52 protein-coding genes and 1 tRNA gene (2 of these 53 cut by a window edge) are annotated in these 56,746 nt (G+C 66.1%); 20 read left to right on the top strand and 33 right to left on the bottom strand.

Annotated features, from left to right (window positions below):
- The 4 genes from SOM61_RS13915 to lipA all read left to right on the top strand — a co-directional run.
- Positions 1-701, top strand: partial view of a DUF6600 domain-containing protein gene (locus SOM61_RS13915; protein WP_320474640.1) — the 3' end only. The gene continues 1,237 nt to the left of window position 1, outside the view; only the last 701 of its 1,938 coding nucleotides appear in the window; the start codon falls outside the window, past its left edge; it ends in the stop codon at positions 699-701.
- Positions 702-749: 48 nt separating this feature from the next.
- A complete protein-coding gene (locus tag SOM61_RS13910; RefSeq protein ID WP_123068407.1) occupies positions 750-1,016 on the top strand; it encodes a DUF493 family protein in 267 nt (88 codons plus the stop codon).
- Between the two features lie 121 nt (positions 1,017-1,137).
- Entirely contained in the window at positions 1,138-1,833 is a 696-nt protein-coding gene (gene lipB, locus SOM61_RS13905) for a lipoyl(octanoyl) transferase LipB (protein ID WP_320474639.1), read from the top strand.
- Positions 1,834-1,857: 24 nt separating this feature from the next.
- Positions 1,858-2,850 carry a lipoyl synthase gene (lipA, locus tag SOM61_RS13900; protein ID WP_123068409.1) on the top strand — a complete coding sequence of 331 codons (993 nt, stop codon included), beginning with the start codon at positions 1,858-1,860 and terminating at the stop codon, positions 2,848-2,850.
- A 67-nt stretch (positions 2,851-2,917) separates the two neighbouring features.
- Here the strand turns inward: lipA and SOM61_RS13895 are convergent, their stop codons facing one another.
- The 6 genes from SOM61_RS13895 to SOM61_RS13870 all read right to left on the bottom strand — a co-directional run bounded on the left by SOM61_RS13895 (position 2,918) and on the right by SOM61_RS13870 (position 7,883).
- The gene (locus tag SOM61_RS13895) at positions 2,918-4,708 is read right to left on the bottom strand and encodes an ABC transporter ATP-binding protein (protein WP_320474638.1); all 1,791 of its coding nucleotides are present in this window, start codon (positions 4,706-4,708) and stop codon (positions 2,918-2,920) included.
- A complete protein-coding gene (locus tag SOM61_RS13890) occupies positions 4,705-5,259 on the bottom strand; it encodes a hypothetical protein (protein WP_320474637.1) in 555 nt (184 codons plus the stop codon). The genes SOM61_RS13895 and SOM61_RS13890 overlap by 4 nt, the downstream gene beginning before the upstream one ends.
- Positions 5,259-5,768 (bottom strand): MauE/DoxX family redox-associated membrane protein, encoded by a 510-nt coding sequence (locus tag SOM61_RS13885; RefSeq protein ID WP_320474636.1) that lies wholly within the window; start codon positions 5,766-5,768, stop codon positions 5,259-5,261. The genes SOM61_RS13890 and SOM61_RS13885 overlap by 1 nt, the downstream gene beginning before the upstream one ends.
- The gene (locus tag SOM61_RS13880; RefSeq protein ID WP_320474635.1) at positions 5,765-6,634 is read right to left on the bottom strand and encodes an SDH family Clp fold serine proteinase; all 870 of its coding nucleotides are present in this window, start codon (positions 6,632-6,634) and stop codon (positions 5,765-5,767) included. The genes SOM61_RS13885 and SOM61_RS13880 overlap by 4 nt, the downstream gene beginning before the upstream one ends.
- Positions 6,622-7,629, bottom strand: coding sequence for an ATP-grasp domain-containing protein (locus SOM61_RS13875; protein ID WP_320474634.1), 1,008 nt, complete (start codon positions 7,627-7,629; stop codon positions 6,622-6,624). The genes SOM61_RS13880 and SOM61_RS13875 overlap by 13 nt, the downstream gene beginning before the upstream one ends.
- Before the next feature lie 65 nt (positions 7,630-7,694).
- A complete protein-coding gene (locus SOM61_RS13870; protein WP_320474633.1) occupies positions 7,695-7,883 on the bottom strand; it encodes a hypothetical protein in 189 nt (62 codons plus the stop codon).
- 243 nt (positions 7,884-8,126) lie between these two features.
- Between SOM61_RS13870 and SOM61_RS13865 the strand changes: the two genes are divergently transcribed.
- Both SOM61_RS13865 and SOM61_RS13860 read left to right on the top strand, forming a co-directional pair.
- Positions 8,127-10,142 carry a helicase-related protein gene (locus SOM61_RS13865; protein ID WP_320474632.1) on the top strand — a complete coding sequence of 672 codons (2,016 nt, stop codon included), beginning with the start codon at positions 8,127-8,129 and terminating at the stop codon, positions 10,140-10,142.
- Between the two features lie 233 nt (positions 10,143-10,375).
- Positions 10,376-10,798 carry a PaaI family thioesterase gene (locus tag SOM61_RS13860; RefSeq protein ID WP_320474631.1) on the top strand — a complete coding sequence of 141 codons (423 nt, stop codon included), beginning with the start codon at positions 10,376-10,378 and terminating at the stop codon, positions 10,796-10,798.
- A 163-nt stretch (positions 10,799-10,961) separates the two neighbouring features.
- Here the strand turns inward: SOM61_RS13860 and SOM61_RS13855 are convergent, their stop codons facing one another.
- From SOM61_RS13855 to SOM61_RS13835, 5 genes are all read right to left on the bottom strand, one after another.
- Positions 10,962-11,489, bottom strand: coding sequence for a TlpA disulfide reductase family protein (locus tag SOM61_RS13855; protein ID WP_320474630.1), 528 nt, complete (start codon positions 11,487-11,489; stop codon positions 10,962-10,964).
- Positions 11,490-11,561: 72 nt separating this feature from the next.
- Positions 11,562-12,206: a BON domain-containing protein gene (locus SOM61_RS13850; RefSeq protein WP_320474629.1), complete on the bottom strand. Its 645-nt coding sequence runs from the start codon at positions 12,204-12,206 to the stop codon at positions 11,562-11,564.
- Complete coding sequence (locus tag SOM61_RS13845) at positions 12,199-12,795, bottom strand: phosphoheptose isomerase (RefSeq protein ID WP_320474628.1); 597 nt, start codon at positions 12,793-12,795, stop codon at positions 12,199-12,201. Before SOM61_RS13845 ends, SOM61_RS13850 begins: the two co-directional genes overlap by 8 nt.
- Positions 12,796-12,851: 56 nt before the next feature.
- A complete protein-coding gene (locus SOM61_RS13840; RefSeq protein ID WP_320474627.1) occupies positions 12,852-13,211 on the bottom strand; it encodes a YraN family protein in 360 nt (119 codons plus the stop codon).
- A 1-nt stretch (position 13,212) separates the two neighbouring features.
- Positions 13,213-14,565, bottom strand: coding sequence for a penicillin-binding protein activator (locus tag SOM61_RS13835; RefSeq protein WP_320474626.1), 1,353 nt, complete (start codon positions 14,563-14,565; stop codon positions 13,213-13,215).
- Positions 14,566-14,576: 11 nt separating this feature from the next.
- Here SOM61_RS13835 and rsmI point away from each other — a divergent pair, with 11 nt between their 5' ends.
- Positions 14,577-15,482 carry a 16S rRNA (cytidine(1402)-2'-O)-methyltransferase gene (gene rsmI / locus SOM61_RS13830; protein ID WP_320474625.1) on the top strand — a complete coding sequence of 302 codons (906 nt, stop codon included), beginning with the start codon at positions 14,577-14,579 and terminating at the stop codon, positions 15,480-15,482.
- Positions 15,483-15,486: 4 nt separating this feature from the next.
- Here rsmI and SOM61_RS13825 read toward each other — a convergent pair whose 3' ends face one another.
- A complete protein-coding gene (locus tag SOM61_RS13825; protein ID WP_320474624.1) occupies positions 15,487-16,098 on the bottom strand; it encodes a hypothetical protein in 612 nt (203 codons plus the stop codon).
- A gap of 99 nt (positions 16,099-16,197) precedes the next feature.
- Here SOM61_RS13825 and SOM61_RS13820 point away from each other — a divergent pair.
- Positions 16,198-16,274, top strand: a tRNA-Pro gene (locus SOM61_RS13820).
- 76 nt (positions 16,275-16,350) lie between these two features.
- Here the strand turns inward: SOM61_RS13820 and SOM61_RS13815 are convergent.
- The 12 genes from SOM61_RS13815 to SOM61_RS13760 form a co-directional block, all read right to left on the bottom strand.
- Positions 16,351-17,271, bottom strand: coding sequence for a hydroxymethylglutaryl-CoA lyase (locus tag SOM61_RS13815; RefSeq protein WP_320474623.1), 921 nt, complete (start codon positions 17,269-17,271; stop codon positions 16,351-16,353).
- 1 nt (position 17,272) lies between these two features.
- Entirely contained in the window at positions 17,273-18,202 is a 930-nt protein-coding gene (locus SOM61_RS13810) for a 2-hydroxyacid dehydrogenase (RefSeq protein ID WP_320474622.1), read from the bottom strand.
- Between the two features lie 44 nt (positions 18,203-18,246).
- A complete protein-coding gene (locus SOM61_RS13805) occupies positions 18,247-20,259 on the bottom strand; it encodes an acetyl/propionyl/methylcrotonyl-CoA carboxylase subunit alpha (RefSeq protein ID WP_320474621.1) in 2,013 nt (670 codons plus the stop codon).
- 218 nt (positions 20,260-20,477) lie between these two features.
- A complete protein-coding gene (bioB, locus tag SOM61_RS13800; protein WP_320474712.1) occupies positions 20,478-21,503 on the bottom strand; it encodes a biotin synthase BioB in 1,026 nt (341 codons plus the stop codon).
- 19 nt (positions 21,504-21,522) lie between these two features.
- Positions 21,523-22,350 (bottom strand): dethiobiotin synthase, encoded by an 828-nt coding sequence (gene bioD / locus SOM61_RS13795; protein WP_320474620.1) that lies wholly within the window; start codon positions 22,348-22,350, stop codon positions 21,523-21,525.
- Complete coding sequence (gene bioF, locus SOM61_RS13790) at positions 22,347-23,531, bottom strand: 8-amino-7-oxononanoate synthase (protein ID WP_320474619.1); 1,185 nt, start codon at positions 23,529-23,531, stop codon at positions 22,347-22,349. The genes bioD and bioF overlap by 4 nt, the downstream gene beginning before the upstream one ends.
- A complete protein-coding gene (bioA, locus tag SOM61_RS13785; RefSeq protein ID WP_320474618.1) occupies positions 23,528-24,868 on the bottom strand; it encodes an adenosylmethionine--8-amino-7-oxononanoate transaminase in 1,341 nt (446 codons plus the stop codon). The genes bioF and bioA overlap by 4 nt, the downstream gene beginning before the upstream one ends.
- Before the next feature lie 16 nt (positions 24,869-24,884).
- Positions 24,885-25,673 carry an enoyl-CoA hydratase/isomerase family protein gene (locus SOM61_RS13780; protein WP_320474617.1) on the bottom strand — a complete coding sequence of 263 codons (789 nt, stop codon included), beginning with the start codon at positions 25,671-25,673 and terminating at the stop codon, positions 24,885-24,887.
- A gap of 13 nt (positions 25,674-25,686) precedes the next feature.
- Positions 25,687-27,294, bottom strand: coding sequence for a carboxyl transferase domain-containing protein (locus tag SOM61_RS13775; RefSeq protein WP_320474616.1), 1,608 nt, complete (start codon positions 27,292-27,294; stop codon positions 25,687-25,689).
- 36 nt (positions 27,295-27,330) lie between these two features.
- Complete coding sequence (locus SOM61_RS13770) at positions 27,331-27,783, bottom strand: YchJ family protein (RefSeq protein WP_320474615.1); 453 nt, start codon at positions 27,781-27,783, stop codon at positions 27,331-27,333.
- A gap of 84 nt (positions 27,784-27,867) precedes the next feature.
- On the bottom strand, positions 27,868-29,103 hold the full coding sequence (locus SOM61_RS13765) for a D-amino acid dehydrogenase (protein ID WP_320474614.1): 1,236 nt from the start codon (positions 29,101-29,103) through the stop codon (positions 27,868-27,870).
- A 116-nt stretch (positions 29,104-29,219) separates the two neighbouring features.
- Complete coding sequence (locus tag SOM61_RS13760) at positions 29,220-30,518, bottom strand: serine hydrolase domain-containing protein (protein WP_320474613.1); 1,299 nt, start codon at positions 30,516-30,518, stop codon at positions 29,220-29,222.
- Positions 30,519-30,641: 123 nt separating this feature from the next.
- Between SOM61_RS13760 and SOM61_RS13755 the strand changes: the two genes are divergently transcribed.
- The 8 genes from SOM61_RS13755 to SOM61_RS13720 all read left to right on the top strand — a co-directional run bounded on the left by SOM61_RS13755 (position 30,642) and on the right by SOM61_RS13720 (position 38,963).
- The gene (locus tag SOM61_RS13755) at positions 30,642-31,397 is read left to right on the top strand and encodes a GntR family transcriptional regulator (protein WP_320474612.1); all 756 of its coding nucleotides are present in this window, start codon (positions 30,642-30,644) and stop codon (positions 31,395-31,397) included.
- A 95-nt stretch (positions 31,398-31,492) separates the two neighbouring features.
- Positions 31,493-32,371 (top strand): N-acetylmuramic acid 6-phosphate etherase, encoded by an 879-nt coding sequence (gene murQ / locus SOM61_RS13750; protein ID WP_320474611.1) that lies wholly within the window; start codon positions 31,493-31,495, stop codon positions 32,369-32,371.
- Between the two features lie 42 nt (positions 32,372-32,413).
- The gene (locus tag SOM61_RS13745) at positions 32,414-33,679 is read left to right on the top strand and encodes an MFS transporter (RefSeq protein ID WP_320474610.1); all 1,266 of its coding nucleotides are present in this window, start codon (positions 32,414-32,416) and stop codon (positions 33,677-33,679) included.
- A 129-nt stretch (positions 33,680-33,808) separates the two neighbouring features.
- Complete coding sequence (locus SOM61_RS13740; RefSeq protein WP_320474609.1) at positions 33,809-35,410, top strand: glycoside hydrolase family 10-like protein; 1,602 nt, start codon at positions 33,809-33,811, stop codon at positions 35,408-35,410.
- An 18-nt stretch (positions 35,411-35,428) separates the two neighbouring features.
- Entirely contained in the window at positions 35,429-36,340 is a 912-nt protein-coding gene (locus SOM61_RS13735; protein ID WP_320474608.1) for an N-acetylglucosamine kinase, read from the top strand.
- 28 nt (positions 36,341-36,368) lie between these two features.
- The gene (locus tag SOM61_RS13730) at positions 36,369-37,364 is read left to right on the top strand and encodes an N-acetylmuramoyl-L-alanine amidase (protein ID WP_320474607.1); all 996 of its coding nucleotides are present in this window, start codon (positions 36,369-36,371) and stop codon (positions 37,362-37,364) included.
- Positions 37,365-37,451: 87 nt separating this feature from the next.
- The gene (locus tag SOM61_RS13725; protein WP_320474606.1) at positions 37,452-38,351 is read left to right on the top strand and encodes a LysR family transcriptional regulator; all 900 of its coding nucleotides are present in this window, start codon (positions 37,452-37,454) and stop codon (positions 38,349-38,351) included.
- Positions 38,352-38,963, top strand: coding sequence for a M15 family metallopeptidase (locus tag SOM61_RS13720; protein ID WP_320474605.1), 612 nt, complete (start codon positions 38,352-38,354; stop codon positions 38,961-38,963). It begins immediately after the preceding gene.
- A gap of 3 nt (positions 38,964-38,966) precedes the next feature.
- On the opposite strand, the gene SOM61_RS13715 is transcribed toward SOM61_RS13720, so the two are convergent.
- From SOM61_RS13715 to SOM61_RS13705, 3 genes are all read right to left on the bottom strand, one after another.
- Positions 38,967-40,103, bottom strand: coding sequence for a GGDEF domain-containing protein (locus tag SOM61_RS13715; RefSeq protein ID WP_320474604.1), 1,137 nt, complete (start codon positions 40,101-40,103; stop codon positions 38,967-38,969).
- Between the two features lie 179 nt (positions 40,104-40,282).
- On the bottom strand, positions 40,283-41,752 hold the full coding sequence (dacB, locus tag SOM61_RS13710) for a D-alanyl-D-alanine carboxypeptidase/D-alanyl-D-alanine endopeptidase (protein WP_320474603.1): 1,470 nt from the start codon (positions 41,750-41,752) through the stop codon (positions 40,283-40,285).
- Positions 41,753-41,760: 8 nt separating this feature from the next.
- On the bottom strand, positions 41,761-42,999 hold the full coding sequence (locus tag SOM61_RS13705) for a nucleoside recognition domain-containing protein (RefSeq protein ID WP_320474602.1): 1,239 nt from the start codon (positions 42,997-42,999) through the stop codon (positions 41,761-41,763).
- Between the two features lie 230 nt (positions 43,000-43,229).
- Between SOM61_RS13705 and SOM61_RS13700 the strand changes: the two genes are divergently transcribed.
- From SOM61_RS13700 to SOM61_RS13690, 3 genes are all read left to right on the top strand, one after another.
- Positions 43,230-44,909, top strand: a complete 1,680-nt coding sequence (locus SOM61_RS13700; RefSeq protein WP_414674986.1) for an ABC transporter substrate-binding protein — start codon at positions 43,230-43,232, stop codon at positions 44,907-44,909.
- A gap of 217 nt (positions 44,910-45,126) precedes the next feature.
- Positions 45,127-47,985 (top strand): TonB-dependent receptor domain-containing protein, encoded by a 2,859-nt coding sequence (locus SOM61_RS13695; RefSeq protein ID WP_320474600.1) that lies wholly within the window; start codon positions 45,127-45,129, stop codon positions 47,983-47,985.
- A 184-nt stretch (positions 47,986-48,169) separates the two neighbouring features.
- A complete protein-coding gene (locus SOM61_RS13690; RefSeq protein ID WP_320474599.1) occupies positions 48,170-49,222 on the top strand; it encodes a S66 peptidase family protein in 1,053 nt (350 codons plus the stop codon).
- On the opposite strand, the gene SOM61_RS13685 is transcribed toward SOM61_RS13690, so the two are convergent.
- The 6 genes from SOM61_RS13685 to SOM61_RS13660 form a co-directional block, all read right to left on the bottom strand.
- Positions 49,215-49,766, bottom strand: coding sequence for a GNAT family N-acetyltransferase (locus SOM61_RS13685; RefSeq protein ID WP_320474598.1), 552 nt, complete (start codon positions 49,764-49,766; stop codon positions 49,215-49,217). The genes SOM61_RS13690 and SOM61_RS13685 overlap by 8 nt on opposite strands.
- On the bottom strand, positions 49,763-50,890 hold the full coding sequence (locus tag SOM61_RS13680) for an acyl-CoA dehydrogenase family protein (RefSeq protein ID WP_320474597.1): 1,128 nt from the start codon (positions 50,888-50,890) through the stop codon (positions 49,763-49,765). Before SOM61_RS13680 ends, SOM61_RS13685 begins: the two co-directional genes overlap by 4 nt.
- A gap of 34 nt (positions 50,891-50,924) precedes the next feature.
- Complete coding sequence (locus SOM61_RS13675; protein ID WP_320474596.1) at positions 50,925-51,593, bottom strand: SDR family oxidoreductase; 669 nt, start codon at positions 51,591-51,593, stop codon at positions 50,925-50,927.
- A gap of 74 nt (positions 51,594-51,667) precedes the next feature.
- A complete protein-coding gene (locus SOM61_RS13670; protein WP_320474595.1) occupies positions 51,668-52,867 on the bottom strand; it encodes an acetyl-CoA C-acyltransferase in 1,200 nt (399 codons plus the stop codon).
- A 183-nt stretch (positions 52,868-53,050) separates the two neighbouring features.
- Entirely contained in the window at positions 53,051-54,235 is a 1,185-nt protein-coding gene (locus SOM61_RS13665) for an isovaleryl-CoA dehydrogenase (protein ID WP_320474594.1), read from the bottom strand.
- Positions 54,236-55,155: 920 nt separating this feature from the next.
- Positions 55,156-55,560, bottom strand: coding sequence for a MerR family transcriptional regulator (locus tag SOM61_RS13660; RefSeq protein WP_123070192.1), 405 nt, complete (start codon positions 55,558-55,560; stop codon positions 55,156-55,158).
- Positions 55,561-55,696: 136 nt separating this feature from the next.
- Between SOM61_RS13660 and SOM61_RS13655 the strand changes: the two genes are divergently transcribed.
- Positions 55,697-56,746: the 5' portion of an MBL fold metallo-hydrolase gene (locus tag SOM61_RS13655; RefSeq protein WP_320474593.1), read on the top strand. 3 nt of this gene lie beyond the right edge of the window; only the first 1,050 of its 1,053 coding nucleotides appear in the window; its start codon is at positions 55,697-55,699; the stop codon falls past the right edge of the window.

Below are 56,746 nucleotides of genomic sequence, written 5' to 3'. Positions count from 1 at the left end.
CGCGTCCCGACCGCCCGAACTTCGCGCTGCCGCGCGGCCAGGGCAGCGCCCCGCCGCCGCCGCTGGTGGCGCGCGCCGACTGGAACCGCGGGAACGACGCGCGGCGCGACCTGATCGAGCGGCGCGAGGTGCGCCAGCGCCTGGAGACCGATGGGGTGACGCGCGACGGCTTCGTGCAGGATCGCGGCCGTCCCGAGCCGGACCCGATGGCGCGCCAGCGCGAGAGCAACGAGCGCCTGTCGCGCGACCGCATGCAGCAGCAGGAGCGCGTCGTGCGCCAGCAGGAAGAGCGCGACCGCATGCAGCGCGACCTGGACAACCGCATGCAGTCCGACCGCATGGGCTTCGGGCGCCACGCCGAGCGCGAACGCGAGCAGCGCGACCGCATGCGCGAGCGGGCCGAACGCAGCCAGCAACTGCAGCAACTGCAGCAGCAGCGGCCGCCGGCCATGGCGACCAATCCGGCGCCGGCGTTTTCTCGTCCCGAGTCGCGTCCCGAGCCACGCCCGATGCCGCGGCCCGACGTGCGTCCGCCGCCGCAGATGGTGGCCGCCCCGCCGCCGCGCCCCGCTCCGCCGCCGCAGATGGTCGCCCCGCCCGCGCCGCGTCCGCAATCTTCCGCGCCAGCGTTCACCCCGCGCGGCAACGCCGAACAGCGCGGCCATACCGATGCGCGCGGTCAGCGCATGCAGGAACGCTGAGGAAAACGCCGGCATTGGCTACAATGCGCATTTACACAGGATTAAGTCATGGACCCGAAAGAATCCCTCATCGAATACCCGAGCGAATTCCCGATCAAGGTGATGGGCGCGACCCATATCGATTTCGCTCCCACCATCCTCGCGCTGGTGACCCAGCTCGATCCGACTTTCCACGAAGGCAAGCTGGAAACCCGTCCTTCGGCCAAGGGCAACTACACCGGCCTGACCGTCACCATCACCGCCACCAGCCGCGAGATGCTGGACGAGGTGTACCGCACGCTGTCGACCCACCCGATGGTCAAGATGGTCCTGTAAGGGCGCCTTGCCATATCGATAAGCGGCGGGCCGGGCTGCCTGTTCGGCAGGCACGCCCCATCGTGCTGGCTTATAATGACGGGGCTGTCCATACTATGGTTTGATGCCTCGCCCCGATTCCATGTCTTCGACCCACCCCGCCGCGCCGCTCGTCCGTGAACTCGGCCGTGCCGACTACGAACCCACCTTCGCCGCCATGCGCGCCTTCACCGACGCGCGCACGCCCGAGACCCGGGACGAATTGTGGATCGTCGAGCACCCGCCCGTGTTCACGCTGGGCCTGGGCGCCGATCCGGGACACGTGCTGGCGCCGCAGGGCGTGCCGGTGGTCCAGACCGACCGCGGCGGCGAGGTCACTTACCATGGCCCGGGCCAGGTCGTGATCTACCTGTTGATGGACTTGCGCCGCAACAAGCCAGGCGGCAAGCTGTATGCGCGCCAGTTTGTGGAAAAAATCGAACAGGCAGTGATCGATGTCTTAGGGGCGTATAATCTGGCCGGTGAGCGCATCGCCGGCGCGCCCGGCATCTATATCGCCGAAGGCCCGCGCAAGGGCGCCAAGATCGCCGCGCTCGGCCTCAAGGTGCGCGGCAACGGCTGCACCTATCACGGCGTATCGCTGAACGTGGGCATGGACCTGGCCCCGTTCACCTGGATCAACCCGTGCGGCTATTCGGGACTGGCCACGGTCGATATGCGCACCATGGGCGTCGAAGCGCCGCTGGCGGACGTCCAGCAGGCGCTGGCCCAGGCCTTGATCCTGCATCTCGGACAGCAAATCGAACCCAGCCAAGTCCGAACCGAACAAACCAACTGACGCCCTTCTGGGGCAACGAGCCAAATGACTTCCGAAATCGACACCGGCATCGCCTCCGCATCCGCCTACAACGCCAGCGAAAAGCAGAAAGGCGCCAGCAAGACGTCGCGCATCCCGATCAAGATCGTGCCGATCGCGGACGTCGAGCGCCTGAAAAAGCCGGACTGGATCCGCGTCAAGGCCGCCACCGCTTCGTCGCGCTTCTACGAGATCAAGGACATCCTGCGCGCCAACAACCTGGTGACGGTGTGCGAGGAAGCGTCCTGCCCGAACATCGGCGAATGCTTCGGCAAGGGCACCGCGACCTTCATGATCATGGGCGACAAGTGCACCCGCCGCTGCCCGTTCTGCGACGTCGGCCACGGCCGCCCGGATCCGCTGGATGTGAATGAGCCGGGCAACCTGGCCAAGACCATCGCCGACCTGCGCCTGTCCTATGTCGTGATCACCTCGGTTGACCGCGACGACCTGCGCGACGGCGGCGCCGGCCACTTCGTCGAGTGCATCCAGAAGACCCGCGCGCTGTCGCCCAACACCAAGATCGAAGTGCTGGTGCCGGACTTCCGCGGCCGCCTCGAAAAAGCGCTGAACATCTTCGCCGACGGCCTGCCTGACGTGATGAACCACAACCTGGAAACCGTGCCGCGCCTGTACAAGGAAGCGCGTCCGGGCGCCGACTATACGCACTCGCTGGTGCTGCTGCGCGACTTCAAGAAGATGTACCCGAACGCGGTCACCAAGTCGGGCCTGATGGTCGGCCTGGGCGAGACCGACGAAGAGATCCTGCAAGTGATGCGCGACATGCGCGAGCACGACATCGACATGCTCACCATCGGCCAGTACCTGGCGCCGACCAACTCGCACCTGCCGGTGCGCCGCTACGTGCACCCGGACGTCTTCAAGATGTTCGAAGAAAAGGCTTACGAGATGGGCTTCGTGCACGCGGCCGTGGGCGCGATGGTGCGCTCGTCGTACCACGCCGACCAGCAGGCGCATAACGCGGGCGTGGCCGCCTAATCCACCTCGGCTGCCCGGGTAGCCCCGGCAACCGCCCGGCCCAGCCGGCGATAGCATGCCGGCGGCGTCACGGGCTGGCTGGATGAAGGATTCGTGCTGGCACCTGGTGCTGCACCTGGTTGCGGATCAGGGCTGCATACAGGCCGTCCGGCTGGCGCATCAGTTCAGCATGCGAGCCCTGCTGGCGCACCACCCCGCCATCCATGACCACGATCCGGTCGGCTCTGGCGATCGTCGACAGGCGGTGCGCGATGATGATCGTCGTGCGTCCCTGCATCAGGGTGTCGAGCGCACTTTGCACCAGGCGTTCGCTGGCGGCGTCGAGCGCGCTGGTGGCTTCGTCCAGGATCAGGATGCCGGGGTCGCGCAGCAGTGCGCGCGCGATCGCGATGCGCTGCTTCTGCCCGCCCGACAACTGCACCCCGCGTTCTCCCACCATCGTGTCGTAGCCCTGCGGGAAAGCGGCAATGAAATCGTGCGCATGCGCCAGGCGCGCCGCGGCGACCAGTTCCTCGCGCGTCACCTCGCGCCCTGGCAGGGCGAAGGAGATGTTCTCGGCGATGGAGCCCGACAGCAGCGACGGCTCCTGTTCCACGATGGCGATGTGGCGCCGTACCGCGGCCAGGCCGATGTCGGCGGCGTCGACGCCGTCGAACAGCACCTGGCCGGCCTCTGGCCGGTAGTGCCCGAGGATCAGGTTGGCAATGGTCGACTTGCCGGCGCCGGAAGCGCCGACCAGGGCGATTTTTTCGCCGGCCGCGATCTCCAGGTCCACATCGCCCAGCGCCGTGGCGCCGGGCCGTTCCGGATACGCGAAGCGCACGCCGCGCAGTGCGATCGTGCCGTCCAGGCGGCGTCCCGTGTCGGCGGCCAGCGGCGGCTGGCCTTCGCGCAGCAAGGCGAAGATGCGGTCGGTGGCGCCCAGGGTGCGCATCCAGGAGTTCCAGAACTCGGCCACCGAGCTCGCGGCATCGGTCGCCATGCTGGCGTAGATGATGAAAGCGGTCAGCTCGCCGACCGAGAGGGCGCCCTGGGCGATCAGGTGCACGCCCAGGTACACCGTGAGCACCAGCGCCAGCAGGGTCAGGATCGACTGCAGGCCCTGGAACAAGGCCATCCGGCCGGCATTGGCGGTCGATACCTCGCAGATGCGGCCGGCCGCCGCGGCATACTTCGCGGCGGCGCCGGCCTGCTGGTTGAACGCATGGATCAGGCGCACGTTGCTGAAGTATTCCTGCGCGGTCTTGCCGCCGTCGGCCATGCTGGCTTGCACCTCGCGCGAACGTTCGCGGTAGCTGGCGCCGGAGTGCCTGCCCAGCACCAGGCTGGCCGGGATGAACAGGGCCAGTGGCAGGCTCAGGATCGGCGACAGGTACAGCAGCATGGCCAGGCCGCCAAGGAACACGGTCAGCGAGCGCAGCATGTGGGCGGAACCCGCCGTCAGGCTCTCATGCAGCGCCAGCACGTCGGCGCCCAGGCGGCTGGTCAGTTCGCCGACGTGATGACGGTCGTGGAAGGCGATCGGCTGGTGGATGATGGTGGCGAACAGGCGGCGCCGTACGCCGGCGACGATCCGGTAGCCGGCCGTGTGCATCAGGTAGAAGCGCGCCATCGACGCTGCCGCGTACAGCACCACCAGCGCCAGCATCGCCAGCGCCAGGTGCAGGGGGATGCCGTCCCTGAAGCGGTCGAGGTTGTCGATGGCGTAGGCGATGGCCTTCGGAATCGCCAGCTGCAGGGCGACGGCCGCGACCATGCACGCCAGGCCGGCGGCGACGCGCCAGCGCACCGGGTGCACCAGGCGCAGGCGTTCGAGATGGGGCTCCCATGCGGACTTGCGCCCCGGCGTGCGGTTCATGCCGCCTGCTCCACGCCGTCGGCGCCAGTGAGCTGCCGTTCCAGCGCGAGCCAGTCGGCGTCGCCGATCAGGCCCGTCGCTTCGATGGTGCCATGGCGGTCGACGAACAGGTAGGCTGGCGAGGCCCGCAGCGGGTTGACCAGCCGGTAATCGGCGCGCCCGAGACGCAGGGTGCGCGATGCCAGCGCGGTGCCGCGCAGCAGGGATGCCAGGCGCCAGCGCGGCTCTTCGCTGACGATCCACATCGCCAGGCCGGCAGCGTCGGCAAGCTCCACCAGCGACGTGAGGTGCGGAACCTTGGCGCGGCATTTCGGGCACTGGCTGGACAGGAAGAGCAGCGCGCATGCGGTGCCGGCCGCGCCGAGCACCACCCGGCCGCCTCCGGCAAGCACGGTGGCGCGCATCGCCGGCAATGTGTGGCCCGGCTGCAGCGTGGCCGGTGGCGCCAGGGCGCGCAGCGTACTGCGCCGCGCGGCCAGCGTCAGCTTGAGGTTCAGCGCGATCGCGAAGGCCAGCGCCGCCAGTGTCAGTTGCAGCAGGTCGGCATCCATCAATGCTCCACCAGCAGATGCGCGACGTCGTGGAAGTCGATCGCCAGCACCGCCAGGATGGCGGCCAGGCCTGCGGCCAGGACGCTGGACGCGGGCGGCACGCCGGCGCCACCAGGCAGGGCCAGGAACAGGGCGATCGCGGCCACGATCAGGAGATTGCGCACCAGGTCGTATCCGGACAGGTTGCGTTCGGTCTCGCCGAAGCAGCCGCAGCGCAAGGCGCCGTCGCGTTTCATGCGCCAGGCCAGCAGGATGGTGAATGCCGCGAACAGGGGCAGGGCGGCTGCCATGCCGAGCCAGGCAAAGGGACCCAGCACCAGCGCCGCGAGCAGCAGTTCGACGCCGATGACGGCGGGCGCCAGCAGCGCGCCGTGGCGCGGGGAGACACCGAACGATGTCTCCAGGTTGTCGCGAAAGCGCGCGAAGGTGCGCAGCTTGCCGATGCAGGCGGCCAGCAGCACGAAGCCGATGAACCAGCGCAGGATGTCGGCGCCGAAGGCCGCGCTCATGCCGCGCTTTCCTCGCGCCAGAGCGGCGCCAGGCCGCCGGGACGGCGCCGGCGCACCCGCAGCGCGGCGCGCGTGGCCAGCAGGGCGTCGTTCCATTCATCGTCGGCGCTGTCGCGCACGCCGCCGCCGACCGTGGCCTGCAGCAGCTTCGACAGCGGCCATGCCAGCCGCTCGAGCGCCTGGTCGCGCCGCACGCGCAGGCCGAGCCGTGCCAGCTCGTCGGGGCCGATCGCATAATTGTGCGAATGGTAGGCCGACATCAGGTGCCGCACGATGGCCTGCCGCGCGCCCGGCTCGAGGTCGGGACGCTGGAAGGCCAGCAGCTCCTCGCCGATCGCGGCCAGCTCGCGCGTGGTGCGGTAGAAGGCGGTGAGTGAGGGAGGGAAGACGCTGTTGCACAGCAGGGCCAGGGATTCGGCACGCGCGCCGTCGCCCTCGATGCCGAACCAGTCCTGCGCCATGTCGCCGAAGCGCTCGATGTCCAGGCCGGAAAAGCTGCCGCCGGCGCCGTCGAGCTGCGGATCGATCGGCGAGAACAGCGCCAGCTCGCCGGCCACGATCTCGTCGCCGCACAGGGTCAGCAACGTGGCGGCCGATTCGCAATGGAAGGGCACGATGAAGGACAGGTGGTCGGTTCGGCTGCGCAGCAGCAGGGCGATGCGGCGCGCCGCATTGACCACGCCGCCACGGCCATGCAGCACCACGTCCAGGCGAGGCGGGCGGCCGATTTCCTCGCAGGCGTCGTACAGGGCGGGCAGCAGCTCGGTGTCGAGGTGGGACGCGGCCATCACCAGCACCTTGCTGTCGCGCTCGAATTCGATGCGCGCGATGTGTTCGCCCAGTTGGGCATGGGTCAGCTGCGGCATGTGGCTTGCTCGCATAGCAGGTCGGCGATCGCCTCGAGGATCGCCAGTGTGGGCACCAGTTGCTGCACGTAGAGGAACTGGCCGGCCGGGTTATTTTCGAGAAAAACATGGTCGCCGCCGGGCGTCACGATCAGGTCGATGGCGCCATAGCTCAGCTCATAGCTGCGCACGAAGTCGATGCAGCGGCGGGCCACGTCGGGCGGCAGCGCGCAGGCCGTATAGCCGATGGGGGCCGACATGTCGCGCGAATCGATCATCGTGCGCGGGTCGTCCTGGGATGCGATCCGCGCGGCGAACACGCGTTCGCCCACCACGGTGACGCGCAGTTCGTAGTCCTTTGCGATGTATTCCTGGAAGTGACAGGGCAGTTCGGCGACCGCGTCCAGGTCGTCCAGCATATCGTCATCGACCAGGGTGGTTCCCAATCCGCCGACGATACGCTCGTGCGCCTCCATCTCGTCGCTCGCCAGCCTGGGCGTGGACAGGGACTTGAAAATGATCGGGCCGGGCACGCGGTCCCTGAATTGGCGTACTTCTTCGGGGCAGTTGGTGACGATCGACAACGGCACCCGGAAGCCCATGCGCACCGCGCGCTTGAGTTGTTCGCCCTTCCATACGGCGCCGCGCAATGCGCGCGGGTGGCTCATCCAGAAGCAGTCGAGGCTGTACATGACGCCGAACAGCGCCTGCTCGGTCTCGTGCCGGGCATACGCGCGTTCCTGTGCGCCCAGGTCGTCGCTGCGATAGGCGTAGTCGGCTGGCTTGCGTACCCAGACCGCGCCAACCTGGTCCAGGTCGATCCAGTCGCCGCTGGACAGCAGGCGCAGCCGGTTACGGCAGCCGTCGCCGTCGACCGACTGGCACAGGACGTAATCGCGCGGGAATGCATCGAGATCGAGCCGGATCGGCGCCTGGCCGCGTTGTTCGAGCAGTGGGACGATCGAGTCGGCATGCAGGTCGCGGCTATGCGTGACGATCAGGATCCGTTTCATCATGACGGATTTCGCAGAAAGGAGAGAAAAAAAGCCTTGCGGTTGCAAGGCCCTTTGCTACGCGGCGATCAGCAATAGACGCCGTTGTCGATTTGGCGGTTTTCCGACCACCGCACGTTGAAGTCCCCCGTTGGGTCGGTGCAGCCGGCGACGGACACGCCATCGCGGACTTGCCACTGGCCGGCCGGCTTGGCCTCTTTCTCTTTTTTCTCAGCGAGCTTGAACGCGAACAGCTTGGTTTCTTTCTGGATCTGCATTACTGAATCCTCCGAAATAACAGCATTGAACCGCGATATGCCATCGACTGATGGCCAGAAAATAGTAGGTTTCGCATTGAACCACGTCAATGCGGCGCGAATAGAACGCAGACGTGGCGCTAAATTATGACAAGGTCATGATTCCTTACAGCGGGGTGGGCAGCCTGGCGCCGGCAGGCATGGAACGCTGTGCGATGCGCTTCCACGCTATAGTGGCGGCAAATCGACACACCGACCGCATTCATGACCGACCACCGAGATCTTCCCCCTTCCGACAACCCCGAACCCGACGACGCCTTCCTCGAGCGCGAACTTGGCCTGGCCGCGCGCGGCATCGAACTGGTCAAGATGGAAGGCCGCGTCTTCCTGCGCTTCTCGGGCGAGGTGAGGTACGAAGGCCTGCGCGTGCCCTACCGCCTGGTGCCGGGACGCGGCGTGCTGGCCAAGCCGAGCAAGTGGCGCAAGATGGATCTGCTGGCGCGGCGCGAGCTGATCGAAGAACGCACGATTGATGCGGACCTGCAGCGCCTGCACGCCGAGACCGAGGAATTCGTGCGCGACATCGCCGAAGACGCCGACGGATTCGGCTGGGATCCGATGACCTTCCTCGACGTGCTGGACGAACTGGAAACCTCCGAGCCGGCCGAGTACGTGTTCCAGCGCATCTCGCAGCGCCTGACCCACGCCGCCGAGCGTGAGTCCGAGGAACGCCATGCTGCGCGCACCAAGGAAAGCATCAACCTGGCCGAGTATCCGCGCTCGTTCGAAGTGGCCAGCCGCATGCAGCGCAAGTTCATCGCGCTGCTTGGGCCGACCAACTCGGGCAAGACCCACCGCGCGATGGAAGCGCTGGCCAAGGCCGGCAGCGGCGTCTATCTCGCGCCGCTGCGCTTGCTGGCGCTGGAGAACTACGAGCGCCTGCAGGCCGCGCGGCCGCATGGAGAGCCGGTCAAGGTGAGCCTGATTACCGGCGAGGAGCGGCGCCTGGTGGAGGGCTCGACCCACGTCGCCAGCACGGTGGAGATGCTCGACACGAAGACGCCGGTCGAAGTGGCCGTGATCGACGAGATCCAGATGCTGGCCGACCGCGACCGCGGCGCAGCCTGGACCACCGCCGTGTGCGGTGCGCCGGCGAACGTCGTCTACCTGGTCGGCGCGGTGGAAGCGCGGCGCGCGATCGAGGCGCTGGCCGAGCGCCTGGAGGTGCCGCTCGAAGTGCATGTGCTCAAGCGCATGGGGCCGCTGTCGATGGAGCCGACCAGCGTGCGCAAGCTGTCGAACCTGCGCCGCGGCGATGCCGTGATCTGCTTCTCGCGGCGCGAGGTCTTGATGTGGCGCGACATGATCACCGAGAAGGGCCTGTCGGTGGCGACGGTCTACGGCAACCTGTCGCCCGAGGTGCGCCGGGCCCAGGCCGAGCGCTTCCGCGAAGGGCAGGCCGACATCGTGGTGGGCACCGATGCGCTGGCGATGGGCCTGAACATGCCGATCGCGCGCATCGTGATGACCACCGCGGTCAAGTACAACGGCGTCGAGGAAGAAGAAATTTCGGCGGCGCTGGCCAGGCAGATCGCCGGCCGGGCAGGGCGCTATGGCGTGCACGAAGAAGGTTTCGTCGCCGGCTACGACGACGACACCCACCAGGTGATGCGCGCGCTGATGAAGGAAAAGGTCCCGCCGGTGGCCGCCACGGGCTTCGCGGTCGCGCCGTCGCTCGAGCAGCTGCACCGCATCGCGGCGGTGACCGGCGAGACCTCGCTGGTCAAGCTCCTGAAACGCTTCGTGCACAATATCGACGTGCCGGACGGCTTCTTCTATCCGCGCATCACCGAGGAACAGAACGAGCGCGCCGCATGGCTCGACACGCTGCCGCTGTCGGTGGCCGAAAAATTCATGCTGTCGCTGGTGCCGATCTCGAGCCGCGTGCCGGTGCTGCAAAGCGCCTGGGAACACTGGGCGCTGTCGCTGGCCAAGAAGAAGGTGGTCAAGCTGCAGCCGCATCCGAATCCGCAGCACCTGCTTTACATGAACCTGCAGGAGGTCGAGGATACATGCCGCGTGTATTCGGCCTATGCCTGGCTGGGCTACCGCGAGCCGGAATACTTCCCGAGCATCGAGCTGGCCCAGGAGCTGGCGCGCGAGGCGGCTGAGCGGGTCGATGCGGTGCTGCAGCAGCAGAATTCGGCGGCGCGCAAAAGGCAGGGTGGGCCGGCAGGTGCAAAGCAGGGCGGCAAGCGTGGTGGAAGCCGGCGGCGTTGATGGCTGCGCAACTGGCTTGGGTTCCCGCCTACGCGGGAAGTCGTTGCCGCCAGTGGCAGGAACGACGTGCTGGGGTAGCGTATGGACAGTAGCTGTGTATGCTTTCAGCCAGCCTCAAGACCGTCGTTCCCGCGCAGGCGGGAACCTAAGTTCGCACGAATAGACGCTACACTCAAAACACATACCCACTCCCGGTGTACGATGCCATTTTTTACAACAACATCGAGACACACGTGAATACCAAGTACACCCCGGAAGCCTTCAACGAATTCGGCGCCAAGTTCCTCCCTGGCCACCTGGGCATCCGCATCACTGAAGTCAGCCCCGGCAAGCTGTCCGCCGAGATGAAGGTCGAGCCGCAGCTGCTGGCGCCCAATGGCTACCTGCACGCCGGCAGCGTGGTCACCCTGGCCGACACCTGCGCCGGCTACGGCTGCGTCAGCAACCTGCCGGAAGGCGCGCAGAACTTCACCACCATCGAACTCAAATCGAACCACCTGGGCACCGCGCGCGAAGGCCTTCTTTCCTGCACCGCCACCGCGGTGCACCTGGGCCGCACCACGCAGGTGTGGGATGCAACCGTCACCGACCAGGCGAGCGGCAAGACCATCGCCCTGTTCCGCTGCACCCAGATGATCCTCTACCCTAAAGCGTAAGCCGAGGAGCCTGTCCCGGTAGGTGGGAGTCGCTCCTGGCGCGCCTGGCAGGCGTGTGCTGCGTTGCTCGTCGTTGCATGGCGCCGCCATGCGGCCTCCTCGCGCCTTGCCCACACCAGCCATGCATCGCCATGAGCTTCCTCCCACCTACCGGGACAGGCTCCTAGCCCGCCAGTTCCTTCTCGATCAGCTTGTGGACGGCCGCGAAGTCCGGCTCGCCCACATAGGTCTTGAGGATGCGGCCCTCCTTGTCGATCAGGAAGGTGGTCGGGGTCAGGGTGACGTCGCCGAACTGGCGCGCGATGTCGCCGGCCGAATCGAGCGCCACCTTGAACGGCAGCTTGCGCTGCTCGGCGAAGTTCAGCACGTAGTCGGGGCGGTCGTACTGCATCGCGACCGCGACGAATTCCAGGCCCTGGTCCTTGTACTTGTTGTAGGTCGCGACCATCTCCGGCATCTCCTTGACGCAGGTGACGCAGGAAGTGGCCCAGAAATTAACCATCACGACCTTGCCGCGCAAGGATTGGGTGCTGATCTTTTCACCGGCGATGCTGATGAAGGTGACGTCCGGCGCCTGTGTCGTGCTGCTGAACGAGGCGTAGCCGATGCCGGCCAGGGCGAGCACCACGGCGCCGATGGCGGCGGGCTTGAACCAGGAGCGGGTAGCGGATGAATGCGTGGGAGCGGTCATGGTCGATCGATATAAAAAAACGGCAGGACCATTATAGTCCTGCCGCTTCTTGTGGGCTGATGACGGTCTTTTTTAGTCCAGCGACGCCTGCACGGGGCTGTTCTGCCGCACGCGCGCATCTTCTTCGCTGATGTATTCAAAGATCTTCACCACGCGGGTCACGCCCGAGACGCCCTTGGCGACATCGGCGGCGATATTGCCTTCGCGTGGAGTGACGAGGCCCATCAGGTAGACCACGCCGCGTTCGGTGGAGACCTTGAACGAGATCGCCGACACGGTCTTCATGTCGACCAGGCTGGTCTTGACCTTGGTGGTGATCAGGGCGTCGTTCGAGCGCGAGGTGTAGCTCGACGAACCGGAAATCGCCAGCTCGTTGATGACGGAGACCACGTTCGCGATCGCGCGCACTTCGCGCTCGGCCGCCTGCTTCATCGCTTCGTCGCGCACTTCGCCGGTGAGCAGCACGCGGCGATTGAAGCTGGTGACGTTGATATTGCCGTTGCCGTTGGTGACCTTGCGCATTTCGAGCTCGGCCTTGACCGTGATCGACTTGTCCTCGGTCTGGGCGCCCAGCGTGCGGCGGTCGACCGTGGACACGGCGCCGGCCACGCCGGCGCCGACGATCAGGCCGAAGCAGCCCGACAGCGAGGCGGCCAGGGTCGTACCCAGGACAATCTTGGTCAGTAGCGCGGCCATGGGCCGGCGGGTGTTACGCATTCTCGTCTCCTCCGAACAGCGCGACGTCGATGCCGTCGCAGATGCAGTGAATGGCGCACAAATGGACTTCCTGGATGCGCGCGGTGCGTGCATGCTGGACGTTGATGTGCACGTCGGCGTCGGTCAGCAGCTTGGCCAGAGCGCCGCCGTCCTTGCCGGTAAAGGCCACGATGCGCATCTCGCGCTCCAGGGCCGCCTCGACCGCGGCCAATACATTGGCCGAGTTGCCCGAGGTCGAAATCGCCAGCAGGATGTCGCCCGCCTGGCCGAATGCCTGCACCTGCTTCGAGAAGATCTCCCTGAAGCTGTAGTCGTTGCCGACCGCGGTCAGGATCGAGGTGTCGGTGGTCAGGGCGATCGCCGGCAGCGGGAAGCGCTCGCGCTCGAAACGACCGACCAGCTCGGCCGCGAAGTGCTGGCAGTCGGCGGCCGAGCCGCCGTTGCCGCAGGCGAGGATCTTGTTGCCGTTGGAGAGGGCGCTGAACATGAGTTCTACCGCTGCCGAAATGGAAGGAGCCAGGGTGGCGGCCGACTTCATCTTCAGGTCGGCGCTCTCCTGGAAGTGAGCGAGGATGCGTTGAGTATTCATAGCCGAGGATTATAGTGCAGCGGCAACCCCGCCTGAGCAAGCGCAGTAAAAATTGCTTACACTTCAATGATGTTCCGCAACCATTCAATCTGCTCGCCATCGATGGCAACCAGGTCGAAACGGCAGGGAGGAGTGACGGGAAAACGCAACAGATAGACTTGCGCCGCACAGACCAGGCGGCGAATCTTGGCAGGGGTGATGCTGGCGGCGGCGCCGCCGTGGTCGCGGTCGGCGCGCTGGCGCACCTCGACGAACACCAGGGTTGCGCCATCGCGCATGATCAGGTCGATCTCGCCGCCTTTGCAGCGAAAATTCTCCTCGACCCGGGACAGTTTATGGCGTTTCAGGTAAACGAGGGCGGCGCGTTCCCATTGCTGGCCCTGGGCCTGTCGTCGGGACAGGCGTAAGGGCCACATCTCATTGGCCGGTCTGGCCGGTCGCGACCGGTTCGAACACGCGGCGCGGTGGCGGGACGCTGTCGCCGCCGGCATCGTCGGTGAGGATTTGTTCGGTCGGGCCGTTGTCGCGCACCACGACGCCGGTCTCGACGCGGCGGAAGGCTCTTTCTCCTTGGCCCATGTTGACCGCCAGGCGGCCGGTGGCGCCGTCGAGCTCGAACGAGCCGGAGGGGCGTTGCGCCAGTTCGCGCGCGATGCGGTAGGCGTCGATGCCGAGCGCGTACAGGCGCTGCGGGTCGAGCCCCTGGCTGCCGGCGCTCCAGCGCGGATAGCCGGCGACGGCCGGATGGTCGGGCTGCACGGTCCAGGGCAGGTCGAGGAAGCGCACGCCGACCAGTTCGGCCGGCACGCTGGACATGTCGAGGCCCGGATTGACCGAGGCGGTGCCATAGGTCGGCAGCGAGGTGCCGATCGCCATGCGCACCTGGCGCAGTCCGTTGGCGTCGAGCGCGGCGTAGACCAGCTGCGGCGGTTCGCTCGACAAGCGGGCGCGCAGCTCGGCCAGCGCATTGCCGTCGACGTAGCCGCCTTCGGCCGGCAGTTCGACCGTGGCGTGCGTGCGGCCCAGTTCGGCCCAGCGCTGGCTGAAGGCGCCCGACAGGCGTTGCTGCCAGGCGGCGCGGCCGGTGAGCACCAGGGCCTGGCCGCCTGCCTGTTCGCTGGCGGCCCAGTCGGCGACCTGGCGTGCCTCGTCTTCAAGCGACAGGCCGATGACGAGCATCTGGCGCGGCAGCGGGGAGTTCACTTGCGGGTGGTTCAGGGCGATGGTCGGCTTGTTGACCATGCCACTGGTGGCCAGCGACGCCACGGCGGAACGCGCCAGCGGGCCGACCACGATATCGTTTTGTTCGGCCGCGCTGCGGTAGGCGTCGAGCGCCGCCTGCGCCGAGTCGCCGGTGGGCACCAGGTTGACGGTGACGCCCTCGCGCTGCTGTTCATGGGCGGCCATGAAGCCGGCGCGCACCGCCTCTGCCGGCTGGGCCAGCGCCTGCGATTCGAGCGGCAGCAGCAACGCCACGCGCACGGCCGGGCCGCTATAGGGCGCCGACGAAGGCGCGAGCGCCGCACGCGGGCTGCCGTCGGCGCTCGGTGGCAGTTCGACCGGATTGGTTTGCACACCACTTTCAGGACGCGGCGGCGGCGTGTAAGCTGGCGCCGGCGGCGGCGCATTTGTTACCGGTGTCCCGGCACTGCACACGCCACCCGGCATGCCGCAACCGGTATCGGGAGGCAATGGCGTGCTGCCGCAGCCCGCTAATAGTGTAAGTACGGCGGCCGCGAGCAAGCCCGGTAGATTTTTTTTCTTCAGCATCGGAACCCTTTATGACAGATCAGCAGACCATCGACATCGCCCGACTTCCCGTCATGGGCGAGGCGGCCCAGCAGTCCTATCCTACCGCAACGCTGTACGTCGTGGCTACTCCGATCGGCAACGTCACTGACATCACCCTGCGTGCTTTACACCTGCTGGCGCTCGCCGACGTCATCGCCTGCGAGGACACGCGCAAGACCGGCGCGCTGCTGCAGCGCTTCGGCCTCTCCCAGCCGACCATCGCCGCGCACCAGCACAACGAGCGCGAAGTGGCCGATAAAATCGTCGAGCGCCTGCGCGCCGGACAGCGCGTGGCGCTGGTGTCCGACGCCGGCACGCCGGGCGTGTCCGATCCCGGCGCACGCATCGTCGACGCGGTGCGCACCGCGGGCCTGAACGTGGTGCCGCTGCCCGGCCCCTCGGCCGCGATCGCGGCGTTGTCGGCCAGCGGCCTGGTGAACGACCGCTTCCATTTCGTCGGCTTCCTGCCGGCCAAGGCCAAGGGCCGCGAGACGGCGCTGGCGCCATTGGCGCGCGAGACCTCGACTCTGGTGTTCTATGAGGCGCCGCACCGCATCGTCGACTGCGTCGAGGCGCTGGCGGCGGCCTTCGAGCCGACCCGGCAGGTGGTGTTCGCTCGCGAGCTGAGCAAGATGTTCGAGGAAGTGCACCGCTGCGAACTGAAGGATGCGCTGGAGTGGGTCAAGGCCGACCAGCACCGGGAGCGCGGGGAGTTCGTGGTGCTGGTGGCGGGAGCGGTCGAGGCGACCGACGCCGAAGACGCCGAAGCCGAGCGCATCTTGCAGATTCTGCTGAGCGAGTGCAGCGTCAAGCAGGCAGCCAATTTGACGGCGCAGATCACGGGGCGCAAGAAGAATGCCCTGTATGACCGCGCCTTGCAGATCAAGGGCGAATGACGGGTCACCACTTGCACCCCGAATCCTTTTTCTCCATCAACAAATAAATCGGCGCCAGCAACCCGCCCGGAATGCCGTCCTTGCAATCGGGCCGCTTGGCTTCGCGGATGCCGCGCGCCAGCCTCGATTCGGTCTGCAGCGCCGGCTCGGGGAATTGCGCCAGCGCCGTGCCTTCTTTCGACGGGTCGCGTAGGTGGGCATTCGCGCGCGCCACGTCGCGCGCGGCGTTCATGTCGAACTTCGGCGCCGGATCAGGGTTTTCTTCCTGTTGCACGACGAATGGATCGGGGGTGGCGCTTGCGCTTTCCGGGACTGCGATCACGGCTTGCGGCGGAGCCGGGCGGGTCGTGCGTGCTGCGGCAGGGGCGCTCGGGGCTGGCGCTGCGGGACGAGCGATTTCCGGCTCGGGTGGTGGCGGTGGCGGCGCGGGAGGGGCGATCATGACGGAGAGCACCGTCGGCTCGGCCGGCCCGATCTCCATGGTCTTGAACGTCGTGTTCCGGTACGCCAGCAGGAATAATGCGTGCACCGCGATCGAGACCGCGACGCCGATGACGATGCGCCGCTTGCCTCGTTGCAGGCTGGCCGGGTCGCCAAACGTTAGAGCCATATGCATGACATACATACCTCAACTTAACTTTAGAAAACTACTAGCTCGCTATTTTGCAACGGAAACTTGACGAGGTCACGCGAAACCGATATTATCTCGCTTCTTCGGAGTGTAGCGCAGCCCGGTAGCGCACCTGGTTTGGGACCAGGGGGTCCAAGGTTCGAATCCTTGTACTCCGACCAGCATTAAGAAAAAAGCCGACAACGCGAGTTGTCGGCTTTTTTCGTTGTGGGGTGGGGTGCCGTCCACCCCGACGATTCATCCGGCGCGCTTGGCCGCGATCGCATTCCCGGCGCGGCTGATGCTCTTGCGGCCCAGTTGCTGCGAGATGAACAGGCCTGCATCGACCACCTGGTCGAGATCGACGCCGGTCTCGATGCCCAGGCCCTGCATCAGGTACAGCACGTCCTCGGTCGCCACGTTGCCGGTCGCGCCCTTGGCATAGGGGCAGCCGCCCAGGCCGGCCACCGAAGAGTGGAAGATCGCCACGCCGACCTCCATCGCCGCATAGATGTTCGCCAGCGCCTGGCCGTAGGTATCGTGGAAGTGGCCGGCCAGTTGCGCGATCGGGAACTCCCGCGCCGCGCGCAGCATCACGGCCTGCGTCTTGCGTGCGGTCGAGACGCCGATGGTGTCGGCGATGTCGATCTCGTCGCAACCCAGGTCGCGCATGCGCGCCACCACGTCGCCCACCGCATCGGGCGGCACCTCGCCCTGGTAGGGGCAGCCGAAGGCCGTGCTGATCGAGCCGCGCAGGCGCAGGCCCTGTTCCTTCGCCGCGCGCGCCACCGGCTCGAAGCGGGCGATCGACTGGGCGATCGAGCAGTTGATATTCTTCTGCGAGAAGGCTTCGGAGGCCGCGCCGAACACGACCACCTCGTCGGCCCCGCCGGCCAGGGCGGCCTCGAAGCCCTGCATATTCGGCACCAGCGCCGAATAGATGGTGCCGGGGCGGCGCTCGATGCGCGCCAGCACCTCGGCGCTGGTCGCCATCTGCGGCACCCATTTCGGCGAGACGAAGGCGGCCGCTTCCACGTTGACGAAGCCGGCGCGCGCCAGGCGCTCGACCAGGTCGACCTTCACGTCGGCGCTCAGCGCTTCCTTCTCGTTCTGCAGGCCGTCGCGCGGGCCGACTTCGACGATTTTTACTTTCGCAGGTAGGGTGCTCTGGTGGGTCATATCAATATCCAAGTTGGCGGTCGACCAGGTCGTCGACCCGTTGGCCGTCTTCCAGGGCGCCGATCTTGTCGGCGATCTGGCGCACGGCGCCCGTACGCATGGTGAGCGCCGAGATGTGCGGGGTGAGGGCGATGCGCGGTTCGTTCCAGAACGGATGCGGGGCCGGCAGCGGCTCGTGGCGGAACACGTCGAGCGTGGCGCCGGCGATGTGCCCCGAGCGGATCAGGGTCATCAGGTCTGGCTCGGCGAGGATGGCGCCGCGCGAGACGTTGATCAGGTAGGCGCCGGACGCGAGCTTGCCCAGCCGGTGGCGGTCGAGCAGGTTGGTCGTGTCCGCGGTCAGCGGCAGCAGGCAGACCAGCACCCGTGTGCCATGCAAGAAGTCGTCGAGCTGCTCCATGCCGGCATAGGTCGGCACGCCGGGAATGTCCTTGGGGCTGCGGCTCCAGCCGCGCGCCGGGAAGCCGAAATGGCGCATCGCCTCGACCACCGGCATCCCGAGCCGGCCCAGGCCCATGACGCCGATCGTGAACGTCTCTTTCGGATACTGGGGCAGCGGATTCCAGGCGCCGTGGCGCGCCTGCTGTTCGTATTCGTCGAAGCGCCTGAAGTAGCGCAGCACGGCGTGCGCCACATACTCGGCCATCTGCACGCCCATGCCGGCGTCGCCCAGGCGCACCAGCGGCACGCGCGGCAGCGCTTCGCCGAACTTGAGCACGGCGTCGACGCCGGCGCCCATCAGGAAGATCGCCTTGACCTCGTCCAGCTGCGCCAGCAGGCCGGGCGCCGGGTTCCACAATACCGCGTAATCGCAGGGGGCCAGCAACTGGCCCTCCTTCCAGGTGACCGTTTCGACGCCTGGCATCATGGCCGAGAACTCGCGTTCCCACGGCTCGATGACGCCATCGCCCCGGTACAGGACAATGCGCATGTCTCCCCCTCGTTTTTGTCAGGGTGGTTCTTGTATGTGTCTGTCTATGCCGCTTTGAAAGCCAGCAGCGGCGCGCCATCGGCCACCTGGTCGCCGACCTCGTACAGCACTTCTTCCACCAGGCCGTCGCTCGGCGCGGAAATCGTGTGTTCCATCTTCATCGCTTCCATGATCACCAGCGGCTCGCCCTTTTTCACGTCCTTGCCGGACTGGGCCAGCACCGCGACCACCTTGCCCGGCATTGGCGCCGTCAGGCGACCGCCCGCCGATTCAATCTCGCCGGCATGTGCCATCGGGTCATTGTACGTCAGGGTGTGATGGCGGCCACCGGTAAACACGTGGAATGCGTCGCCGTCGCGGCGCACACAGCCGTGCAGGGCGGTCTCGCCCAGGCGCAGGGCCAGCTCTGCACCGTTCTGCGATACTAATTCGATGCGCTGGCGCTGCTTATCAAGGTCAATTTCCCACCCACTATTGCGGTAAGTCAGACCGACACGGTACTCGCCGTACTCGTCGCTCAAGGAAAGCACGCGGCGGTAGTCGCCATTCATGCGCCAGCCGCGCGCCTGGCTCCATGGATCGGCATCGTTGGCGGCGCCGTGCACGGTTTCGGCCTCAAGGAGGGCGAGCGCGGCCAGGGCCAGCGCACCGAGCGGGGCCGGGGCCGCGGGTGGGAAAAGTGAGGATTGATTGCGTTCGATCAAACCAGTATCGAGGTCGGCGCTCGAGAATGCCTCGCCTTCGACCAGGCGTTTCAGGAAAGCGATATTGGTGGCCAGGCCGACGATGCGGAACTCGGCCAGGGCCTGCGACATGCGCGCCAGCGCCTGGGTGCGGTCGGCGCCCCAGACGATCAGCTTGGCGATCATCGGATCATAGAACGGCGAGATCGCATCGCCCTCGCGCACGCCGGAGTCGACGCGCACTGCTGCGGGGTTCACACCGTCTGCGCCAAGTTCGAATGCCACCGCCTGCGGCACGTCCATATGGCGCAAGGTGCCGATCGACGGCAGGAAGCCTTTCTCGGGATTCTCGGCATACACGCGTGCCTCGATCGCGTGGCCGTGGATGGCCAGCTCATGCTGTTTCTTCGGCAGCGGCTCGCCAAAGGCGACGCGCAACTGCCATTCGACCAGATCGGTGCCAGTGATCATTTCGGTCACCGGATGCTCGACCTGCAGGCGGGTGTTCATCTCCATGAAGTAGAACGAACCGTCCTGGTTGGCGATGAATTCCACCGTGCCGGCGCCGACGTAGCCGACGGCGCGCGCGGCGTTTACCGCCGCTTCGCCCATCGCGGCGCGCCGGTCCGCCGGCATATTCGGCGCCGGCGCTTCTTCCAGCACTTTCTGGTGGCGGCGCTGCACCGAGCAGTCGCGCTCGTGCAGGTAGACGCAACCGCCCAGGCTGTCGGCGAAGACCTGGATCTCGATGTGGCGCGGGCGGATCAGGTATTTTTCGACCAGCACCTTGTCGTCGCCGAAGCTCGAAATCGCCTCGCGCTTGCAGGATGCCAGCGCGGCCTCGAAATCTTCCGAACGCTCGACCACGCGCATGCCCTTGCCGCCGCCGCCGGCGCTGGCCTTGAGCAGCACCGGATAGCCGATGCGGTCGGCCTGCTGGCGAAGGAATGCCGGGTCCTGCTCGTCGCCATGGTAACCAGGCACCAGCGGCACGTCGGCGCTCTCCATCAGCTGCTTGGCGGCAGACTTCGATCCCATCGCGCGCATCGAGGAGGCCGGCGGGCCGATGAACACCAGGCCGGCGGCCTTCACCGCATCCGCGAACTCGGCGTTTTCGGACAGGAAGCCGTAGCCGGGGTGGATCGCCTGGGCGCCGGTGGCCTTGGCCACCTCGATGATCTTGCTGCCACGAAGATAGCTGTCCTTGGCGGCCGCGGGGCCGATCAGGACTGCCTCATCGCACACCGCAACGTGCTTGGCGCCGGCGTCGGCCTCGGAATACACGGCGACGGTACGAATACCCATGCGGCGCGCGGTGGCGGCGACACGGCAGGCGATTTCGCCACGGTTGGCGATGAGGATCTTGGTGAACATGCGCTTTATCTTTCGCTTATGGTTGTTCGGAGATTGGTGCGGCTGTGTCTCCCCAGCCGCTGTGCATCGTTACCGCTTGCTTGCGATAGTTACCGCTCGATCCCGTCGTTCCCGCGGAGGCGGGAACCCAAGTCATTTGCGTTACCACTTATCTCGAACATGGTCGCAGCGCTGGCAAACTTGGGTTCCCGCCTTCGCGGGAACGACGTGGTGGTGTGCTAGCAGCCGCAAGCTTCCTTCTGCACCGAATCGAGCGTGGCGGCGCGGGTCTTGAGGCCCAGCTTTTCGAGCAGCACGCGGTCGTCGTCGGCTTCCGGGTTGTCGGTGGTGAGCAGCTTGTCGCCGTAGAAGATCGAGTTGGCGCCGGCCATGAAGCACATCGCCTGCACTGCTTCGCCCAGCTCGCGGCGGCCCGCCGACAGGCGCACGCGCGCTTGCGGCATGGTGATGCGCGCGACCGCGATGGTGCGCACGAATTCGATCGGGTCCAGCTTCTCCATGCCGTGCAGCGGCGTGCCTGCCACCTGCACCAGGTGGTTGACCGGCACCGATTCCGGATACGGGTTCAGGTTGGCCAGCTGGGCGATCAGGCCGGCGCGCTGTTCGCGCGTCTCGCCCATGCCGACGATGCCGCCGCAGCAGACCTTCAGGCCCGCTTCGCGCACGCGGCCCAGCGTGTCCAGGCGGTCCTGGTATTCGCGGGTCGAAATGACGTTGTTGTAGAAGTCAGGCGCGGTATCGATATTGTGGTTGTAGTAGTCCAGGCCCGCCTTCTTGAGCTGCTCGGCCTGGCCGGCCTCCAGCATGCCCAGCGTGGCGCAGGTTTCCATGCCCAGCGCCTTCACTTCACGCACCATGGTCTCGACCTTTTCCATGTCGCGCTCTTTCGGGCTGCGCCATGCCGCACCCATGCAGAAGCGGGTGGCGCCGCTGGCTTTCGCCGCGCGCGCCGCATCCAGCACGGTGTCGATGTCGAGGATCTTCTTGGCTTCGACGCCGGTGTCGTAGCGCGCCGCCTGCGGGCAGTAGCCGCAGTCTTCCTCGCAGCCGCCGGTCTTGATCGACAGCAGGGTCGCCAGTTCGACGTCGCCGTCGGGGAAGTGCTCGCGGTGCAGGGTCGAGGCGCGGTGCATCAGTTCGGGGAACGGCAGCTCGAACAGCGCCAGCACGTCGGCCAGCGGCCAGGTGGCATTTTCCGCAGGCTTGATGGCGGCCGTCGGGCGGTGCAGGGCGATGGTATTCATATCGGACATAGTGGTTCCTTCAGGACTTGCCTCGCGTGGACGGCCATCCTGGCAGTCCAGCGAGATCGATGAATTCGGCCGCCGCGGCGGCCGTCGGTGTTTGCAGGCGTGGCACGCGGCCCAGCAGCGGCGCCGGGATGCGCTGTGCCAGCGCCTCGATGTTCTCTTGCTCGAAACTCATATCGGGATCGGCGGTGTTGGCGACCCAGCCGGCCAGCACCAGGCCGCGCGCCACGATCGCTTCGACCGTGAGCAGGGCGTGGCTGATGCAGCCCAGCCGCATGCCGACCACCAGGATCACCGGCAGGTTCAGTTGCGCGGCCAGGTCGGCGCTGTCGAAGTTGTCGTTGAACGGCACCCGGAAGCCGCCCACGCCCTCGACCACGACCGCGTCGGACGCGGCCTGGATCTCGGCGAAGGCGGCGATGATCGGCGCCGATTCGATGGTGACGTTCTCCAGCGCGGCGGCGATGTGCGGCGCCGCCGGTTCGCGCAGCATATACGGCGTGGTGATCGACGCCGGCAGGTGCACATTACCGGCCGCGATGAGCATGTCGGCGTCGTCGTTATGCAGTTCGCCATCGCGCAGTTCGGCGCCGGCCGCCACCGGCTTCATGCCGCAGGCGCGCACGCCGCTGGCAGTGAGCTTGTGCAGGATTGCGCTCGAGACCAGGGTCTTGCCGATCTCGGTGTCGGTGCCGGTGACGAAGCAGGCGAAGCGCATCGGCGCGCCGTCATTGGTGCGTGCCTCGAGCTCCGGCTCCAGCGTCGGTTCGTCGAGCTCGACCTCCGGCAGCACCGGCGGCGGTGCTGCGATCGGGTCGTCCGTCTCGTTCAGGTTTTTCATGAGGCCTTTTCCAGTCTGTTGAGCGCCTGTGCCAGTTGCGCGACGTCATCGATGCCGTGGGCGGCCGACAGGGTCACGCGCAGACGCGCCGTGCCCGGCGCCACGGTCGGCGGGCGAATCGCCGGCACCCACAGCCCCTGGTCCATCAGGACCGCACTGGCTGCCAGCGCAGCGTCGTTGCTGCCGATGATGACGGGCTGGATCGCGGTGTGCGACTCGACCAGTTTCCAACGTTGGAAATCCAGCGATTCGCGCAACTGCTTGACCAGCCCCGCCAGGTGGGCGCGTCGCTGCGCACCCTCGGCGCCGCCAATGATATCAAGGCTGGCGAGCAGGGCGTGCGCGAGAGCCGGCGGACAGGCCGTGGTGTAGATGTAGGGACGGGCGCGCTGCACCAGTAATTCGATGACGCTGGCGTGCGCGGCGACGAAGGCGCCGCCGACGCCGGCCGCCTTGCCGAGCGTTCCCATATACACCAGGTTGGGCGAGCAGAGGCCAAAGTGTTCGAGCGCGCCGCGGCCGTTTGCCCCCAGCACGCCGAAGCCGTGGGCATCGTCGACCACCAGCCAGGCGCCGTGGCGTTCACAGGCGGCCAGCAAGCCGGGCAGCGGGGCCAGGTTGCCGTCCATGGAAAAGACGCTGTCGGTGACGACGATCTTGGTGGCGGCGCTGCTGGCCATCAGTTGCGTTTCGAGCGCCTCGACGTCGCCATGCGGATAGACCGTGACTCCGGCCTTCGCCAGGCGGGCGCCGTCGATCAGCGAGGCGTGGTTCAGCTCTTCGGAAAAGATCGTCGCGTCGGCATCCAGGCCCAGCGCGGTCAGGATCGCCAGGTTGGCCATATAGCCGGTGCACAGCGTGAGTGCGCGCGCCTGTTCCAGGTTCGGCGCCATCCACTCGGCCAGGCGCTCTTCCAGCACATGGTGGGCGCGGCCGTGGCCCGACACCAGGTGCGAGGCGCCGCTACCGGCGCCGTGCAGCGCCGCGCCTTCTTGCAGGGCCGCGATCACGTGCGGGTGCGCGGCCAGGCCGAGATAGTCGTTGCTGCAGAAGGCCAGCAGCTCGCGTCCGTCGACGATCTGGCGCGGCGCGCAGGCGCCGTCGGTCACGCGGCGCTTGCGCACCAGGCTGTGTGCGGCGAGCGCGTCGAGCTTGCGGTCGATGTCGGCGATCAGGTTCATGGCCGAATCACCGACTCGAAGGTCTTGAGCGTGCGCGCGGCCAGGCCGGCGACGTCCTCGTCGTCCAGCACGTAGGGCGGCATCAGGTAGACGGTGCGGCCGATCGGGCGCAGCAGCAGTTCGTTCTCGACCGCGGTGGAGAAGAAGCGGCGCGAGAAGGTCGAGGCGCGATCCTTGTCCGGTTCGATGGCGTCGAACGCGAAGATCATGCCGCGCTGGCGGAAGTGGCGCGCGCGTTCATGTTCTGCCAGCGGCGCCAGCGCGATGGTCATCTTGGTCGCCAGTTCGCGGTTGCGGTTCAAGACATCGTCTTCCTCGAAGATGTCGAGCGTGGCCAGCGCGGCGCGGCAGGCCAGCGGATTGCCGGTGTACGAGTGCGAGTGCAGGAAGCCGCGTGTGATGTCTTCGCTGTAGAAGGCCTGGTAGATGTCGTCGCGAGTGAGCACCAGCGACAGCGGCAGGTAGCCGCCGCTGATGCCTTTCGACAGGCACATGAAGTCGGGCCAGATCGACGCCTGTTCGCAGGCGAAGAAGGTGCCGGTGCGGCCGCAGCCGACCGCGATCTCGTCGGCGATCAGGTGCACATGGTGCTGGTCGCACAGGTCGCGAAGCAATTTGAGGTAGAGCGGGTCGTACATCGCCATGCCGGTCGCGCACTGCACCAGCGGCTCGACGATGATGGCGGCTATTCTTTCGCCGCGCTGTTCGAACAACTCCTTCACTTCCAGGATCGCGCGGCGCGCCACGTCCTGGGCGGTTTCGCCTTCACCCGCGTTGCGCGCATCCGGTGCGCTCACCACATGCGAGGCGCGCAGCAGCGGGCCATAGGCGTCCTTGAACAGCGGGACGTCGGTGACCGACAGCGCGCCGATGGTCTCGCCGTGGTAGCTGCCCTGTAGGCAGACGAATTCCTGCTTGGCCGACTTGCCGGCGTTGCGCCAGGCGTGGAAGCTCATCTTCATCGCGATCTCGACCGCGGAAGCGCCGTCCGAGGCAAAGGTGGCGTGGCCCAGCGCGTGGCCGGTCAGCTTCGACAGGCGCTCGGCCAGCTCGACCACCGGCGCATGCGTGAAGCCGGCCAGCATCGCGTGTTCTAGCTTGTCCAGCTGGTCCTTCAGCGCGGCATTGATGCGCGGGTTCGCGTGGCCGAACATATTGACCCACCACGAACTGATGCCGTCCATATAGCGCTTGCCGTCATAGTCGTACAGCCACGGACCCTTGCCATGGCTGACCGCGATCAGCGGAACCTCCTCGTGGTGCTGCATTTGCGTGCAGGGATGCCATACGCTGCGCAGGCTGCGCGCGATCCACTCGGAGGAGGTCGATTGTGTCACTTCAGGTTTCCAATATCTACGATTGAAGCCATGTCGGCTTGCGTTTTTCAAGGAAGGAAGCCACGCCTTCCCGTCCTTCCAATGAGGCGCGGATGGCGGCGATGCGGCCGGCGGTGTCCGCCAGCAGCGCGTCGTCGACCGGTTTGCCGACGATGTCGCGCACCAGCGTCTTGGCTTCCTTCACGGCATTCGGGCTGTTGTTGACCAGGGCGCGGGCGATGCCGGCGACGGTCGCGTCCAGCGCGTCGGCGGCCACCGCTTCATGCGCGAAACCGATGCGGCGCGCTTCAAGCGCGTCGAAACGTTCGGCGGTCAGGAAGTAGCGGCGCGCGGCCTGCTCGCCCATGGCCTTGATCACGTAAGGCGAGATGGTAGCCGGAATCAGGCCGAGCTTCACTTCGGACAGGCAAAAACCGGCGGTATCGACGGTGACGACGATGTCGCAGGCCGCCACCAGGCCCATGCCGCCGGCGTAGCAGTCGCCCTGCACCTTGGCCACCGTCGGCTTCGGACACAGGTAGATGGTACGCAGCATATCGGCCAGGCGCAGCGCGTCTTCCTGGTTTTCTTCATGCGAGTAGGCGGCCATCTTCTTCATCCAGTTCAGGTCCGCGCCGGCGCAGAAGGATGGGCCGTTCGCGGCCAGGACGATGGCGCGCACCGTGTCGCTGCGGCCCAGTTCATCGAAGGCCAGCGCCAGTTCGGCGATCGCGTGCTCGTTGAAGGCGTTGCGCAGTTCGGGGCGGTTCAGGGTGACGGTGGCGACCTTGTCGGCGATCGCGATGGTGAGGGTTTGATAGTCCATATTCATCTCCCCCTTACATGCGGAACACGCCGAACTTGGTGTCCTCGATCGGCTTGTTCATCGCCGCCGACAGGCCCAGGCCCAGCACCATGCGGGTGTCGCGCGGATCGATCACGCCATCGTCCCACAGGCGCGCGCTGGCGTAATAAGGGTGGCCCTGGTGCTCGTACTGGTCCTTGATCGGCTGCTTGAACGCGGCTTCTTCTTCAGGCGACCACTGGCCGCCCTTGCCTTCGATGCCGTCGCGCTTGACGGTGGCCAGCACCGACGCCGCTTGATCTCCGCCCATCACCGAGATGCGCGCGTTCGGCCACATCCACAGGAAGCGCGGCGAGAAGGCGCGGCCGCACATGCCGTAGTTGCCGGCGCCGAAGGAGCCGCCGATGATGACGGTGAACTTCGGCACCGCGGCGGTGGCCACTGCGGTGACCATCTTGGCGCCGTTGCGGGCGATGCCTTCGTTTTCGTACTTGCGGCCGACCATGAAGCCGGTGATGTTTTGCAGGAAGACGAGCGGAATCTTGCGCTGGCAGCACAGTTCGATGAAGTGGGCGCCTTTCAGGGCGGACTCGGAGAACAGGATGCCGTTGTTGGCGATGATGCCGACCTTCATGCCGTAGATGTGGGCGAAGCCGCACACCAGCGTGGTGCCATAACGGGCCTTGAACTCGTCGAATTCGCTGTTATCGACGACACGTGCGATCACTTCGCGTACGTCGAAAGGCTTGCGGGTATCGACCGGGATCACGCCATACAGTTCTTCGGGCGCATACTTTGGCTCGACGCTTTCACGCAAGGCACCCTGCACCGGTTTCACCCGGTTCAGGTTCGAGACGATGGTGCGCGCCAGCGCCAGCGCGTGCGGATCGTTCTGGGCCAGGTGGTCGGCCACGCCCGACAGGCGGGTGTGGACATCGCCGCCGCCCAGGTCTTCGGCGCTGACCACTTCGCCGGTCGCGGCTTTCACCAGGGGAGGGCCGCCGAGGAAGATGGTGCCCTGTTCCTTGACGATGATCGACTCGTCGCTCATCGCCGGCACGTAGGCGCCGCCCGCGGTGCACGAACCCATCACCACGGCGATCTGGGGGATGCCCTTGGCCGACAGGTTCGCCTGGTTGTAGAAGATGCGGCCGAAGTGGTCGCGGTCGGGGAACACGTCGTCCTGGTTCGGCAGGTTGGCGCCGCCCGAGTCGACCAGGTAGATGCAGGGCAGGTTGTTCTGCTCGGCGATCTTCTGCGCGCGCAGGTGTTTTTTCACCGTCATCGGGTAATAGGTGCCGCCCTTGACGGTGGCATCGTTACAGACGATCACGCACTCCTGGCCCGAGACACGGCCGATGCCGGTAATGATGCCGGCGCTGGGGGCGGCGCCGTCGTACATCTCATAGGCGGCCAGTTGCGAGAATTCGAGGAAGGGCGTGCCCGGATCGAGCAGGTATTCGACGCGCTCGCGCGGCAGCAGCTTGCCGCGTGCAAGATGCTTGGCGCAAGCGGCTTCACCGCCGCCCTGGGCCAGCTGCGCAACGCGCGCGCGCAAGTCGTCCACCACCGCCTGCATCGCGCTGGCGTTGGTCTTGAAGTCCTCGCCGCGCGGGTTCAGTTTGCTCTCGATCTGGGGCATGTGCCGTCCTCTTGTTTCGTCCGCCTCTCGCGGCGTTTACTTCTTGTCAGGGAAACTGCCGTCCAGGTAGAACCAGCGAAGCGCGCCATCCGGGCCGGGTTCGCGCACGAAGCGGCTGACTTCGTGCAGGCGATGCGCACGGCCGCCAACCTTGAAGCGGGCGACGAATTCGACGGTATCACGGTTCGGGTCTTGCTCTGGATCGTCCGGCAATTCTGCTTTACGTTGACGTAAACGTAAAGCAGTTTTTATCTCGAGTCCGAGCCAGCGCATGGGCTCGGACTCGTCGATGATCGCTTCCTGCGGGCGGGTGCTTGGATGCCAGGTGGCAACCAGATAGGGCTCGTCCTTGAGCGTAAACGCGGTATACCGCGAGCGCATCAGGGTTTCGGCGGTCGGCGGCAGGGCCGCGCCGGCCAGGTAAGGACCGCAGCATCGCTCGAAAGCGGTGCCGCCGCAGGGGCAGGGAGAGGTGGGGCGGGTGGACATGGCGGCAATTATCCGCGATTTCTCTCACGCCGGTCATGCGGGGCGCATGAGGGTTCACCCCATTAGTGAAAAGGCAATCTGGCTTTATTGACGTAGCGTCAACCCATCCAACCCGAGCGGCGGCGCCTTCCCCTGCACCAGGTCGGCCAGCACCGCCGCCGTCCCGCAGGCAAAGGTAAACCCCAGCGGCCCGTGCCCGACGTTCAGCCACAGATTGTCATAGCGCGTGGCCCCGATGATCGGCGCGCTGCTCGGCGTCGCCGGCCGCAATCCCGCCCACACCGAGACTTGCGAATAATCCGCCGCGCGCGGCATGGTCTCGCGCACCTGGCGCGTCAGGCCCTCGACCCGCTTCGGATCGTGGCGCAGGTCTTCGCCCACCATGTCGACCATGGCCGCCACCCGCAGCCGGTCGCCGATGCGCGCATACAGCACCTTGCGTTCGAAGTCGGTGACGCTGATCTCGGGCGCCACGTCGTCCTGGCGGATCGGCGCGGAGAGGCTGTAGCCCTTGAGCGGATACAGCGGCAGGTGGATGCCGATCGATTCGGCCAGGTCGCGGCTCTGGATCCCGGCCGCCAGCACGTAGGCGTCGGCCGTGAGCAGGCCGTTGGCGGTCTCGACGCCGCGGATGCGTCCACGCTCGGCGTACAGCCCGCGCGCCTCGCCATGCACGAAGCCGCGAAAGCGCGGATGCGCGCGCAGGCGCTCGGCCAGGGCCAGGCAGAAGGCGTGGCAGTCGGCCACCGCCTCGCCGGCGTTGTAGATGCCGCCGGCCAGCAGGTGCTGGCTGGCCGCCAGCGCCGGTTCGCGCGCGCCGCATTCCTCGGGCGTCCAGACCTGGCCGGCGCCGGGTTTCGACGCGGCCGCCGCGAACACCTCGCGCGAGCGGTAGACCACCAGCTTGCCGGCGTCGCGCCAGTGGAAGGATTCGGGCGGCACCGCCAGCTCGAGCTGCTGCATCGCGCGGCGCGAGCACTCTCCCAGCTCGAGCAGCTTGGCCGTGGTGCGGCGGTTGACGTCGGCGCGGCAGTGGGCCAGGAAGCTGGCCAGCCAGCGGTACTGGCGCAGGTCGGCCTCCGGCTTGAAGCGCAGCGGGCCGTCGGCCTGGAACAGCCATTTGACGGCCTTCTTCGGAATGCCTTCGTCGGCCAGCGGCGAGACGTAGCGGTAGCTGAGCTGGCCGCCATTGCCGTAGCTGGCGCCGCTGCCGACTTCCGGCGCGCGCTCGAGCAGGGTGACGCCGTAGCCGGCTTCCACCAGCCACCAGGCCGACGCCAGGCCGACGACGCCGCCGCCGATCACGATGATGTGCTGCATGCCAGACTCGTTTGTTCAAATAGGGTTGAAGAGCTTAGATGCTGGTTGGACGGCCCGCCAATGAATGGTGGGCGAACAGTCATAACCGGCAGATATGCATGCATTTGCAGGGCCGTTCAGGCAGATTGGCCGAGGATGGCGCGCAGGTAGACACTCGCCAGCACGCGCTCCTCGTAGCGAACCAGCGAGGAATCGTGGCCGGGTTGGTCGTTTGGCTCGCGCGCGCTGCCGCCGGCCAGCACCACGATGCCGTTGCCACTGGCGCGGTCCATGGCGAAGATCGAGCGCAGGCCGTAGGCGTCGCCCAGGTGGCCCACCGCGTCCAGGCCAGGCGTGAGCCACATCCCGGGGCGGTCCGGATAATGGGCGTTGCCCAGGCCGCGCGGGCTGAGGATGCTGCCCAGCGGGTTGCCGTTGCCGCCGACGCCATCGTAGGCCCAGTGGCGCGCGAACATCCGCTCGATCGTCGCCGCCTGCAGCAGGCGCTTGCCATCATGGACGCCGCCCGCCATCAGCATGCGCATGATCACGCCAAGATCGCGCGCCGAGATGCGCAGGCCGCCGGTCGGGCTGAACGGCGTGGCATTCGTGCCCGGCACGTAGCCGGCAAGGCCCGGCGGCGGCTGGATGCCGGGGGCGTCCACCTGCGCGACCCAGGGCCCGTCGGGATTCCAGGTGTCGCTGTCCACCGCGCGCTTGCGGTAGATGGTCGCCAGCCGGTCCTGCGCCGCCTTCGGAAGTTCGGACGGGTTATAGCCGGCCTGCAGGCCGAGCGGCTGCAGCAGCAGGCGCGTCATCAGGCGGTCGAAGCGTTCGCCTGTCACGCGCTCCATGATCGTGCCGATCAGGCCGAAGCCCAGATTGCAATAGGTGTAATAGGCGCCGTCAGGCCCGGCATGGCGCGACCAGGCGGGCTGCACGTCCTTCAGCGCCGTCGTGGCCGGCCAGAAGTAGCCGCCGTCGTCGCGCAATGAGGAGGTATGCAGCAGCAGGTGGCGCAGGGTGATCGCCTGGCTGGCGAAATGCGGGTTACGCAAGTTGAAACCGAGGTAGCCCGAGACGTCGGCATCGAGATCGAGCTTGCCGTTTTCCAGCAGGCGCATCAGGCCGAGCGTGGTGACCAGTTTCGATATCGAGGCGATGCGGTACAGGGTATCGGGCGTGGCCAGACGGTCCGGCGCGGCGCCGTTGCCGATGGTGCGGCGCCCGAACGCGCCTTCGTACGCCGGGCGGCCCGCGCGCAGCGCCACCACCGACAGGCTGGCCAGCGGGAAGGCGGGGTCGTCGGCGATGGCGGCCAGCTCGGCGTCGAGCGAAGACGCCGCGCCGCCGGACGTCAGCGGCATCGCCGCGAACAGCGGTTCCATCGCGCCCAGCATGGCCATGCCGAGCAGGGATCGCCTGCCGTGATTCATTTCATTCCCTTTTATCGTGTTTGCCGGATCAGCATACGGACAGCCCGAAACCCTTGCCTAATGAATAGCCGTAGGGAAGTCATAACTCTTTTGTATTGGTCTCAAGTGGTATGCTTCCACGGTATGAACACCCCCGGTCCCGGATTCCAGGTCAACCTGGACGACAATTCCCCCCTTTACATGCAGCTGGCGCGCAAGCTGGCGCAGGACGTGCGCGACGGCCGCTACCAGGCCGACCAGGCGCTGCCCTCCGAACGCATGCTGTCCGAACAGCTCGACGTCTCGCGCGTCACCGCGCGCAAGGCGATCGACCAGCTGGTCGAGCAGGGCCTCGTGGTGCGCCGTCGCGGCTCGGGCAACTATATCGCCCCGCGCATCGAGCAGCCGCTGTCGAACCTGTCGAGTTTTTCGGAACAGCTGCAGCAGCGCGGCTATACCCCGCGCTCCGAGTGGCTGCGCCGCGAAGTGGTCCTGGCCGACGCCGACGAGCAGCTCTCGCTGGGCCTCTCTCCCGGCGCGCGGGTGGCGCGCCTGGAACGCCTGCGCCTGGCCGACGACGTCGTGATGGCCTATGAAATCAGCGTGATCCCGGCCACGGTGCTGCCGCGTCCCGATGGCGTGGCAGCTTCGCTCTACGCCCACCTGGGCAAGAGCGGCCACATGCCGGTGCGCGCGCTTCAGCACATCCGCGCCATGAACGCCGACGCCGAACTGGCGGCGCGCCTGGATGTGCCGGAAGGCCGCGCGGTACTGTTCATCACGCGCATCGGCTACCTGGAATCGGGCGAGCCGGTCGAGCTGACCCATTCCTATTGCCGCAGCGACCACTATGATTTCGTGGCCGAGCTCAGACGGCCTACGCCGGGCGTCCCCGCATAACCTTGCGGCATGACGGCGTCCGATCCTTTCATGGGATGGCTTGCCGAATTGGTATTACACTGGTTTCATCACAATTCCATTCTCGAGACACGGCGATGCTCAATACCGAAACCCCTTCCCAGGCGCACGCCGCCCTCGACCAGTACCCGACCACCGAACTGGTGAACGTCTTCGTCGACGACCAGTTGCAGGCTGTCGAGGCGGTGCGCAAGGCCGCGCCGCGCATCGCCGCCGCCGTCACCGCCGCGCTGCCGCGCATGGAAGCGGGCGGGCGCCTGATCTATGTCGGCGCCGGCACCTCGGGCCGCCTCGGGGTGCTCGACAGCGTCGAGCTGTACCCGACCTTCTCCTGGCCGCATGGACGCGCGGTGGCGCTGCTGGCCGGCGGCAGCGACGCCATGTTCGTCGCGGTCGAAGGGGCGGAAGACGATTTCGAGCAGGGCGGCGCCGACCTGCGGGGAGTGAACGTGGGGCCGGACGACGTGGTGCTGGCGATCGCCGCATCGGGCGGCACGCCCTATGTGCTGGGCGCCATCCAGGCTGCGCGCGCGGTCGGCGCGCTGACGGTAGGCTTCGCCAACAACCCGGACGCGCCGGTCACGCAGGAAGCCGAGATCGGCGTCACGCTCGATACCGGCCCCGAAGTCGTCTCGGGCAGCACGCGCCTGAAGGCGGGCACCTCGCAAAAGATCGCGCTGAACACCTTTTCCAGCGCACTGATGGTGCGTTTGAACAAGGTTTACGGCAACCTGATGGTAGACTTGAAGGCTACCAATGCCAAACTGGTACGGCGCGCGATCCGCCTCACCAGCTTCGCCACCGGCGCCGACGAGGAAGCCGCGCGGGCGGTGCTGGAGCAATGCGGATTCCACGTCAAGACCGCCATCGTGGCCTTGTCCAAACAAACCAGTGTCGAGCAGGCGCAAGCGCTGCTGGAAGCGGCGCGCGGCAGCGTGCGCCAGGCGCTCGCGTAAGCGCGTTTCCGCAGCCTTGGCCTAGAGGCACAAGAAAGAGACATGCAGAAACCGCAAGCGAACCGCCCGTGGCTGTGGGTGCCATCCCTGTACTTCGCCCAGGCCATCCCCTATGTCGTGGTGATGAACCTGACCGTCATCATGTACAAGGACATGGGGATTTCGAATTCCGACATCGCCTTCTATACCAGCCTGCTGTACCTGCCATGGGTGATCAAGCCGCTGTGGTCGCCCATCGTCGACATGTTCGGCACCAAGCGCCGCTGGACCGTGCTGTTGCAGATCGCGGTCGGCGCCTCGCTGATCGCGGTCGGCACCGTCTTGCACACACCCGCCTTCTTCGCCGTCAGCCTGGCCGTCATGTGGGTCATGGCGTTCAGCTCCGCCACCCACGACATCTCGGCCGACGGCTTCTACATGCTGGGCCTGCGCCAGCAGCAGCAAGCCGCCTTCGTCGGCGTGCGCAGCACCTTCTATCGCCTCGCGACCCTGGTCGGACAAGGCCCGCTGGTGGTGCTGGCCGGCTACCTGGCGGTCAGCCTGGGCGACGTCAGGCAAGCCTGGGCGATCGTGTTCTATGTGCTGGCCGGGATCTTCTTCGCCGCGTTTGCCTGGCACCAGTTCGTGCTGCCGGTGCCCGAGGACGACCGTCCCGCCCCGACCACCAATAATCCGCTGCGCGACTTCTTCGGCACCTTCGCCGCCTTCTTCAAGAAGCGCGACATCTGGATGATCGTCGCCTTCATCCTCACCTTCCGCCTGGGCGAGGCCCAGTTGCTGAAACTCGTGGCGCCATTCCTGAAGGACCCGATCAGCGAAGGCGGCCTGGGCCTGACCACCGCCGAATACGGCATCGCCTACGGCACGGTCGGCATCATCGCGCTGACCCTGGGCGGCCTGGCCGGCGGCTGGCTGATCTCGCGCCTGGGCCTCAAGCGCTGCCTGTGGCTGATGGTGTTCGCGATCCACCTGCCGGACCTGGTATTCGTCTACCTGTCGCAGACCCAGCCGACCGACCTGGTGACGGTGTCGGCTTTCCTGGCGCTCGAACAGTTCGGCTACGGCTTCGGCTTCACGGCCATGATGATGTACATGATCATGGTGGCCGACGGTCCCAACAAAACCGCGCACTATGCGATCTGCACCGGCCTGATGGCGCTCGGCATGATGGTGCCGGGCATGTGGAGCGGCGACCTGCAGGAATACCTGGGCTACAAGCACTTCTTCATCTGGACCTGCCTGGCGACCATCCCCGCATTCATCGTGGCGGCGCTGGTCAAGATCGATCCCGAATTCGGGAAAAAATAGCGGGGCCGGCGTCCCGCGACGCCTTGTGGCTGCGCCACAGCTTTCAATGCCCGACTTTCACCATCGCCTGGCGCATGCAGCGCCGGCGCCGGTTCGTCAAAGTCTGAACCGAATCTACAAGGAGCCACTTTGCTTCCCAATCTGAACAAACGCGCTTTCACGCTCGGCATGGCCAGCGCCTTCGCCCTCGGCGGCCTGCTGGCCGGCTGCGGCACCAAGCCGCTTATCCACACCGGGCCGGTGGCCGAGACCAGCGGCGGCGACGATCCGCCCGCGGCGCCGCGCGAGCTGCGCGCCGCCTGGGTCTCGACCGTCGCCAATATCGACTGGCCCAGCAAACCCGGCCTGTCGTCCGCCAAACAGCAGCAGGAAGCCATCGCCATCCTCGACCGCGCCAAGTCGCTCAACCTGAACGCGATCGTGCTGCAGGTGCGTCCGTCGGCCGATGCGATCTATCCGTCGCCGCTCGAGCCATGGACCGAATACCTGAGCGGCGCGCAAGGCAAGGCGCCCATGCCGGCCTACGATCCTCTTAAATTCTGGATCGACCAGGCGCATGCGCGCGGCCTCGAGCTGCACGCCTGGTTCAATCCCTATCGCGCGCGCATGGATGCGGCGCGCTCGCAGTCGGCGCCGAACCACATCACCAATACCAATCCGGACATCGTCAAACGCTACGGCAAATTCATGTGGATGGACCCGGGCGAGCCGGCGGCCGTCAAGCAGACCATGGACGTGATCCTCGACGTCGTGCGCCGCTACGACATCGACGGCGTGCACATCGACGACTACTTCTATCCCTACCCGATCGAGGCCACGCCGGCCGTGGCCGGCAATGCCGCCGCGCTGGACGGCCGCGCGGCCAAGGGCGAACTGGACTTCCCCGACGATCCGGCCTGGCAGCGCTACCTGAAAAGCGGCGGCACATTGGCGCGCGCCGACTGGCGCCGCGACAACGTCAACCGCCTGATCGAGGCCATGTACAAGGGCATCCATGCCGAAAAAAGCTGGGTGCGTTTCGGCATCAGCCCCTTCGGCCTGGGCCGCCCGGACCGCCGTCCGCCCGGCATCGTCGGCTTCTCGCAGTATGACAAGCTGTATGCCGATGCCGAACTGTGGCTGCAGGAGGGCTGGCTCGACTACTTCGTGCCGCAGCTGTACTGGCCGATCAAGCCGCCGGGCCAGGCCTATGACGTGCTGCTGGATTACTGGATCGGCCAGAACCCGCTGGGCCGCCATATCTGGCCGGGCCTGTTCACCAGCCGCATCGGCGCGCCGACCCGCGACTACGAGCCGGACGAAGTGCTGCAACAGGTCAGCGTGACCCGTTCGCGCCCGCTGGCCACCGGCCATATTCACTTCAGCATGGTGGCCCTGATGCAGAACCGCAAGGGCGTCAGCGACCAACTGCGCGCGAGCCGCTACACCGGCCAGGCGCTGGTGCCGGCCACGCCGTGGCTGGGCAACACGCGTCCCGGCACGCCCGTGGTGAAGGCCGCGCGCGGCGCCCGCTCGGTCGACCTGAGCCTGAAGGCGGGCAAGGGCAATGCCCTGTATGCGATCTGGGCCCGCCACGGCAATGAATGGCGCTTCGCCGTGGCGCCGGCGGCGCGCGCGACCTGGACTGTTTCCGACGACGAGCGCCTCGGCCCGGCCGAGATCGTGGTGGTGAGCGCGGTCGACCGTCTCGGCAACGAGGGCGAGCGCGTGCGTGTGTGGTCGAAACCATAATGCGGGTAGCATCACGGTATGCCGACTGATCAAGACAATCCGCCTGGCGTAGGCCTGGGCATCGACGCCGGCGGCACCCAGACCCGCTGGGCGCTGGCCGCGCCCGGCGGCGCGATCCTGGCCGAGGGCACGGTCGACGGTCTCTCTGCATTGCAGATGGCCACGCCTCATGGCCGCGAGGCCGTGCGCGCTACCTTCGAACGGCTGGCGGCGGCAGTGCTGCAGCATGCGCATCCGGTGCGGGTGCAGGCCGGCCTGACCGGTTTCGGCGGCGACGGCGCATTGCTGCAGGGCTGGCTGGCTGACCTGCTGGGCGTGGCGCCTGGCGCGGTCACGCTCTGCAACGACATCGAGATCGCCTACCGCGCCAGCTTCGCGCCGGGCGAGGGTTACCTGGTCTATGCCGGCACCGGTTCGATCGGGGCCTTCATCGATGAACACGACGTGTTCCACCGCGCCGGTGGCCGCGGCGTGGTGCTGGACGATGGCGGCGGCGGCTTCTGGATCGCACGCGAAGCGCTGCGCCATATCTGGCGCAATGAAGACGAGCGTCCCGGCTGCTGGCAGGAGTCGCCGATGGCGCATGCCGTGTTCGAGCATGTTGGCGGATCGGACTGGACCCAGTCGCGCCAATTCATCTACCAAAGCGAGCGCGGGACGATCGGCAAGCTGGCGCTGGCCGTCGCCGCCAGCGCGGAACACGATCTGGCGGCACGCGCCATCCTGGTCGCGGCCGGCCATGAGCTGGCGCGCCTGGCATCGGCCCTGATTGCGCGCTTCGGCACGCGCCCAGTGGCCCTGGCCGGGCGCGCCGCCGAACTGCATCCGCTGATCGCCGACACCATGCGCGCGGCGCTGCCTTTGAATACCGCCTTCACCCGCACCGGCTCGCGCGCCCACCACGCCGCCGCACGCCTGGCGCTGGGTTAAACAACAAGAAACCACCAAGGAGAACAATATGAAATCGATCGCCGCCTTGCTTGCCCTGACCGTACTGGCGGGCTGCTCTACCGTTCCGAGCTACGACACCACCTATAACGCCAAGGGCCAGTCGAGCCGGGCGCGCTTCCTGGTGCTGCACTACACGGTCGCCAACACGCCGAGCTCGATCAAGATCCTGACCGAGAAAGAAGTCAGCTCGCACTATTTGCTGACCGACGAGGCGACGCCCAAGATCTATCGCCTGGTCGACGAGAACCGCGCCGCCTGGCATGCCGGCAATTCGAGCTGGAAGAACTTCACCCAGCTCAACAACAGCTCGATCGGCATCGAGATCGTCAACGCCGGCTGGAAGGACACGCCGACCGGCCGCGTCTATGCGCCATTCCCGCAAGCGCAGGTGGACGCCCTGATCCCGCTGGTGAAGGACATCGTCCAGCGCCACGGCATCGCGCCCGAGAATGTGCTGGGCCACAGCGACATCGCGCCGCTGAGGAAGCAGGATCCGGGTCCGCAATTCCCGTGGCAGCGCCTGGCGCAAGAAGGCCTGGTGGTGTGGCCGGACGCCGCCCGCGTGGCGGCCGTGCGCCCGGCCTTCGACGCCCTGCTGCCCGACGTCGGCTGGTACCAGCGCAAGCTGGCCACCCACGGTTTCGGCATCGTGCAAAGCGGCGTGTATGACGAAGCGACCCGCACCACGCTGGCGGCGTTCCAGATGAAATACCGACCGCTCGATATCGCGGGCAATCCGGATGCCGAGACGGCGGCGCTGCTCGAAGTGCTGACCACGCCGGCCGGCACCCCGCCGCCGCCGATGCCGGTAATTCCGGCGCAGCCGCAGCCATGGCAGGCGACGCCCGGCCAGCCGCTTCCGCCGGTTCAGCCTGCAGCGCCGGTACCGCCATCGGCGCCGGCCCCGACCGCCGAGCCGCTCCCGGGCGCGCTCGAGAACGTGCCGCCGACCGCACCGGTGCCTGCGCCTGTGCCCGCCACGCCGCCAGTGAACACGCAGTGACCATCGCCGTACAGCAATTTTCGCTGTATCCTTCGCCAATCCACCCTGTGCGTATGCGGGGTGGATTTTCTACTGAAGGGTGAAGCAATGCGTCTGCGTCATATCGAGGTGTTCCACGCCATCATGCAAGTCGGCACCATCAGCGGCGCCGCCCAGGTGCTGCATATTTCCCAGCCGGCGGTAACCAAGGTGCTGCAGCATGCCGAGCTGCAGCTGGGCATGCCGCTGTTCGAGCGCGTGCGCGGCAAGCTGTATCCGAAGCCGGAAGCGCACCGCCTGTTCGCCGAAACCGAGAAGCTGAACCGCGACCTGCAGGGCATCCGCCGCCTGGCTGCCAGTCTCAAGGGCCGTGCGGTCGAGACCGTGCGCCTGGTGTCGACGCCGACCATCGCGGTCAGCGTGCTGCCGGTCGGGATGACGGCCTGGCGCCGCGATTTCCCCGACACCCGTTGTGAACTCGCCACACATCACACGAGCGAGATCGTGAACGCGCTGCGCCTGGGCGAAGCCGACCTGGCCCTGTCGCTGCAGGATCCGCGCCATCCCGGCATCGTGGCCGAACCGATCGCCCACGGCCTGTTGACGGTGGTGGCGCCCGCCGGCACCTGGACCGACGAAGAATGCAAGAAGCCGATCTCGGCCGAAGACCTGAGCGGCGAACTGATCGGCCTGGCCGACCGCGATCCGCTGGGCGAGATGGTCGTGGCCGCCTGCGAGGCGCAAGATGTGCAGCCGGTGTTCCGCACCGTGGTGCAGACCTACCAGATCGCGCGCTCGCTGGTGGAGGCCGGCGCCGGCACGGCGATTCTCGACCCGTTCACCGCCGCTTCGGCGGCGCCCAACAAGGTGCAGTGCCGCCAGTGGTCGCCGTCGATCCCGGTGCACCTGTACCTGCTCACCGCAAGCCATTCGCCGCTGTCGCATGGCGCGCGCGAGCTGGCCAACTGTATCGGTGCGACCGCACGCGCCTGTCTTGAAAACAAGTAAATGAACCTTACCCTCGCCAGCGAGGACATCGCCAGCAGCCCGGAATTCCGCCACCTGGACAGCATCGCCGGCATCGACGTCGACCTGCGCTACGCCACGGCCAACAACTTCGTCGGGCGCGATTTGTATTCGCCGTACGACTGCGCCTGGCTGCACGTCGAGGCGGCGGCCGCGCTGGAACGGGCGGTGGCCTGGCTGGCAGTGCACGCGCCGGACCTGCGGCCGCTGGTGCTGGACGCCCTGCGTCCGCAGCGGGTGCAGCAGCAGTTGTGGGATGCGCTCGAGGGCACCGACCTGCGCCTGTATCTGGCCAACCCGGCGCGCGGCTCGATCCACTCCTATGGCATGGCGCTCGACATCACGCTGCTCGATGCCGATGGCCGCGAGCTGGACATGGGCACCGGCTTCGACGACATGACGGAACTGTCGCATCCGGCGCTGGAAGAAGGCTTTCTATTGGCTGGCCAGCTCAGCGAGCATCAGCTGGCCAACCGCCGCCTGCTGCGCTCCGCGATGCTGCAGGCCGGCTTCCTGGGCATCAATACCGAGTGGTGGCATTTCGATTGCGGCGACCGCGAGCTGGTGCGCGCCACCTTCCGCAGGGTGCTGTAAGGCTTACGCCGCCAGCTCGACCGACTCGACCCGGTTGCGGCCGTTGCGCTTGGCCGCGTACAGCTGCTTGTCGGCGGCCACGATCAGGTCGGGCAGGGTGACGCGCAAGTCCTTGCTCGAAAAATCGAAGGTGGCCACGCCGAAGCTGGCGCTGGTCGGCACCGGTTCGCCGTCGACCGTGAAGGTGCTGGCGGCGAAGGCGTCGCGCAGGCGGTCGGCCAGGACGGCCGCCCCCGCCAGAGCGGTCACGGGCAGGATCAGCAGGAATTCCTCGCCGCCGTAACGCACCACCGCATCGACGCCCTGGCGCGTCATCCCCTGCAGCAGGGTGGCGAAGTTCTGGATCACGTTATCGCCCTGATGGTGGCCGAAGGTGTCGTTGATGTGCTTGAAGTGATCGATATCGCACAGTACGACGGAGACCGCATGGCCGAAGCGCCGCGCCCGCGCCAGCTCGGCGCCCAGCAGGTGGTCGTTCAGGTAATGGCGGTTGTAGCAGCCGGTGAGCTGGTCGCGCTCGGCCAGGCGCTTCAATTGCGTCTGCAGCCGGAATTCCTCGCGCGCCACCCGGTTGAAGCGGCGCGCCCCCAGGATGCCGAAGGTATTGATCATCGCCAGCAGCATGCCCATCGTGAGCAGGTCGGCCACCGGCCGTGGCGGCAGCATGAAATGCACCAGCGCCAGGAAGACGATGACGCCACCGCTCGCGATCGCGGTGGCGTAGGCCAACCGGTTCGGGATGTACAGGTAGATCACGACCTGGATCACCACCATCGACAGCGCATGCCAGTGCACCTCGTTCGGACGCGCCAGCACGACCACCATGAAGCAGCCCAGCGACAGGATCTCGGCGCTCGACGCCGCCAGCCGCGTGGCGCGGATCGACAGGGGGCGGCGATAGGCCAGCCAGGCGCAGATGCCGGCATTGAGCGCGACGCCCAGGCGGGCAGGAAGGGTTTCCCGGAGCGCCGTCTGCAAGCCCAGCGCTGCAATATCGGTCAGGAAGAACAACTGGAAAAACACGACGCAGAACAGCAGCGTGAAGCCGAGCAGGGAGCGCGTGCGGGGGAGCTGGCTCGTCAGGAATTCGGTCTCGTCCGCGGCGCGCGCGAATTCTCCGGTCAGGGGATGGAATTTCATGAATGATCAGGACAGCCAAACTTGACAGTCGGCAACGCGTCCTGCGGAGGCGGAAACCGGTGGCGCGAGACATGCACCAGCCCGCCATTGTGTCAGCTTTTGCTATCGAAAACTAACGAATTATAGTAATTCGACACTAAGCTTGCATCGATAGCAATGTTTAGCTGTACATTCCCGGTTCAGGGCGTGGCGGAAAGCGGCGCACCCGAGCGCGCCACCCAGTCCACCAGCGTATCGAGCACGGCGCGTCCGCGACCGTTGCCGCTTTGCTCGCTATTGATCATCGCCACGAACACGCACGGGATGCCGTTCGCGTCCGGCACGTAGCCGGCCAGCGCCGTGACGTTGCGCAGGGAGCCGGTCTTGAGGCGCGCGCGGCCGGCTGCGGGGCTGTCCTGCAGGCGGCGGCGCATGGTGCCGTCGACCGCGCCGATCGGGATGCTGGACTGGAATTCCGGCGCCCACGGGCTATGCAGCCCGGCCTGCAGCAGGCGGGCCATCTGCTGCGGGCTGATGCGCTCGATGCGCGACAGGCCCGAGCCGTTGTCGATCACGAAGCCGGCGTCGTCGATGTGTTTTTCGCGCAGCCAGCCGCGCACCGCGGCGTCGGCGCGGGCGAAAGTCGATTCCTCGGCCAGCGGCAGCGCCAGGCTGCCCGCCACCGGGTCGGCCTGCAGGCTGCCCAGGCTCAGGAACAGGGTGCGCGCCAGTGCGTTGTCCGACGGCTTGTTGATGTCGCGGACCAGATCCGGCAGCTGGCGCGACACATGGGCCGCGAGCAGGCGCGCGTCGAGCGGCGTGGCGCCGGTGATAGTGCGGCCGCTCAGCACGCCCCCCTGGGCGCTCCAAATCTCGCGCACCAGGCGGCCGACGTAGTCGTCGCGGTCGAGCACATTGACGCCGTAGCTGCGGTTGCAGTTCTTCGGGAAGGTGCCGCGCAAGACCACCTTGATGCGGCCATCGGCCTGGCGCCGCGCCTCGGGCAGCTGCCAGCCGGCTTCCCACTTGGCGCAGTCGGCGTCGACCAGGGTCATCTCGGACGTCACCGAGACCCGCTCCAGTTCCGGGTGCATGCGCAGCTGCAGGCGTGAAGCGGTCGACCGCATATCGAGCTGCAGCATGTTCTTGTTGACCAGCAGGGCGTCGGGGATCACGTTGTAATACGCTTCCGGCGACTCGTCGAAGGGCGGCAGGCCGACGTCCGTGCGCGCCGGCTGGAACAGGCCGCGGTCCAGCACCAGGTCGCCCTCGATGCGCTCGATGCCGTCGTAGCGCAGTGCGCGCAGCATGTCGGCGACGTGTTCGCCCGACAGGTCGGCATCGGCGCCGCCCTTCAGGTACAGGCTCCCGCGCAGCACGCCGTCCTCGACCTGGCCCGTGGTGCGCAGTTCGGTGCGGCCGCGAAAGGCGGGGCCCAGGCGTTCCAGGCCGACCAGGGTCGTCACCAGCTTCATCGTCGATGCCGGCTGCATCGGCAGGCCGGCCCGGTGTTCGAGCACGGCGGCGTCGCCGCGCAGCACCAGCACCCCGATCTCGTCCTGCCCGATCCCGTTCTGCTGCAGCGCCTGGGCCACCGCTGGCGGCAGCTGGGCGTGGGCGAACGAGATGCCGGTGAAGAGGGCGAGGGCGAGCAGCGGGCGCTTGAGCATGGGTATCCTTAGCCGAAGAAGAGATAGGCGACGAAGATGGCGCCGATGACGCCGGCCAGGTCGGCCAGCAGGCCATAGCCGATCGCATAACGTGCCTTGCGCACGCCGACCGAACCGAAATAGAGGGCGACGATGTAGAAGGTGGTGTCGGCCGCGCCTTGCAGGATGCTGGCCAGGCGGCCAACGAAGGAGTCGACGCCATAGGTCGTCATGGCATCGATCATCATGGCGCGCGAGCCGCTGCCCGACAACGGTTTCATGAGGGCGGTCGGCAGGGCGCCGACGAAATCGGTCGGCAGGCCGAGCGCATTGAACACCCAGGCGAAACCGCTGACGATCAGGCCCAGGATGCCCGAGTTGCGCACGACGCTGATCGCCACCAGCATGCCGACCAGGTAAGGGATGATCTTGAGCGAGGTCTCGATGCCGCCCTTGGCGCCTTCGATGAAGGCATCGAACACGTTCACTTTCTTGAGCAGGGCGCCGGTCATGAAGACGGCGATCACCGAGAACAGGATCAGGTTGGCGGCGATCAGCGAGACCGACTCGATCTGGGCTTTATCCAGGAAATGGGTGAAGAGGAAGACCAGGCCGCCGATCAGCGCGGTGCCGCCGCCGATCCAGCCGAACACCACCGGGTCGAGCAGGTTGATGCGCTGGCGCAGGCTGACGGCGATGATGCCGGTCATGGTCGAGCAATAGGTGGCGATCAGGGTCGGGATGAAGATGTCGGCCGGGTTGGCCGCACCGAGGATCGCGCGCTGGGCCATGATGGCCAGCGGGATGATGGTCAGGCCCGAAGTCTGGATCACCAGGAACATGATCTGGGCGTCGCTCGCCTCGTCTTTCTTTGGATTGAGCGACTGCAGGCTCTCCATCGCCTTCAGGCCGAAGGGCGTGGCGGCGTTGTCCAGGCCCAGCATATTGGCCGAGAAGTTCATCACCATGTGGCCGTTGGCGGGGTGGTCCTTCGGCACGCCGGGGAAGATGCGCGAGAAGAAGGGGGCGATCACGCGCGCGAAGGCATTGATCGCGCCGGCTTTTTCACCCACGTTCATGATCCCGAGCCAGAGCGTCATGACGCCTGCCAGCGGCAGGGCGATGTCCATGACCGCCATCTTGGCCGAGGAAAAGGTGCCGTCGATGATGCGCTTGAAAACTTCGGTATCGCCAAGGAAGATCCATTGTCCCAGCGCCGCGATGAAGCCGACGAGGAAGAAGCCTGTCCAGATGTAATTGAGTGCCATGTGATGAATCGCTGCTGGGTATCGCACGATTGTGCAGTGGACAGTGGCTTAGAGCAAGCTGCATGGATGAAAGAATGCAGCCTCACCATGTTCAAAAGTTATGCACGTTGCTCATGGAGCGCCGCGCGGCCTATCATACGCAACGCCTAACCAAGCCTGCCGCCATGACTTTTCGCTACGCCGTCGCCCTGTCGCTATCCCTTGTTTGCTTCGCTGGGCAGGTCCTCGACGTGAACGCACAGCCGCGGGCTTCGTCGCAAGAAAAGGTGCTGCGCATGTTCCTGTCCACCAGCGAAACGGGACTCGACCCGGCGTCGGCGTCCGACAACGCCACGCTGTCGCTGCTGGAAAACCTGTTCGATCCGCTGCTGCGCTACGACTACCTGGCGCGGCCGGCGAAACTGCGGCCGAATACGGCGACCGCGATGCCGCAAGTGAGCGCCGACGGCCTGACCTATACCTTCCGCATCCGCCCCGGCATCTATTTCACGCCGGATCCGGCCTTCAAGGGCGTGAAGCGCGAAGTCACGGCTGCCGACTATGTCTACAGCCTCGAACGCCTGCGCGATCCGTCAATCAGGTCGCCCTGGTCGTATATGGTCGAAGGCAAGCGGGTGGAGGCGGTCGACCGCTACACCCTGCGCATCCGCCTCGCCGCGCCCGACAACAACTTCCTGTTCTATCTCGCCACCCCGGCCACCGGCGTGGTCGCGCGCGAGGTGATCGAGGCCTATCCGGGCCAGGCCGGCAATCACCCGGTCGGCACCGGGCCCTTCATGATCGGCGAATGGAAGCGCAGCGACCGCATCGTCCTGCTGGCCAATCCGTATTCGACGGCCGTGTTCTCGGCCACGCCTGGCGACGACCCGGAAGACCGGGCGATTGCCGCCGCCCTGGAGGGCAAGCGCTTGCCGCTGGTGGACCGGATCGACGTCAAGATCGCCGAGGAGTTCCAGGGCCGCATGCTGGGCTTCCTGAATGGCGAATACGACTACCTGGAACAGATTCCCGAATCGATGACCGAGATGGTGGTGCAGGACGGCGAACTGAAACCCGAGCTGGCGGCGCGCGGCATCGTGTTGTCGCGCTTCCCGGTGCTGCAGACCTATTACATGTGGATGAACATGAACGACCCGGTGGTCGGCGGTTATGGCAAGGACAGGGTGGCGCTGCGGCGCGCGATCTCGATGTCGTACAACAGCGCCCAAGACATCGCGCTGCTCAAGAAGGGATTCGCAATCAAGGCCGAATCGCCGCTGCCGCCGAACGTGCTCGGCTACGATCCGGATTACCGCAGCCCGGTGCCCTACAATCCGGCGCTGGCCAATGCGCTGCTGGACCGCCATGGCTACGACCAGCGCGATGCCGATGGATTCAGGCGCGCGCCTGGCGGCAAGCCGCTAACGCTGACGATGCATAGCGAAGCCACCGTCGGCGGCCGCCTGCGCGACGAGTTGTGGAGAAAATGCCTGAACGCGATCGGGCTACGCGTGGTGTTCAGGTCGGACAAGAAGACCGAGATCATCAAGGCGTCGCGCCTGGGCACGGTGCAGATGTTCGAGAGTAACTGGATCGCCGACTTCCCCGACGGCGACAATTTTTATCAGCTGCTGTACGGCCCGAATGCGGGCCGCGCCAACTACTCCCGTTTTAACCTGCCGGAGTACAACGTGCGCTACGAGCGTGCGCGTTTGCTCACCGATGGTGCAGAGCGCAACAAGCTGTATATCGAGATGAACCAGCTGCTGCACGCCTATAACCCATGGGTGCCATTGACCCATGTGCTGTCCGGCGACCTGCGTCATCCGTGGCTGAAAAACTACAAACGGCATCCGGTCGAATTCACGACCTGGCGTTACCTCGATGTCGATGTTGCGCAAAGAGCACGCTCCGCCAGAGCTAAGCGTTAGATTTCGTTAGTTTTTCCTAAATTAAATATTCCCGCTGGTTATACTGCCCTCCGGTTAATTCATTGGCTCCTGAGAAATTTGTGGGCGTACTCTGAATTCACAACATAACGTAATGCTAAGAGCGAATTAGCCATTACGAACAGAGCAGGCCAGGCGCGTGCGATGCAGTGCACCAATCTGGCCCAAGACCGCCAAGGGAAACGTTAGGAGAAACACGGTGAAATTGAAAAAACTGGCACAGTTGTTGGCCCTCATGGGCGTGGCCGCCCCGATCGTGGCACAAGCGCAGGCGCAAAGCGAGGCGCCGATACAGCGGGTGGAAATCACCGGTTCGAGCATCAAGCGCATCGCCAAGGAGGGTGCGCTGCCGGTTGAAATCATTTCGCGCAAACAGCTGGAAGACCAGGGCATCGTGACGGCCGAGCAGCTGATCGCGACCCTGAACGTTAACGGCAACGGCTCCGACAACCTGGCCTCGAACGCCGACGTCACCTCGGGCGCCCAGCGCGGCAACAACGGCGCCTCCAGCGCCAACCTGCGCGGCCAGGGTTCCGATTCGACCCTGGTGCTGCTCAACGGCCGCCGCGTCGCGACCCACGGCATGAAGGGCTCGGCGGTCGACCTGAACTCGATCCCGATGGCGGCGGTCGAGCGCGTCGAAGTGCTCAAGGACGGCGCCTCGGCCGTGTATGGCACCGACGCGATCGGCGGCGTGATCAACTTCATCCTGCGCAAGAACTACAAGGGCCTGGAAGCCCAGGCCTTCACCGATGTGACCGAAGCGGGCGGCGGCGAGATCGGCCGCGCCACCATCACCGGCGGCTGGGGCGACCTCGATACCCAGGGCTGGAACGTGCTGGTGACGGCCGCGCACAGCGAGAACAAGGCACTGCGCGGCAACCAGCGCGATTTCGTCAACACCTTCCAGCCGAACCGCGGCGTGTCGGTCGATACCCGGGGCACCCCGAGCGGCAACATCTTCGCCACGACCCTGGGTCCGTCCCTGCTGTCGCGCACCGGCACCGGCCCAACCACGCCGGGTGGCAACATCGCCTACAACGGCATCAGCCTGCTCGACCTGCCGGGCGGCCCGGGTTGCGACAGCATCGACGGCATGGGCGCCTACGACGAGAAATTGTGGGATGCGCCGGGTTCGGCCTATGGCTGCGCCTGGGATACCGGCCGCGCCGCCGTGCTGCAGCAGCCGGTCAAGAACACCAACGCGCTGGCGCGCGCCACCTTCCGCTCGGGCGAGCACGAGTTCTTCGCCGAAGCCGTCGCCTCGCGCGTCGAAGTGGCCAAGAGCTTCTCTCCGAACCAGGTCTCGCCATCGGCATCGACCTTCGGCACCTCCTCGTTCTATCCGAGCACCGGCGCCGCCTACGATGACGTCTACAACGCCCTGGTCAAGGTCTTCCCGAGCATCTCGGCCAACTACGGCCTGCCGATCGCCTACCGCTGGCGCTGCATGGAGTGCGGCAACCGCGAGATCGAGACCGAGACCAAGGCCGGTCGCCTGCTGGTCGGCGCCGACGGCCCCTTGAACCTGTTCGGCAATCGCTATGATTACCGCGTCGGCCTGTCGCAAGCGTACAGCGAGTCCGACTCGGTGCTTGGCAGCGGCTACAACTACACCGGGGCGCTGGCCGATGTGCTCGGCTCGGGCATCGTGAACCCCTTCCTGCTGCCGGGGCAGAGCCAGAGCCAGGCCGCGATTGACGCGATCCGCGCCACTTCGGCGGCCGGCGTGGTGATGTACGGTGGTAAGACCACGCTGACCCAGTTCGACGCCGCGCTGTCCGGCGAAATCTTCAAGCTGCCGGCCGGCCCGGTGATGATGGCGCTCGGCACCGACCTGCGCCGCGAGGAGTACAAGTTCAATGGTGACGCGCGCAATGTCGCCGAGCGCCGCGCGATCCTGAACGCGCCATTCGATGACGTCAACGTGCTGCCCAAGGTCAGCCGCGACATCAAGGCGGTGTACGCCGAACTGCTGGTGCCGGTGACCGAGGCGCTGGAACTGAACTTCGCCATTCGTCGCGACGATTACACCGGCTTTGGCGCGACCACCAATCCGAAGGTCTCGTTCCGCTACCAGCCGATCCCGCAACTGCTGTTCCGCGGTTCGTACAACGAGGGCTTCCGCGCGCCGTCGTTCAACCAGCTGTTCAACGGCATCACCGAGTCGCCATATGCCGGCAAGGACCTGGTCGATCCGGCCACCTGCCCGAGCGGCCGCGCCGACAGCACGGTCGCGGGCTGCCAGGCCCTCGACTCGAACACCGTCAATACCATCACCGGCGGAAAGGCCACGCTGGGACCGGAAACGGCCAAGCAGGCCAGCCTGGGCGTGGTGTTCGAGCCGACCAACTACTTCTCGGCCAACGCCGACCTGTGGGAGATCCGCAAGGAAAACACGATCGACTCGTTCAACGTCGCCACCATGGTCCAGAACTACAACCTGTTCCAGGAGCAGTTCATCCGTGACACCGCGGGCAAGCTGGAAGTCATCGACCAGCGCTGGCTCAATGCCGGCGAGCGCATTACGCGCGGTGTCGAAGTCGGCGCCCGCCTGAACGGCAAGTTCAGCACCGGCGCGGTGTGGGGCATCGGCATCGACGGTTCGCGCCTGCTCGAGAAGAAGTCGCGCGCCACCAGGAACGCCGAGTTCGGCGAGAGCGAAGTGGGCCGCTTCGTGTTCACCGGCGACCTGGGCCTGAAGTGGAAGCACAGCGCTTATGCGACCTACAAGTACGGCAACTGGAGCGGCATGCTGCAGAACATCTACCGTTCGGGCTATGACGACCAGGTGCTGCCGGGCGTGGCCAGCGGCCGTGTGACGCCGTCGAACTACAACAGCAAGGTCGACGAGTATTCGATCTTCAACCTGTCGGTGAACTACACGGGCTTCCAGAACCTGACCCTGACCGCGGGCGTCAAGAACATGTTCGATGAAGATCCGCCGTTCGCGATCACCTACGACGGCAACACCGGCGCCGGCAGCAGCTGGGAACCGCGCGTCGCCGATCCGCGTGGTCGCTCGTTCACCCTGATGGCCAACTACAAGTTCTTCTGATTGCTCTACACTGAGGGCCCGCGTCACGGAGGTTTTCTGCCTCCCGGCGCGGGCTGTTTTTTTCCCCGCATCCTTGGCACGTCATCCCCGCGCAGGCGGGGATCCAAGTTCTGCTTGCGCTGCCGCGATGCTTATAAAACTTGGGTCCCCGCCTGCGCGGGGACGACGTTGATTGAAGCAGCTTATGAAGATCAGCCGTCGCAGCTTTGGCGCCATCGCCGCCGCCCTGTCCCTTGCCTTGCCCGGCGTAGCCGCAGCGCATACGCCTTCCTCACGTCCCATGAAAAAGCTTATCAAACCGCCCCGCCTGAAGCGCGGCGACACCGTCGGCCTGATCGCGCCCGGCGGCTACACCACCGACCGCGCCATCGAGAAAGCGGTGCGCAATATCGAAGCGCTGGGTTTCAAGGTCAAGACCGGCGCCTATCTGCGCGAAGTGTTCGGCAACTATGCAGGCTCGGTGCAGCAGCGCCTGGCCGACCTGCATGCGATGTTCCTTGACCCGGACGTAAAAGCGATCTGGCCGATCCGTGGCGGCTCGGGCTGCATCTCGCTGCTATCAGGTCTCGACTACGGCCTCATTCGCCGCAACCCCAAGGTGCTGGTCGGCTATTCGGACATCACGGCGCTGCACCTTGCGATCCTCAAGCAGACCGGCCTGGTGACCTTCCACGGCCCGGTGGCCTCGTCGACGATGACGCCGTATTCGCTTGACCACATGATGGCGGTGCTGACGGAGCCGCAGGCCGGCTACACGATCCCGATGTCGCAGGAGAACGCGCAGCGCGCCGCGAGCGAGCCGCACTTCGGCGTCCACACCTTCACCCATGGCGTGGCGACCGGCCCGCTCATGGGCGGCAACCTGTCGCTGGTGGCGGCGCTGGCCGGCACGCCGTATGCGGCCGATATCAAGGACAGCATCCTGTTCCTGGAAGAGGTGAACGAAGCGCCATACCGGATCGACCGCTGGATGACCCAGCTCGACCTGGCGGGCGGCTTCAGGAATGCGGCGGCGCTGGTGGTGGGCATCTGCGAGAACTGCGGGCCGGAGCACGAGGACATCTCGCTGACGCTGGAGCGCACGCTGGGGCTGCACCTGCATCCGCTGACGATTCCCGCGGTGTCAGGCTATTCGATCGGGCATATCCGCAACCAGTTCACGCTGCCGATGGGAATCCAGGCGCGCATCGATACGAAAGCGCAGACGATCACGCTATTGGAGTCCGCCGTTACCTGACGCGCCGGCTCATCATGACCGAACCGTGCGACTGGCCATCGATGCGGTACAGGTCGGGCACTTCGCAGGTAGCGGCGAAACCGGCACGCTGGTACAGGCGGCGCGCCGCGTGATTCCCCGCCAGCACGTCGAGATCGACCCATTCCAGCGGTGGTGTAACGCCGGCCCAGGCCAGCGCGGTGTCGACCAGTTGGCGGCCCAGGCCAAAGCGCCGGTAGTCGCGGTGCACGCCCATGCCGAGCAGGGCCCGGTGAGCGGACTCCGGATCGGGCCGCGCCCGCAGGTCGACGTGGCCGGCGATCGCGCCGAGGCTGTCGAGCGCGATCCACATGCGGCGCCAGCCCGGCTGCCCGAATGGCACCGCAAAGCTGGCGGCGAACGAGGCCGCCTTCTCGGGCATGAGCCGCGACTGCAGGCGCGATAGCGGCTGAAACAGCGGCATGCCATCGCGGCCGTTTTCCTGCAGCTGGTCGTCCAGGTAGATGAAGAGCTGCGCCAGCCGTTCCGGCTCCAGCGGTGCTATGTGCAGGAGCGGCAGGCTCACAGCGCGCGCGCGATCAGAAGTTTCTGGATGTCGCTGGTGCCTTCATAGATCTGGCACACGCGCACGTCGCGGTAGATGCGCTCGACCGGGAAGTCGGCCACGTAGCCGTAGCCGCCGAACACCTGCATCGCGCTCGACACGACGTTCTCGGCCATCTCGGAAGCGAACAGCTTGGACATCGCCGCTTCTTTCAGGCAGGGCAGGCCCGCATCCTTCATCGCGGCCGCGTGCAGGATCAGCTGGCGCGCGGCCTCGATCTTCATCGCCATCTCGGCCAGGCGGAACTGCACCGCCTGGTGCTCGAAGATCGGCTTGCCGAAGCTCTCGCGCTCCTTCGCATAATCAAGCGCTGCCTCGTAGGCCGCGCGCGCCATGCCGACCGATTGCGAGGCGATGCCGATGCGGCCGCCCTCCAGCCCGGACAGGGCGATCTTGTAGCCCATGCCTTGCTCGCCGATCAGGTTCTCCGCCGGCACGCGGCAGTTGTCGAACACGATCTGCGCGGTGTCCGACGAATGCTGGCCCATCTTGTGCTCGATGCCGGCCACGATGTAGCCGGGCGTATCGGTCGGCACCCAGAACGCGCTGATGCCCTTCTTGCCGGCCGCCTTGTCGGTGACGGCCATGACGATGGCCACGTCGCCGTATTTGCCGCTGGTGATGAACTGCTTGGTGCCGTTGATGACGTAATGGTCGCCGTTACGCGTGGCTGTGGTGCGCAGCGCCGCCGCATCGCTGCCGGTGTGCGGCTCGGTGAGGGCGAAGGCGCCCAGCAGCTCGCCCTGGGCGAGAGGACGCAGCCAGCGCTCCTTCTGTTCCTCGTTCGCATACATCATGGCGATGCTGCACACGGGGCAGTTGTTGACCGAGATGATGGTCGAGGTGCCGCCGTCACCGGCCGCGATCTCTTCGAGCACCAGCGCCAGCGACACGTAGTCCAGGCCCGCGCCGCCATACTGCTCCGGCACCGCCACGCCGAAGGCGCCCAGGCCCGCCAGTTCCTTCAGTTCCTCTTTCGGGAAATGGTGTTCGCGGTCCCAGCGCGCGGCGTTGGGGGCCAGGCGTTCCTGCGCAAAGCTGCGCAGGGCGTCGCGGATCATCTGGTGTTCTTCGCTCAGGATCATGGTGTCTCGTGTGTTTTTTATGTGTGTGGATTGCCTACCAGGCGATGGCGGCGCCGTCGTGGTTCAGGAAGCTGCCGTTGGCGCTGGCGTCCACCTGGGCCAGGGTGGCGCGCATATCGCGCACGCTGTGCTCCGGCGTGAGGCTGGCGCCAGAGCCGCCCATATCGGTCTGGACCCAGCCCGGATGGAAGGCGACGCAGGTGACGCCTTGTGCGCCGTAGGTGATCGACGCGTCCTTGAGCACGGAGTTGAGCGCCGCCTTGCTGGCGCGGTACAGCGTGCCTTCGGTACCCGTGCGTTCGCCGATCGATCCCATGCGCGAGGAAATGACCGCCAGCTTGCCGCGCGTGTCGGCCAGTAGCGGCCCGACGACCGGGATCAGGCGCATCGCGGAGAGCACATTGGTGTGCATGACGGTGTCGAATTCGGGACCGGTCGGGAAGCTGCCGTGGGTCGGGCCGTAGACGCCGGCCACCAGCCAGGCGGCGTCGACCTGTTCATCGTCCAGGCGCCAGGCCAGCGCCGCGATCGAATCGGCCACCGTGACGTCGAGCTGGTGGGCCTCGGCGCCGAGGTGGACCAGTTCATCGCAGTCTTCCTGCTTGCGCGCGGTGGCGATGACGCGCCAGCCCTCAAGCCGGTATTGGCGGACCAACTCGTGGCCGATGCCGCGCGAGGCGCCGATGATCAGTGCGGTTGGCATGATGAACTCCCTGTGAACGGTTGAATCCTCAATGTTCGCATGGTTCGTTCATCATTGCCGCGCTGGTCGAAGGATTACACCAGCTCGATCGCCATCGCGGTGGCTTCGCCGCCGCCGATGCACAGCGAGGCCACGCCGCGCTTGCCGCCGCTGCGCTTCAACGCGCCGAGCAGGGTGACGATGATGCGCGCGCCGGAAGCGCCGATCGGGTGGCCCAGCGCGCACGCGCCGCCGTGGACGTTGACCTTGTTGTGCGGGATGTCGAGGTCGCGCATGGCGGCCATCGGCACCGCGGCGAAGGCTTCGTTGATCTCGAACAGGTCGACGTCGCCGGCCGTCCAGCCGGTCTTCTTGAACAGCTTGTGCATCGCGCCGATCGGGGCGGTGGTGAACAGGTTCGGCTCTTGTGCATGGGTGGCGTGGCCCAGCACGCGCGCGATCGGCGTCAGTCCCAGTTCCTTGGCCTTGGATTCGCGCATCATCACCAACGCGGCGGCGCCGTCGTTGATCGACGACGACGAGGCGGCGGTCACGGTGCCGTCCTTCTTGAATGCCGGCTTGAGCGTCGGGATCTTGTCGACCTTGGCCTTCTGCGGGCCTTCGTCCTTGTCGATCACGGTGTCGCCCGCGCGGCTGGTGACGGTGACCGGCGCGATTTCCCAGTCGAAGCCACCATCGTTGCTGGCGGCTTGCGCACGCTTGACCGAGGCGATCGCGAACGCATCCTGCTCCTCGCGCGTGAACTGGTAGGTCGCCACGCACTCTTCGGCGAAGGTGCCCATCGAGCGGCCTTCACCGGTCTTCTCGTTGCGCGAGTAGGCGTCTTCGAGGCCGTCGAGCATCATGTGGTCGAACATCGGCGCGTGGCCGATGCGGTAGCCGCCGCGCGCCTTCGGGATCAGGTAGGGCGCACCCGTCATCGACTCCATGCCGCCTGCGACCACGATGTCGGCGCTGCCGGCCACCAGCTGGTCGTGGGCGAAGATGGCGGCCTGCATCGCCGAACCGCACATCTTGGACAGCGTGACGGCGCCGGTCGACATCGGCAGGCCGGCCTTGATCAGCGCCTGGCGCGCCGGGGCCTGGCCCTGGCCGGCCATCAGGCAGTTGCCGAAGTAGACGTGCTCGACCGCGTCAGGGGCGACGCCGGCGCGCTCGACGGCCGCCTTGATCGCCACCGCGCCGAGGTCGCTCGCGGTCTTGGAAGAAAAATCGCCCTGGAAGGCGCCCATCGGGGTGCGCGCTGCGCCGACGATGACGACTGGATCGTTCATGATGTATGTCTCCAAAAATAAGGAAATCCATGAGCCGTCGTTCCCGCGAAGGCGGGAACCCAAGTTGTTCGCGTCCTGGTAGCGTTTGATGTCGCTGGCCTGCTTGAAAACTTGGGTCCCCGCCTTCGCGGGGACGACGTGCTCAGGTTAACAAATAAAGTAAAAACGCCGTTTCGCCAACAGTTACGCCGTCTCGCCAAACAGCTCGCGGCCGATCAGCATGCGACGGATTTCGCTGGTGCCGGCGCCGATCTCGTACAGCTTGGCGTCGCGCCACAGGCGGCCGACCGGGTATTCATTGATGTAGCCGTTGCCGCCCAGGGTCTGGATCGCTTCGCCCGCCATCCAGGTGGCTTTTTCGGCGCTGTACAGGATGGCGCCGGCGGCGTCCTTGCGCAGGGCGCGCACCTGTTCTGGCATCGTGGCGCGATCGCAGGCCTGGCCCACGGCATACACATAGGCGCGGCAAGCCATCATGGTCGAATACATGTCGGCGATCTTGCCCTGCATCAGCTGGAATTCACCGATCGCCTGGCCGAACTGCTTGCGGTCGTGGATATACGGCACCACGACGTCCATGCAAGCGGACATGATGCCTAGCGGGCCGCCGGACAGCACGGTGCGCTCGAAATCGAGGCCCGACATCAGGACGTTGACGCCCTTGCCGACGCCGCCCAGCACGTTTTCCACCGGCACTTCGCAATCCTGGAACACCAGTTCGCCGGTGTGCGAGCCGCGCATGCCCAGCTTGTCCAGTTTCTGGGCAACCGAGAATCCCTTGAAGCCTTTTTCGATCAGGAAGGCGGTCATGCCGCGCGCACCTGCCTCGAGGTCGGTCTTGGCATAGACCACCAGGGTGTCGGCGTCCGGACCGTTGGTGATCCACATCTTGCTGCCGTTCAGCACATAGCGGTCGCCCTTGAGGTCGGCGCGCAGCTTCATGCTGACCACGTCGGAGCCGGCGTTCGGCTCGGACATCGCCAGCGCGCCGACGTGCTCGCCCGAGATCAGCTTGGGCAGGTATTTGCGTTTCTGTTCCTCGTTGCCATTGCGCTTGATCTGGTTGACGCACAGGTTCGAGTGGGCGCCGTAGGACAGGCCGACCGAGGCCGAGGCGCGCGAGATTTCTTCCATGGCCACGATGTGGGCCAGGTAACCCATATTGGCGCCGCCGTATTCCTCGCTGACGGTGATGCCCAGCAGGCCTAGTTCGCCCATCTTCTTCCACAAGTCCATCGGGAACTGGTCGCTGCGGTCGATTTCAGCCGCGCGCGGGGCGATTTCGCTCGCCGCGAACTGTTGGACTGCTTCGCGCAGCGCGGCGATGTCGTCGCCATGGTCAAAGGTCAAGCCTGGGAGATGCAGCATGTCGTCCTCACGGTGAACGGTGGTTGGGCAGGGTGGAGCCAGTGAACGAATATCATACTCGCCCGTTACGTTAACGTAAACGTAAAGTGAAATCGGCTACGACTGCCTCGTCAACCGGCGGCACGGCTGCCGCACCAGGATGAACGTCATGCTGATGAGGATGACAATAAAAGCATGTCACCAAGCATAAACGTTTGATTATCGGCTGGTGAAGCACATAGCGGTTCTACGATTCTTAAGAGGCATAAAAAGAATCGAGTAGATTGATATATGCTAAATGTTGTATTTGCACCATAAGCTAGCCACCAGCCGACCTTTGTTGTTATCCTCAAAAAACACATTTGGCCTCTGTCGTTGGGGGTAAAAAATAAAGATTTTTCCTGGAAATAATTAATTTATTTTCCGGCGCTGGATTGGCTCCCTGGCGGATCGAAAGCGATGCGCGCAACTGGAGCCAGACATGGTCTGAACCATGCCGCAGTCCCGGTGCCGAACAAGGAATAACTTGAAGGAGGTCGAGGAAACCCTGTCGCATATAACATTCTGATAGCTGCCAATCATAGCTGGAGACAAACCATGAAAACGCTACTGCTTATACTATTGCTGTCAACGAGTGCCACCTTTGCGTTCGCCAGTACGGCACATTACGAATTAAAGGTTTGGCAGAGCAATAATCAGAATCTCAAGAGTATCGGGAAGTATGCGACATTGGGTCAATGCCGGACGGCGCTGGCCGAGTTCCGGAAGACCAATTCGGGATGGATGGGGGGATGCTTCAATATCTAGCCCGCGATATCGTTTCGGCCCCCGCAATCGGGGCCTGATCCAGGCATGCATTCAATCCGCATGGTGCCGATCGCCATTGCGGATTGAATGTCTTGGTTTCTGCAGGCCTTGCCACCGACATGGCAAGAGGAACTTCACGCCACGTCGCGCGCCGTCTCGTCCTCGCTCAGCAGGCGACGGCATTCTTCCTCATGGGCCGAAATCTCTTCCAGCGCCATCTCGATATCGGCGCGCTGCTGCTCCAGGGTCAGGCGCTGCTGGGCCAGCACGCCCAGGAAGCGGTTGATCTGGGCCACGGTATCCCGCGGCGACTCATACATGTCGACGATGCTCTTAATTTCGGACAGGGTCAGGCCGAGGCGCTTGCCGCGCAGGGTCAGTTTCAGGCGGGTGCGGTCGCGCGGGGTGTAGACGCGGTTGCGTCCGCCCACGCCCTCGCGCTTGGGGCTGAGCAGGCCCTGGTCTTCATAAAAACGGATCGCCCTTGCGGTGATGTCGAATTCGCGAGCCAGTTCGGCGATGGTATAGGTAGTGGGCATGAGTTTCGAGGCGGTTGAGAAACGTTCGCGGGTATCGCTTGGAAGCGAAAAATGATACTGTGATTGCCGTTTACGTTAACTGTCAGTTTCGCCACATTGTAGCGCGGTCCTCTGACCCGGAAAACGAAAGATTGCCATGAATGCCCTCGAAGCCCAGCTGGATTATCCATTTGGCGACACCATCCCCGTTCCTGGCGCCGTGCACGAGGTCGTGCCGGGGCTGCGCTGGGCGCGCATGCCCTTGCCGTTTGCGCTGGACCATATCAATGTGTGGCTGCTGGACGACGAACTCGAGGACCGGCGCGGCTGGAGCCTGATCGATACCGGCGCCGGCACCGACGCCACCCGCGCCGCCTGGGAGCAGGTCCTGGCGCAGGGCCTGGACGACCGGCCGCTGCTGCGCGTGATCGCGACCCATTGCCATCCCGACCACGTCGGCCTGGCCGGCTGGCTGAGCACGCGTTTCGGGGCGCCGTTCTGGACCACCACCGGCGAGTTCGGCTTCATGCGCATGATGGCGGCGGCGCTGCCCGGCGTGGACGGTCCGTCGGCCATTCCCCATTTCGAACGCCACGGCCTGGTCGATGCGGCGATGCTGGACCAGATGCGCAGCCGCCGCAATTACTATCCTTCGCTGGTGCCGTCGGTACCGGAAGCCTATACCCGGCTGCAGGATGACCAGCTCGTCACGATCGGCGGCCAGGCGTGGCGCGTGATCACCGGCTTCGGCCACTCGCCGGAACACGCCTCGCTCTATTGCGCGGCGCTGAACGTGCTGGTCTCGGGCGATATGGTATTGCCGCGCATCTCGACCAATGTCTCGGTGTTCGCGGTCGAGCCCGAGGGCAATCCGCTCCAGCTCTATCTCGATTCGCTGTCGAAGTTCGCCGACCTGCCTGGGGACGTGCTGGTGCTGCCGTCGCACGGCAAGCCCTTCCGCGGCCTGCATACCCGCATCGCCCAGCTGCGCGAGCACCACGTGGCGCGCCTGGCCGAGGTGATCGAGGCCTGCGCCACGCCACGCTCGGCGACCGACATCGTGCCGATCATGTTCCGGCGGCCGCTCGACGCGCACCAGCTCAGCTTTGCGCTGGGCGAGGCGCTGGCCCACCTGCACAAGCTCTGGCGCGACGGTCGTTTACGTCGGGTAATTGCTAACGACGGCGTGGTGAGATTTCAACAAATC

Origin of the sequence: Massilia sp. CFBP9012 (assembly GCF_034045115.1) — a bacterium.
In the GTDB taxonomy this organism is placed as follows: Bacteria; Pseudomonadota; Gammaproteobacteria; order Burkholderiales; family Burkholderiaceae_D; genus Telluria.
Note: the sequence above shows the minus strand (reverse complement) of the source record. Positions and strands in the feature narration are given on the sequence as shown.

What these genes read in the sequence shown, in the direction of transcription:
- SOM61_RS13745 (WP_320474610.1), top strand. Translation starts at nt 32,414, where the DNA reads ATGCAGAAACCGCAAGCGAACCGCCCGTGGCTGTGGGTGCCATCCCTG.
- SOM61_RS13845 (WP_320474628.1), bottom strand. Translation starts at nt 12,795, where the DNA reads ATGAATACTCAACGCATCCTCGCTCACTTCCAGGAGAGCGCCGACCTG.
- SOM61_RS13910 (WP_123068407.1), top strand. Translation starts at nt 750, where the DNA reads ATGGACCCGAAAGAATCCCTCATCGAATACCCGAGCGAATTCCCGATC.
- lipB (WP_320474639.1), top strand. Translation starts at nt 1,138, where the DNA reads ATGTCTTCGACCCACCCCGCCGCGCCGCTCGTCCGTGAACTCGGCCGT.
- SOM61_RS13755 (WP_320474612.1), top strand. Translation starts at nt 30,642, where the DNA reads ATGAACACCCCCGGTCCCGGATTCCAGGTCAACCTGGACGACAATTCC.
- SOM61_RS13660 (WP_123070192.1), bottom strand. Translation starts at nt 55,560, where the DNA reads ATGCCCACTACCTATACCATCGCCGAACTGGCTCGCGAATTCGACATC.
- SOM61_RS13870 (WP_320474633.1), bottom strand. Translation starts at nt 7,883, where the DNA reads ATGCAGATCCAGAAAGAAACCAAGCTGTTCGCGTTCAAGCTCGCTGAG.
- SOM61_RS13715 (WP_320474604.1), bottom strand. Translation starts at nt 40,103, where the DNA reads ATGAAATTCCATCCCCTGACCGGAGAATTCGCGCGCGCCGCGGACGAG.
- SOM61_RS13840 (WP_320474627.1), bottom strand. Translation starts at nt 13,211, where the DNA reads ATGTGGCCCTTACGCCTGTCCCGACGACAGGCCCAGGGCCAGCAATGG.
- SOM61_RS13815 (WP_320474623.1), bottom strand. Translation starts at nt 17,271, where the DNA reads ATGACCCACCAGAGCACCCTACCTGCGAAAGTAAAAATCGTCGAAGTC.
- dacB (WP_320474603.1), bottom strand. Translation starts at nt 41,752, where the DNA reads ATGCTCAAGCGCCCGCTGCTCGCCCTCGCCCTCTTCACCGGCATCTCG.
- SOM61_RS13875 (WP_320474634.1), bottom strand. Translation starts at nt 7,629, where the DNA reads ATGATGAAACGGATCCTGATCGTCACGCATAGCCGCGACCTGCATGCC.
- SOM61_RS13670 (WP_320474595.1), bottom strand. Translation starts at nt 52,867, where the DNA reads ATGAACGATCCAGTCGTCATCGTCGGCGCAGCGCGCACCCCGATGGGC.
- SOM61_RS13675 (WP_320474596.1), bottom strand. Translation starts at nt 51,593, where the DNA reads ATGCCAACCGCACTGATCATCGGCGCCTCGCGCGGCATCGGCCACGAG.
- lipA (WP_123068409.1), top strand. Translation starts at nt 1,858, where the DNA reads ATGACTTCCGAAATCGACACCGGCATCGCCTCCGCATCCGCCTACAAC.
- SOM61_RS13890 (WP_320474637.1), bottom strand. Translation starts at nt 5,259, where the DNA reads ATGGATGCCGACCTGCTGCAACTGACACTGGCGGCGCTGGCCTTCGCG.
- murQ (WP_320474611.1), top strand. Translation starts at nt 31,493, where the DNA reads ATGCTCAATACCGAAACCCCTTCCCAGGCGCACGCCGCCCTCGACCAG.
- SOM61_RS13775 (WP_320474616.1), bottom strand. Translation starts at nt 27,294, where the DNA reads ATGCCCCAGATCGAGAGCAAACTGAACCCGCGCGGCGAGGACTTCAAG.
- SOM61_RS13850 (WP_320474629.1), bottom strand. Translation starts at nt 12,206, where the DNA reads ATGCGTAACACCCGCCGGCCCATGGCCGCGCTACTGACCAAGATTGTC.
- SOM61_RS13855 (WP_320474630.1), bottom strand. Translation starts at nt 11,489, where the DNA reads ATGACCGCTCCCACGCATTCATCCGCTACCCGCTCCTGGTTCAAGCCC.
- SOM61_RS13885 (WP_320474636.1), bottom strand. Translation starts at nt 5,768, where the DNA reads ATGAGCGCGGCCTTCGGCGCCGACATCCTGCGCTGGTTCATCGGCTTC.
- SOM61_RS13680 (WP_320474597.1), bottom strand. Translation starts at nt 50,890, where the DNA reads ATGATCCTGAGCGAAGAACACCAGATGATCCGCGACGCCCTGCGCAGC.
- SOM61_RS13895 (WP_320474638.1), bottom strand. Translation starts at nt 4,708, where the DNA reads ATGAACCGCACGCCGGGGCGCAAGTCCGCATGGGAGCCCCATCTCGAA.
- SOM61_RS13690 (WP_320474599.1), top strand. Translation starts at nt 48,170, where the DNA reads ATGAAGATCAGCCGTCGCAGCTTTGGCGCCATCGCCGCCGCCCTGTCC.
- SOM61_RS13720 (WP_320474605.1), top strand. Translation starts at nt 38,352, where the DNA reads ATGAACCTTACCCTCGCCAGCGAGGACATCGCCAGCAGCCCGGAATTC.
- SOM61_RS13765 (WP_320474614.1), bottom strand. Translation starts at nt 29,103, where the DNA reads ATGCAGCACATCATCGTGATCGGCGGCGGCGTCGTCGGCCTGGCGTCG.
- SOM61_RS13730 (WP_320474607.1), top strand. Translation starts at nt 36,369, where the DNA reads ATGAAATCGATCGCCGCCTTGCTTGCCCTGACCGTACTGGCGGGCTGC.
- SOM61_RS13780 (WP_320474617.1), bottom strand. Translation starts at nt 25,673, where the DNA reads ATGGACTATCAAACCCTCACCATCGCGATCGCCGACAAGGTCGCCACC.
- SOM61_RS13665 (WP_320474594.1), bottom strand. Translation starts at nt 54,235, where the DNA reads ATGCTGCATCTCCCAGGCTTGACCTTTGACCATGGCGACGACATCGCC.
- SOM61_RS13770 (WP_320474615.1), bottom strand. Translation starts at nt 27,783, where the DNA reads ATGTCCACCCGCCCCACCTCTCCCTGCCCCTGCGGCGGCACCGCTTTC.
- SOM61_RS13735 (WP_320474608.1), top strand. Translation starts at nt 35,429, where the DNA reads ATGCCGACTGATCAAGACAATCCGCCTGGCGTAGGCCTGGGCATCGAC.
- SOM61_RS13725 (WP_320474606.1), top strand. Translation starts at nt 37,452, where the DNA reads ATGCGTCTGCGTCATATCGAGGTGTTCCACGCCATCATGCAAGTCGGC.
- bioB (WP_320474712.1), bottom strand. Translation starts at nt 21,503, where the DNA reads ATGAATACCATCGCCCTGCACCGCCCGACGGCCGCCATCAAGCCTGCG.
- SOM61_RS13880 (WP_320474635.1), bottom strand. Translation starts at nt 6,634, where the DNA reads ATGCCGCAGCTGACCCATGCCCAACTGGGCGAACACATCGCGCGCATC.
- SOM61_RS13705 (WP_320474602.1), bottom strand. Translation starts at nt 42,999, where the DNA reads ATGGCACTCAATTACATCTGGACAGGCTTCTTCCTCGTCGGCTTCATC.
- SOM61_RS13805 (WP_320474621.1), bottom strand. Translation starts at nt 20,259, where the DNA reads ATGTTCACCAAGATCCTCATCGCCAACCGTGGCGAAATCGCCTGCCGT.
- SOM61_RS13760 (WP_320474613.1), bottom strand. Translation starts at nt 30,518, where the DNA reads ATGAATCACGGCAGGCGATCCCTGCTCGGCATGGCCATGCTGGGCGCG.
- rsmI (WP_320474625.1), top strand. Translation starts at nt 14,577, where the DNA reads ATGACAGATCAGCAGACCATCGACATCGCCCGACTTCCCGTCATGGGC.
- SOM61_RS13810 (WP_320474622.1), bottom strand. Translation starts at nt 18,202, where the DNA reads ATGCGCATTGTCCTGTACCGGGGCGATGGCGTCATCGAGCCGTGGGAA.
- bioD (WP_320474620.1), bottom strand. Translation starts at nt 22,350, where the DNA reads ATGAAAAACCTGAACGAGACGGACGACCCGATCGCAGCACCGCCGCCG.
- SOM61_RS13835 (WP_320474626.1), bottom strand. Translation starts at nt 14,565, where the DNA reads ATGCTGAAGAAAAAAAATCTACCGGGCTTGCTCGCGGCCGCCGTACTT.
- SOM61_RS13825 (WP_320474624.1), bottom strand. Translation starts at nt 16,098, where the DNA reads ATGCATATGGCTCTAACGTTTGGCGACCCGGCCAGCCTGCAACGAGGC.
- bioF (WP_320474619.1), bottom strand. Translation starts at nt 23,531, where the DNA reads ATGAACCTGATCGCCGACATCGACCGCAAGCTCGACGCGCTCGCCGCA.
- SOM61_RS13865 (WP_320474632.1), top strand. Translation starts at nt 8,127, where the DNA reads ATGACCGACCACCGAGATCTTCCCCCTTCCGACAACCCCGAACCCGAC.